Origin of the sequence: Colwellia marinimaniae, assembly GCF_002207865.1 — a bacterium.
In the GTDB taxonomy this organism is placed as follows: domain Bacteria; phylum Pseudomonadota; class Gammaproteobacteria; order Enterobacterales; family Alteromonadaceae; genus Colwellia; species Colwellia marinimaniae.
The window spans coordinates 1-57,671 of record NZ_BDQM01000020.1; the positions used below are offsets into that span (position 1 = coordinate 1).

At 39.2% G+C, this 57,671-nt stretch carries 47 protein-coding genes (1 of these 47 running past the window's edge); 12 read left to right on the forward strand and 35 right to left on the reverse strand.

The window, feature by feature from the left end; translation table 11 throughout:
* Positions 1–742: 742 nt before the first annotated feature.
* The gene (locus MTCD1_RS12030) at positions 743–1,225 is read left to right on the forward strand and encodes an RNA recognition motif domain-containing protein (protein ID WP_057179415.1); all 483 of its coding nucleotides are present in this window, start codon (positions 743–745) and stop codon (positions 1,223–1,225) included.
* Positions 1,226–1,866: 641 nt separating this feature from the next.
* Positions 1,867–2,961: a tRNA (uridine(54)-C5)-methyltransferase TrmA gene (gene trmA, locus MTCD1_RS12035; RefSeq protein ID WP_057179414.1), complete on the forward strand. Its 1,095-nt coding sequence runs from the start codon at positions 1,867–1,869 to the stop codon at positions 2,959–2,961.
* Position 2,962: 1 nt separating this feature from the next.
* Here trmA and fabR read toward each other — a convergent pair whose 3' ends face one another.
* The gene (fabR, locus tag MTCD1_RS12040) at positions 2,963–3,595 is read right to left on the reverse strand and encodes an HTH-type transcriptional repressor FabR (protein WP_057179413.1); all 633 of its coding nucleotides are present in this window, start codon (positions 3,593–3,595) and stop codon (positions 2,963–2,965) included.
* 195 nt (positions 3,596–3,790) lie between these two features.
* Here fabR and MTCD1_RS12045 point away from each other — a divergent pair, with 195 nt between their 5' ends.
* From MTCD1_RS12045 to MTCD1_RS12055, 3 genes are all read left to right on the forward strand, one after another.
* Positions 3,791–4,909: an acyl-CoA desaturase gene (locus MTCD1_RS12045; protein WP_057179411.1), complete on the forward strand. Its 1,119-nt coding sequence runs from the start codon at positions 3,791–3,793 to the stop codon at positions 4,907–4,909.
* Positions 4,910–5,010: 101 nt separating this feature from the next.
* Positions 5,011–6,438 (forward strand): Si-specific NAD(P)(+) transhydrogenase, encoded by a 1,428-nt coding sequence (gene sthA / locus MTCD1_RS12050; RefSeq protein WP_057179410.1) that lies wholly within the window; start codon positions 5,011–5,013, stop codon positions 6,436–6,438.
* A 101-nt stretch (positions 6,439–6,539) separates the two neighbouring features.
* Positions 6,540–7,034, forward strand: coding sequence for a SixA phosphatase family protein (locus tag MTCD1_RS12055; protein ID WP_057179409.1), 495 nt, complete (start codon positions 6,540–6,542; stop codon positions 7,032–7,034).
* A 34-nt stretch (positions 7,035–7,068) separates the two neighbouring features.
* Here MTCD1_RS12055 and MTCD1_RS12060 read toward each other — a convergent pair whose 3' ends face one another.
* From MTCD1_RS12060 to MTCD1_RS12130, 15 genes are all read right to left on the reverse strand, one after another.
* Entirely contained in the window at positions 7,069–8,496 is a 1,428-nt protein-coding gene (locus MTCD1_RS12060; RefSeq protein WP_057179408.1) for a hypothetical protein, read from the reverse strand.
* Between the two features lie 31 nt (positions 8,497–8,527).
* Positions 8,528–9,634: a hypothetical protein gene (locus tag MTCD1_RS12065; protein WP_057179407.1), complete on the reverse strand. Its 1,107-nt coding sequence runs from the start codon at positions 9,632–9,634 to the stop codon at positions 8,528–8,530.
* 67 nt (positions 9,635–9,701) lie between these two features.
* Positions 9,702–10,085, reverse strand: a complete 384-nt coding sequence (locus MTCD1_RS12070; RefSeq protein WP_057179406.1) for a hypothetical protein — start codon at positions 10,083–10,085, stop codon at positions 9,702–9,704.
* A 133-nt stretch (positions 10,086–10,218) separates the two neighbouring features.
* Positions 10,219–11,460, reverse strand: a complete 1,242-nt coding sequence (locus tag MTCD1_RS12075; RefSeq protein WP_057179405.1) for a malic enzyme-like NAD(P)-binding protein — start codon at positions 11,458–11,460, stop codon at positions 10,219–10,221.
* Positions 11,461–11,944: 484 nt separating this feature from the next.
* Positions 11,945–13,240, reverse strand: coding sequence for an adenylosuccinate synthase (locus MTCD1_RS12080; RefSeq protein WP_057179404.1), 1,296 nt, complete (start codon positions 13,238–13,240; stop codon positions 11,945–11,947).
* 126 nt (positions 13,241–13,366) lie between these two features.
* A complete protein-coding gene (locus MTCD1_RS12085; protein WP_438819287.1) occupies positions 13,367–13,948 on the reverse strand; it encodes a hypothetical protein in 582 nt (193 codons plus the stop codon).
* 171 nt (positions 13,949–14,119) lie between these two features.
* A complete protein-coding gene (gene hflC, locus MTCD1_RS12090) occupies positions 14,120–15,007 on the reverse strand; it encodes a protease modulator HflC (RefSeq protein WP_057179402.1) in 888 nt (295 codons plus the stop codon).
* A 3-nt stretch (positions 15,008–15,010) separates the two neighbouring features.
* Entirely contained in the window at positions 15,011–16,159 is a 1,149-nt protein-coding gene (gene hflK / locus MTCD1_RS12095; RefSeq protein WP_057179401.1) for an FtsH protease activity modulator HflK, read from the reverse strand.
* A 63-nt stretch (positions 16,160–16,222) separates the two neighbouring features.
* The gene (hflX, locus tag MTCD1_RS12100; RefSeq protein ID WP_057179400.1) at positions 16,223–17,509 is read right to left on the reverse strand and encodes a ribosome rescue GTPase HflX; all 1,287 of its coding nucleotides are present in this window, start codon (positions 17,507–17,509) and stop codon (positions 16,223–16,225) included.
* Positions 17,510–17,563: 54 nt separating this feature from the next.
* The gene (hfq, locus tag MTCD1_RS12105; RefSeq protein ID WP_057179399.1) at positions 17,564–17,815 is read right to left on the reverse strand and encodes an RNA chaperone Hfq; all 252 of its coding nucleotides are present in this window, start codon (positions 17,813–17,815) and stop codon (positions 17,564–17,566) included.
* A gap of 167 nt (positions 17,816–17,982) precedes the next feature.
* Positions 17,983–18,882, reverse strand: coding sequence for a tRNA (adenosine(37)-N6)-dimethylallyltransferase MiaA (gene miaA, locus MTCD1_RS12110; protein WP_057179419.1), 900 nt, complete (start codon positions 18,880–18,882; stop codon positions 17,983–17,985).
* An 85-nt stretch (positions 18,883–18,967) separates the two neighbouring features.
* Positions 18,968–20,941: a DNA mismatch repair endonuclease MutL gene (gene mutL, locus MTCD1_RS12115; RefSeq protein ID WP_057179398.1), complete on the reverse strand. Its 1,974-nt coding sequence runs from the start codon at positions 20,939–20,941 to the stop codon at positions 18,968–18,970.
* Positions 20,942–20,946: 5 nt separating this feature from the next.
* The gene (locus tag MTCD1_RS12120) at positions 20,947–22,281 is read right to left on the reverse strand and encodes an N-acetylmuramoyl-L-alanine amidase (RefSeq protein ID WP_057179397.1); all 1,335 of its coding nucleotides are present in this window, start codon (positions 22,279–22,281) and stop codon (positions 20,947–20,949) included.
* 19 nt (positions 22,282–22,300) lie between these two features.
* Positions 22,301–22,789: a tRNA (adenosine(37)-N6)-threonylcarbamoyltransferase complex ATPase subunit type 1 TsaE gene (gene tsaE, locus MTCD1_RS12125; RefSeq protein ID WP_057179396.1), complete on the reverse strand. Its 489-nt coding sequence runs from the start codon at positions 22,787–22,789 to the stop codon at positions 22,301–22,303.
* 50 nt (positions 22,790–22,839) lie between these two features.
* Positions 22,840–24,477 carry a bifunctional ADP-dependent NAD(P)H-hydrate dehydratase/NAD(P)H-hydrate epimerase gene (locus MTCD1_RS12130; RefSeq protein WP_057179395.1) on the reverse strand — a complete coding sequence of 546 codons (1,638 nt, stop codon included), beginning with the start codon at positions 24,475–24,477 and terminating at the stop codon, positions 22,840–22,842.
* Positions 24,478–24,537: 60 nt separating this feature from the next.
* Between MTCD1_RS12130 and queG the strand changes: the two genes are divergently transcribed.
* Positions 24,538–25,740 (forward strand): tRNA epoxyqueuosine(34) reductase QueG, encoded by a 1,203-nt coding sequence (queG, locus tag MTCD1_RS12135; protein WP_057179394.1) that lies wholly within the window; start codon positions 24,538–24,540, stop codon positions 25,738–25,740.
* Between the two features lie 46 nt (positions 25,741–25,786).
* Here the strand turns inward: queG and MTCD1_RS12140 are convergent, their stop codons facing one another.
* The 6 genes from MTCD1_RS12140 to MTCD1_RS21240 form a co-directional block, all read right to left on the reverse strand.
* Positions 25,787–26,308, reverse strand: a complete 522-nt coding sequence (locus MTCD1_RS12140; protein ID WP_231732943.1) for a hypothetical protein — start codon at positions 26,306–26,308, stop codon at positions 25,787–25,789.
* Between the two features lie 75 nt (positions 26,309–26,383).
* Positions 26,384–26,569, reverse strand: a complete 186-nt coding sequence (locus MTCD1_RS12145; RefSeq protein ID WP_057179417.1) for a DUF1289 domain-containing protein — start codon at positions 26,567–26,569, stop codon at positions 26,384–26,386.
* A 78-nt stretch (positions 26,570–26,647) separates the two neighbouring features.
* Positions 26,648–29,575 (reverse strand): hypothetical protein, encoded by a 2,928-nt coding sequence (locus MTCD1_RS12150; RefSeq protein ID WP_057179393.1) that lies wholly within the window; start codon positions 29,573–29,575, stop codon positions 26,648–26,650.
* A gap of 92 nt (positions 29,576–29,667) precedes the next feature.
* A complete protein-coding gene (locus tag MTCD1_RS12155; RefSeq protein WP_057179392.1) occupies positions 29,668–30,156 on the reverse strand; it encodes a DUF4442 domain-containing protein in 489 nt (162 codons plus the stop codon).
* 139 nt (positions 30,157–30,295) lie between these two features.
* A complete protein-coding gene (locus MTCD1_RS12160) occupies positions 30,296–30,775 on the reverse strand; it encodes a 2-thiouracil desulfurase family protein (RefSeq protein WP_057179391.1) in 480 nt (159 codons plus the stop codon).
* Positions 30,776–30,803: 28 nt separating this feature from the next.
* Positions 30,804–30,962 carry a hypothetical protein gene (locus MTCD1_RS21240; RefSeq protein WP_157447780.1) on the reverse strand — a complete coding sequence of 53 codons (159 nt, stop codon included), beginning with the start codon at positions 30,960–30,962 and terminating at the stop codon, positions 30,804–30,806.
* Between the two features lie 203 nt (positions 30,963–31,165).
* Between MTCD1_RS21240 and MTCD1_RS12165 the strand changes: the two genes are divergently transcribed.
* Positions 31,166–31,468 (forward strand): c-type cytochrome, encoded by a 303-nt coding sequence (locus MTCD1_RS12165; protein WP_057179390.1) that lies wholly within the window; start codon positions 31,166–31,168, stop codon positions 31,466–31,468.
* A gap of 288 nt (positions 31,469–31,756) precedes the next feature.
* Here MTCD1_RS12165 and MTCD1_RS21760 read toward each other — a convergent pair whose 3' ends face one another.
* The 7 genes from MTCD1_RS21760 to ubiK all read right to left on the reverse strand — a co-directional run bounded on the left by MTCD1_RS21760 (position 31,757) and on the right by ubiK (position 43,194).
* Positions 31,757–32,566 carry a PEP-CTERM sorting domain-containing protein gene (locus MTCD1_RS21760; RefSeq protein WP_057179389.1) on the reverse strand — a complete coding sequence of 270 codons (810 nt, stop codon included), beginning with the start codon at positions 32,564–32,566 and terminating at the stop codon, positions 31,757–31,759.
* Between the two features lie 213 nt (positions 32,567–32,779).
* On the reverse strand, positions 32,780–35,404 hold the full coding sequence (prsT, locus tag MTCD1_RS12175; RefSeq protein ID WP_057179388.1) for an XrtA/PEP-CTERM system TPR-repeat protein PrsT: 2,625 nt from the start codon (positions 35,402–35,404) through the stop codon (positions 32,780–32,782).
* A gap of 132 nt (positions 35,405–35,536) precedes the next feature.
* Positions 35,537–38,281, reverse strand: a complete 2,745-nt coding sequence (gene prsT / locus MTCD1_RS12180; protein WP_057179387.1) for an XrtA/PEP-CTERM system TPR-repeat protein PrsT — start codon at positions 38,279–38,281, stop codon at positions 35,537–35,539.
* Positions 38,282–38,367: 86 nt separating this feature from the next.
* Positions 38,368–40,647, reverse strand: coding sequence for a non-hydrolyzing UDP-N-acetylglucosamine 2-epimerase (wecB, locus tag MTCD1_RS12185; RefSeq protein ID WP_057179386.1), 2,280 nt, complete (start codon positions 40,645–40,647; stop codon positions 38,368–38,370).
* Positions 40,648–41,036: 389 nt separating this feature from the next.
* The gene (locus tag MTCD1_RS12190) at positions 41,037–41,333 is read right to left on the reverse strand and encodes an alpha/beta hydrolase family protein (RefSeq protein WP_057179385.1); all 297 of its coding nucleotides are present in this window, start codon (positions 41,331–41,333) and stop codon (positions 41,037–41,039) included.
* A 123-nt stretch (positions 41,334–41,456) separates the two neighbouring features.
* Positions 41,457–42,869, reverse strand: a complete 1,413-nt coding sequence (locus tag MTCD1_RS12195; RefSeq protein ID WP_057179384.1) for a phosphohexomutase domain-containing protein — start codon at positions 42,867–42,869, stop codon at positions 41,457–41,459.
* Positions 42,870–42,939: 70 nt separating this feature from the next.
* On the reverse strand, positions 42,940–43,194 hold the full coding sequence (ubiK, locus tag MTCD1_RS12200; RefSeq protein WP_057179383.1) for a ubiquinone biosynthesis accessory factor UbiK: 255 nt from the start codon (positions 43,192–43,194) through the stop codon (positions 42,940–42,942).
* Between the two features lie 110 nt (positions 43,195–43,304).
* Between ubiK and rep the strand changes: the two genes are divergently transcribed.
* A complete protein-coding gene (gene rep / locus MTCD1_RS12205) occupies positions 43,305–45,335 on the forward strand; it encodes a DNA helicase Rep (protein WP_057179382.1) in 2,031 nt (676 codons plus the stop codon).
* 101 nt (positions 45,336–45,436) lie between these two features.
* Here rep and ubiB read toward each other — a convergent pair whose 3' ends face one another.
* The 4 genes from ubiB to MTCD1_RS12225 form a co-directional block, all read right to left on the reverse strand.
* Positions 45,437–47,005, reverse strand: coding sequence for a ubiquinone biosynthesis regulatory protein kinase UbiB (gene ubiB, locus MTCD1_RS12210; protein WP_057179381.1), 1,569 nt, complete (start codon positions 47,003–47,005; stop codon positions 45,437–45,439).
* Positions 47,006–47,059: 54 nt separating this feature from the next.
* On the reverse strand, positions 47,060–47,755 hold the full coding sequence (locus MTCD1_RS12215) for a ubiquinone biosynthesis accessory factor UbiJ (RefSeq protein WP_057179380.1): 696 nt from the start codon (positions 47,753–47,755) through the stop codon (positions 47,060–47,062).
* A gap of 2 nt (positions 47,756–47,757) precedes the next feature.
* Positions 47,758–48,597, reverse strand: coding sequence for a bifunctional demethylmenaquinone methyltransferase/2-methoxy-6-polyprenyl-1,4-benzoquinol methylase UbiE (ubiE, locus tag MTCD1_RS12220; RefSeq protein WP_082606389.1), 840 nt, complete (start codon positions 48,595–48,597; stop codon positions 47,758–47,760).
* Positions 48,598–48,953: 356 nt separating this feature from the next.
* A complete protein-coding gene (locus MTCD1_RS12225) occupies positions 48,954–50,561 on the reverse strand; it encodes a CHASE domain-containing protein (RefSeq protein ID WP_057179379.1) in 1,608 nt (535 codons plus the stop codon).
* A gap of 354 nt (positions 50,562–50,915) precedes the next feature.
* Here MTCD1_RS12225 and MTCD1_RS12230 point away from each other — a divergent pair, with 354 nt between their 5' ends.
* The 4 genes from MTCD1_RS12230 to MTCD1_RS12245 all read left to right on the forward strand — a co-directional run bounded on the left by MTCD1_RS12230 (position 50,916) and on the right by MTCD1_RS12245 (position 55,708).
* The gene (locus MTCD1_RS12230; protein ID WP_057179378.1) at positions 50,916–51,584 is read left to right on the forward strand and encodes an ABC transporter ATP-binding protein; all 669 of its coding nucleotides are present in this window, start codon (positions 50,916–50,918) and stop codon (positions 51,582–51,584) included.
* Positions 51,585–51,588: 4 nt separating this feature from the next.
* Positions 51,589–54,027 (forward strand): FtsX-like permease family protein, encoded by a 2,439-nt coding sequence (locus MTCD1_RS12235; protein ID WP_057179377.1) that lies wholly within the window; start codon positions 51,589–51,591, stop codon positions 54,025–54,027.
* Positions 54,024–55,205 carry a lipocalin-like domain-containing protein gene (locus MTCD1_RS12240; RefSeq protein WP_057179376.1) on the forward strand — a complete coding sequence of 394 codons (1,182 nt, stop codon included), beginning with the start codon at positions 54,024–54,026 and terminating at the stop codon, positions 55,203–55,205. The genes MTCD1_RS12235 and MTCD1_RS12240 overlap by 4 nt, the downstream gene beginning before the upstream one ends.
* Before the next feature lie 110 nt (positions 55,206–55,315).
* Positions 55,316–55,708, forward strand: a complete 393-nt coding sequence (locus MTCD1_RS12245) for a DUF2750 domain-containing protein (protein WP_057179375.1) — start codon at positions 55,316–55,318, stop codon at positions 55,706–55,708.
* A gap of 110 nt (positions 55,709–55,818) precedes the next feature.
* On the opposite strand, the gene fghA is transcribed toward MTCD1_RS12245, so the two are convergent.
* Positions 55,819–56,658: an S-formylglutathione hydrolase gene (fghA, locus tag MTCD1_RS12250; RefSeq protein ID WP_057179374.1), complete on the reverse strand. Its 840-nt coding sequence runs from the start codon at positions 56,656–56,658 to the stop codon at positions 55,819–55,821.
* A 72-nt stretch (positions 56,659–56,730) separates the two neighbouring features.
* Positions 56,731–57,671, reverse strand: the 3' portion of a protein-coding gene (locus MTCD1_RS12255) for an S-(hydroxymethyl)glutathione dehydrogenase/class III alcohol dehydrogenase (protein ID WP_057179373.1). The gene runs 226 nt beyond the window's last position; only the last 941 of its 1,167 coding nucleotides appear in the window; the start codon falls outside the window, past its right edge — the gene reads right to left on this strand; its stop codon occupies positions 56,731–56,733.

Below are 57,671 nucleotides of genomic sequence, written 5' to 3' on the forward strand. Positions count from 1 at the left end.
GATGTGTTACTGCTCAATGAATTCTGTCGTTTCTTTTAAAAGTAATGCGCGAACAAGTTCCCGCCTACAAGTAAAAGAAGCATTACATAGTCGCTACCTATCTCGCTAGAAATAAGTAACTTATATTTATTTGCATGAACATCATTCATTAAGCGTTTTTGTTCTCCCCGAAAGGAAAACTATGTAAAACAACATTAATGTGAGTGTCCACACAAATTGCATGATAACTAATTGTTAAAGAAATAAGCAGTAATCGCATTCGTTACTCGCTTTAACTCCTTGCTAACGTTGCCGTTTGCCCGAAGCAGGATGCGCATTGTACGCCTCCGAGTTTTGATGTCAACGTTTTTTTTATAAAAAGTAAAGTATTTTAAAACACTTTAAAACGTTAGCTTAAGTTAGCTGATTTACCTTAAAAGGAAGTAGATAACTTATCAAAACAGCTCTTTGGGTTACCCCTTAGAACTGGATGCGCATTCTAGAGAGTTTTTAGTTTTGGTCAATACCTTTTTAACTTAATCTTCTATATATTGCATCATTCGTTTACTTAAGCTACAACATGATTACTTAAACAACTATTGCACTAGGTGTTTTTACTATTTATGCTGTATTAGCAGATTAATTGCATAAATTTTGCACTTGATAGTTGCACATTGTAAAAAGCTGCGTAACATAGAATTGCTATTTGCATATATTCAAGCAGTTAAATTAGTTCATTAAAATAATAATTAGGTATCTTTATATGAAGTCTCCAACCATAAAAACAGTCATTATTGCTGTTGTTTTTACCATTATCGCTTACATTATCGCTTTTAACATGACAGCTAGCCCTGTTCTTGCAGCTGGTCTAGTATTTATTAGTGCGTTTCTCGCACCTCTAGTCGTTGGTAAAACATCAACTGGTCCACAATCTTCTACAGCCAATAACACTATTGCTTCAGATGAAGATGTTAGAACACTCTATGTTGGTAATTTACCTTACAGAGCCAATGAAACAGCAGTAAGAGAACTTTTCTCCAATCATGGTGCTGTTCTTTCTGTACGTTTAATGAAAGATAAACATACAGGAAAACGTCGAGGTTTCGGTTTTGTCGAAATGGCTGCTGATGATTTAGATGCTGCTATTGCTGCGCTTAATGATACCGAGTTTCAACAACGAACATTGAAAGTAAGAGAAGCAAAAGATCGCCCAGAGCGAACTGAAGATAATAACCTAGACGATTAAAGCTAGAAATTATAAATAAAAGGCTGTTAATTTATTTTAGCAGCCTTTTTTATTGCCTTAATCTAACGCTGCTGCAACCGCGCCACGCGCTTGAGCCGATATATGACTAGTATAGTCAAATGCCTTTACATTCTGGTAACATCTTCTAAATGAAACAATGCTACAACTGACTCTTGCTCTGTTTTAATATAGTAAATATTGCTTAAGTACTTATTTGCCTAGATCGCCCATGGCTAATAGATAATGTTAACTGATTGAAATAACGCTATAGAGTAACTTCATCGCTATTAGTGTTTTATCATCTGCCTTCATAGTATCCAGTACAAGTTATACATTATCGTTTTCCCACTTCACTTTAATTAGCTACTCTCACATTAATTTATTTTATTGCCGACTAGTGCGGAGCAATAATTTATGCTTAGGTGTACCTTTGTATTCAAAGGCTTAGTTGAATTGACCATGTCATACGCCTTACTTTACTTATGTTATATACTAGATTACCGAACATTGGGGCTAAAATCAGAGCTTTTTTAATAATTCTTTGATTATTAATTATATAAATTAAACGCTAGACAAAAGCTAAGTCGATAGTAAAATCCGCGCTGTATTATTATCTCTATTTCTTTATACAAGGCACTTTTATGTTTAGTCACATTCATCCCGATAATTACGATGCGCAATTATTAAAGAAACAACAAGATATGGCTAAGCTATTTAGTGATTTCTCACTACCAGCTGCTGACTTATATCCATCTGCACCCTTAAATTACCGCCAAAGAGCTGAGTTTAGAGTTTGGCATGACGGTGATGATCTTTATTACATAATGTTTGATAGTAAAACTAAGGAAAAATATCGCGTAGATGACTTCCCTGTTGCCAGTGAATTGATTAACAAGGCGATGAAAGCTTTGCTTGCTGCAATTAAAAATCATAGGGAATTACGATATAAGCTTTTCCAAGTTGATTTTTTATCAACATTAAGTGGTGAATTGTTGATTAGCATGTTGTATCACAAGCCATTAGAAGAAAGCTGGAAAGTTGAAGCGGAAAAATTAAAAGTACAACTATCTTCTATCGCTCCTGTCGATATCATTGGTCGCGCCAAAAAACAGAAAATCATCATAGATAAAGACTATGTGATGGAATCTTTGCAAGTCGGCAGTAAGACCTTTATTTACCAACAAGTTGAAAACAGTTTCACTCAACCTAATGCAGGTGTAAATGAAAAAATGCTGTTATGGGCCCAGCAAGCAACAAAAAATGCAGGTGGTGACTTGATTGAGCTTTATTGTGGTAATGGCAATTTCAGTATTGCCCTAGCGGAGAACTTTACCCGTGTATTAGCTACAGAAATATCTAAAACCTCTGTTCGCTCCGCTCAAATTAATATTAGTAAAAATAATATTGAAAATATTGATATTGTCCGTATGTCGAGTGAAGAATTCAGTCAGGCCATGAATGGTGAACGAAAATTCAGACGTTTAGCAGATTTTGACTTAACCACTTATAACTACGATACGGTATTGGTTGATCCCCCTAGAGCAGGATTAGATAGAGATAGTGTAGAATTAGTTAGGCGCTTTAATAAAATTATTTATATTTCTTGTAACCCTGAAACATTAAAAGACAATTTAGCCTTATTAGTAGAGACTCATCAAATTGATAAATTTGCTTTATTTGACCAATTCCCTTACACCGATCATATTGAAACAGGCGTAATACTTACCAGAAAATAGCTTAACGAAATTTTTTAGACACTTTGCGACGGTCACTAAATTCAAGTGCACCGCGCGCAATGAAGCGTAATTGTTGAATGGTTTGCTCCGCTAATTGTTCTCGTTCTTCTTTATCGTCGATATCAAGCGCATCAGAGCCAGCACCAAAAACAATGGTTACTGCGGCGTGTGCGTGTATATAAGCAACATCGGCATCAAGATGATTCGCTTTTTGCAAGTAATCACAAAGTTCCATGGTGAAATATCGGATTTCTCGAATGACTGCAGCACGAAAAGCCGCCGAGGTTCCAGAGCGCTCACGAAGTAATAGCCTAAAAATATTACCATTACTCTCAATTAACTCCATAAAGGTTTGTACCGATATTTGAATAACGGAGCCACCTTTAGCTATACGTTGTCTTGCTTGGCGCATCAACTGCCTAAGCGTTAAACCCGCTTCATCAACTAGAGTTAAACCTAATTCGTCCATATCAGAAAAGTGACGATAAAAAGAGGTTGGCGCTAAGCCGGCCTCTTTTGCGACCTCGCGTAAACTTAAACTAGAGAAACTACGCTCGGCGCTGAGTTGTTTTAAAGCGGCATTAATTATTTGACGACGGGTCTTTTCTTTTTGCTGTGCTCTTACACCACTCATGCTCATTGCTCTTCTAAAAATAGCGAATTATTTACTGTAACTATCATACTGTAATAGCGAATAAATGTCTGTTTTGCCCAAGAAGTAAAAAAATATTTAGTAAACTCACTTGACTGGTCAGATGATCTAGCTAAACTACCCATAACAGCGTACACGTGTACGCTTAAATTGATTAATCCTGGTTTAGAGAAATAAATGAAAAAACCCACTGTCATTTGGCTTAATGTTACCATTTTTTTAGTTACCTTTTTAATAGCAGTTATAGCTGTACCTTATCGTGCCTTAACTTATGGTTTTGATAACGCTGAAATAATCTTTGCTTTGCTTTGCTTTATTTATTGTGGCATGTCAATTACAGCAGGCTATCATCGTCTCTGGTCACATAAAACCTATCAAGCGCATTGGAGTTTGCGTTTCATATTTGCGCTTGGTGGTGCCTTTGCCTTACAAAATAGTATTTTACATTGGTGCTCAGACCATAGAATACATCACAAACATGTTGATAAAAATGATGTTGACCCCTATTCAGCTAAAATGGGCTTTTGGTATTCTCATATAGGTTGGATGTGTAGGGAGTATCAAGCATCCCGATATAGTGATTACAAAAATGTTCGTGATTTACAAAAAGATGCCATCGTTATGTGGCAACATAAACACTATTTACTACTAACACTGTTGATGAATATAGGTATTCCCGTTGCTTTTGGTTTATGGCATGGCAATTTAATTAACAGCTTATTATTGGTAGGATTCTTTCGCCTGGTTATGAGTCACCATACAACCTTCTTCATCAATTCATTGGCTCATATTTGGGGTAAACAAACCTATACTGACAAAAATACCGCCCGAGATAATGGTTTATTAGCTTATTTAACTTTTGGCGAGGGCTATCATAATTATCACCATATGTTTGAAAATGATTACCGTAATGGCATTCGTTGGTGGCAATATGACCCAACTAAATGGTTAATTAAAAGCTGTCAATGGTTAGGTCTGACTCATCATTTACGTGTTAGCCCTGAAGACAAAATTGAAAAAATGCGTATTGCCATGACACTGAAAAATACCAAAGCAAAGTTAATTACTCACCCCAATACTGAGCAAACACTTATTTACCTGCAACAAGAGTATGAATTGCTAGTGAGTAAAATAAACGAGTATTACCTTGTTCGTAAAAAAGTATTGCAAGCAAAACGAGATCACCTACTAGCAGAGGTTGAAAAGTCAGACTTGATGGCGCAATACCAAGAATTAAAGCAAAGATTAACTGAGCAGCGTCGCAGTTGGCAGACTTTAACGGAAAAACTTGGTTAACATCAAGAAAATGGTCTAACAACTGTATTACCATTTACCTCAAATCCTGTTAAAATTTTTGCTTCAAATAAAATAGATAAGTAGGTTTTGAGGACTTTCCTTTGACTAAATCAAAAACGAGTAAAACTGAAGAAAAAAATTTTGATTATGACGTAATTATCATAGGTACTGGCCCTGGTGGCGAAGGTGCGGCAATGAACCTTGCTAAGCGCCAAAAGAAGGTTGCCATTATTGAACGTTACCATCAAGTTGGTGGCGGTTGTACACATTGGGGTACCATTCCATCAAAGGCATTACGCCAATCGGTAAGTCGTTTGATTGAATACAATTCCAACCCATTGTTTAATCAAAATGATCAAGTTAAACAATTAACCTTCCAAGATATATTAAGTCATGCCTCTGCGGTAATTCGTAAACAAGTTAGTTTACGTAGCGGTTTTTATAACCGTAACCGCGTCGAGAAAATTTTAGGTGAAGCTTCCTTTATTGATGCACATACTATTCGTGTATTACACCCTGATGGCTCAGTCGAAAAAATATCTGCTAAGCAAATAGTTATTGCTACTGGCTCTCGACCTTACCAACCAGATAATATTGACTTTACTCATGCTCGGGTTTATGACTCTGATAGTATCTTAAGCCTAAAACATGCTCCTAGACATGTCATTATTTATGGTGCGGGTGTTATTGGTAGCGAGTACGCCTCAATATTTAGAGGATTAGGGGTAAAAGTAGATTTAATCAATACCCGTGAACGTTTACTGTCCTTCTTAGATGCAGAAATGTCTGACTCACTCAGTTATCACTTACGCAATAGCGGTGTTGTCATTCGACATGGTGAAGAGATTGAAAGTGTAGAAACAAGCGATGATGCTGTGATTGTACATTTGAAATCGGGTAAGAAAATGCGTGCCGATTGTTTACTATTTGCAAATGGCCGTACTGGTAATACCGCAGATTTAAATCTAGCTGCTGCTGGCTTAAAAGCTGATAATCGTGGTCAATTAAAAGTAAACGATTATTATCAAACAGAAGTGGACAATATTTTTGCTGTAGGTGATGTTATTGGCTACCCAAGCTTGGCTAGTGCTGCTTTTGATCAGGGGAGAATTGCCGCTTTAGCTATGGTTGATAGCAAGAGTAAAGCTAAATTAATTGTTGATATTCCCACTGGCATATACACCATTCCTGAAATTAGCTCTGTTGGTAAAACTGAACAAGAGCTAACTGAAGCCAAAATACCTTATGAAGTTGGTCGAGCTCAATTTAAACATCTAGCTCGTGCACAAATCTCTAATAACTTGGTGGGCTCTTTAAAAATTCTCTTCCATCGTGAAACCAAAGAAATTTTAGGTATTCATTGTTTTGGTGAGAATGCAGCTGAAATTATCCATATTGGTCAGGCGATTATGCAACAAAAAAATGGTGGCAATACCATAGAGTACTTTGTTGAAACAACCTTCAATTATCCAACGATGGCTGAAGCATTTCGTGTGGCAGCCTTAAACGGCTTAAATCGATTATTTTAATAATGAGCTAAACTTTATAACGAGCGAGAGTGATAGTTAAATACTTATCACTCTCGCTGTTCAATCTAATTTGAAGAAAATAAGATGCTGAAAGGTATACGATGAAAAAGTTTAGTTTGATAATTGCCGGTGTGTTATTGCTCCAGCCTTGCTTAGCGAATGATAATTTTACCCTTTACCTAGTAAGGCATGCTGAAAAGCAAGCAGATGATAAAAAACCACGCTTAACTCAATGTGGTCAGGCTAGAGCAAAACAGTTAGCAACCTTGCTCAGCACGGCTAAGATAAAAGCCATTTACAGTACTAGCTACCAAAGAACGATGTTGACTGCTGCCCCGCTAGCTAAACAGCAACACGTTGCAATCAAGCATTATAATCCTAAGCAGCTTGAGCAGTTCGCTTTACATCTAAAGCAAAGCAAAAAAAATGCCCTCATTATCGGGCATAGTAATACTACTCCGCAACTTACTCAGCTATTGAGCGATGAAAAAGTAGCCGCGTTAAGTGAAGATAATTATCAAACACTATATCAGATTCAGTTTGTTGATAAGCAGGCTATATTAACCAAGTTTATGCAACCACTTGTCTGTAACTAGATAAAATGGATTTTGATTAAACTGATTATGCTATTTAATAAATAGTAACCTTTGCTTCATAAAGTATATTCTTGTCGTCATAATCATCAAACCAAAGCGTTAGTTGAAATTCATCAGAGTCAATTTGAACCGTATTACTTAACTCATAGATGTCATCTGGAAAGAATCTATCAAGTTCTGTAATGCTTTTTCCTTGGACAAAATCACCTAAAGACCATGGGATATTTGCAGTAATGTCGTCTTTTATATTAAATAGTTCCTCTAACAATTGAATTGAAGCTAGTTCAGATCTCTTTACTTCAACAAGTAAGCTTGAGTTATAAATATCTATATATGACGTAGCCGAAATTGTAATACGTCCAACAGGGTCACCTAACTCTTCATTTAGTAATGCTAGCTCAACGGTTTCACCTTGAGTCAATTTCGATAGTATCAATCCTAGAGTTTCAAACTGAGCTATCCTGCTATGTTGTTGTTTAAACTTTGGCTCTTTATAAAGGTTTGACTCCAACGAGAAGTCCTCTAAAAAATATTTTTTTTCATTATCATCGGTAGTCCTATAACGAAAAGAGAGTATCAAAGTATTTTCTTGACCCTTTATCACTACTTTTTTCTGATTGTTTAGTTGCACAGCCATCTTCAAGGCTGACTTTACTGCTGAGAAAGAAGATTGACGTGCTACCTTATTAGCTACAAGCCAGGGTGTTTGGTCGAAAAAATCACGTAATGGCACCATGTTTAACAATGTAGGAGATATAACAGATAATTTGCTTTGCACTTTAACCAATTTATTATTTTGAAAGTGCAGCCAATGATTTCTTCCATAGCCGGTAATAAGCTCACCTTCAAACATGGATAATACCACGCTAGGCTCACCAAATTTACCAATCACTTGCTTATAGCTCATGCCAATAGTAGCGCCATATATACCATTGACTAATGAAAGTTCTTTGTTAGTTATTATCGGATGATTTAATTTAGCTTTTGTCGGTGGGCTGAAAACGACTTCTGTTTGAATAGCAATTGATGTACTCCACCCTTTTTTTACTAAATAACCTTGGTGGTTAAACGGCGTTGCCTTTTCGCCCACTTTATTCCCTCCTTCACAAGACTTAATTAACTCAGCTTCATAACTTACCATATACTTAACAAAATGCTCTGAGTCCGCAACCAAATATGTCTCAGTTTTCATAAGCTTTTTAACTTTTTTATCTATCAGTAGCAGATTATCTGCACCAAGTGATTTAGCTTTTATACGTAATTTTTTCAATAAGCTTAATCTTGTTTTATCTGCAAAAGGCCGCTCTGTTGTGACTTTTACTTTGGCATTATCAATAATCTGATAAGCACAATTAGGGTAATAATCGAGGATGGTAGGTAATTCATCCTGAGCGACGACTGGTGGTATAAATAACAGTAATGACAACAAAGTGACAAAAATAAATTTTTCTAAATAACTCATATATAAATCCTTTTCGATTGTGGTTATCTTTTTAAGCTGAAGACTCACCGTAGTTCAGTATCATGCGATCTCTGTTCAGTTTATTAATCAAGCTATAAATGGCCTGATGACGGCCTATGAACAAGTTCAAGTTTAAAAAACCTTGCTCTAAGTTAAGCTCTGTAGTCATTGCCTCATCCTTAAATAGGCTTAACTTCTTAGCTCTGTCAGTAAAAGCTAGTGGATACTCAGAAAATGAGGCACTATTTTCCAGAATTTCAACTTCAATGCTATGCCAAGATAAATACCATGTAGCATGACTATTGCCTCGAGATGAGGAACTTGCCAAAGCTAAGTTTTCATTCAAGTGATAATAAGGCTGATATTCTTTTTTAGCTTTAATAAAATTCGGCCGCATTGCCTCTTCAGCTAAATTTTCACGTACAAGAGACAACAAGTTAGCACTGTCTTCAGTTAATTGAACATTAATTTTTTCAAGAACGTTAGTACTACTATAAAGTGCTAAATTAATTAAGTGGGTTTTTATTTGGTTAATCATTTGCAATTGACTATGGAGAGCAAGTTGCCACAGTTTAATTTCAGCAGATAAGCTAGTCCCTTTTTCAAGCTCAATAATTGTCAATGACCTTTTTATCGCTTTCGCGGAGCTAACAAACTGCTCAATTACGCTATTTACTTCGATCAAATCCCATTCAACAGCCGGCTTATTTTCATATTTAGAGAGAAGTGCTGGGATTGATTTGGGTAAATACTGAAATGATTTAACTATATTTGCCTGAACATTGAGTAAATAACGTAATTTTCTCCCTACCTGTATCAGTACACTTTTACTCTCTTTTGTTGGTAAAGTTCGATATGACTTATGGCTGGCAAGATAAGCTAAATAAAAATTGCTTTCTGCCATATAGGACTTAGCCTTCTGCAGCTCTACTAATGCCATTTGCGCCGAATTGAGTTTACTTTGATATAATTCCCGGTCTAACATTACCAGTGTCTTTAGCGCGACAATAATGGGCTCAGCTTGCTTTGTTGTCTTTGCTTGTGCGTAAGCCTTTTCAGCCAAGTGCAGATCTAGTCGAGAACAGCCAACTAAAAATAAAAATGATAAAATAAAAAAAGTCTGAACAATACGAACCATGTTTAAATTCCCTTTCACTTGGATTCCTTTGATATACATTATCTTGCAGCTAAGTATGATCTAGTAATTAAAAAGCTTCACCCGTATTAGCCTTACCTAATTTTATTAATTCGACCTCAGTTATTTTAAAAACCTGTCCCCATTGTTGAATGGTCATCATGTCTTTAATTACATGGCCTTGAACTTTTAGTACTGTACCTGGTAACTGATATTCCTTGGCGAGATTCATCGGTAATAGTTTGTCACCTGTTTTTGATACTAAGCCGTAAAAGCCACCTTCAAAATCCAGATACTTTACGGTAACTTGTTGCCAAGTTTTTTTTGCTGAGTTATCCATATTGTCCTTCCTTAGCTCAGTAACTTTATTTTCATTGTTTGATAGCTCATGTGCTTGTGAGCAACCAGCAACTAACAAGCTCAGTGTGACTGCAGCGATTAAAATTTCTTTCATAATATTTATCCAATAAAAAAGGCCAAGGTAATTTCATACCATGACCTTTATTTACATTGTTGTCAAAATAATCAAAGACTAACAACATTAACCAGTGTATTGCTTACCTTTACACTTTAGCTTATTTACACAGCTAAACCATGTAATTTTCTGGCATTGCTAGTGCCGCAACACCAGAGTCTACCGCTGCTTGTGCAACAGCCCTAGCAACAACGGCGCATAAACGAGAATCCATAGGTTTAGGGATAATATAGTTTTTGCCAAAGGTAAGCTCCGACTCACCACTTGCTTTAAGTACTTCAGCCGGTACTGGTTCTTTGGCAAGAGCTCTAATGGCATGTACCGCAGCAATCTTCATGGCATCATTGATAGTACGAGCGCGAACGTCTAAGGCGCCACGAAAAATAAACGGAAAACACAAAACATTATTAACCTGGTTTGGATAATCTGAACGCCCTGTAGCAATAATTAAGTCATCACGTACAGCTAAAGCAAGCTCTGGTTTAATTTCTGGATCTGGGTTAGAACAAGCAAAAATAATTGGATTTTTCGCCATGGATTTCACTTGTTTTTGCGACAGAAGATTAGGACCGGAAACACCAACAAAAACATCAGCTCCTGCAATAGCATCATCTAAGGTACGTTTATCGGTATTGTTAGCAAATAGTTTTTTATATTCATTAAGATCAGTACGACGTGTATGTACTACACCTTTAGTATCTAACATGTAAATCTTTTCACGCTGGGCACCACACTTGATCAATAATCCCATACAAGCTATTGCTGCCGCACCAGCACCTAAACAAACGATGTTAACTTGTTTAATATCTTTGCCCTGGATGTCTAACGCATTCATCATAGCTGCAGCTGTGACTATTGCCGTACCATGTTGATCATCATGAAACACTGGAATAGCACAACGCTCAATTAAAGCTTTTTCTATGACAAAACACTCTGGCGCTTTAATGTCTTCGAGGTTAATGCCACCAAAACTATCCGCAATACTGGCAACGGTATTGATGAACTCTTCAACCGTTTTATGTGTAACTTCAATATCAAAAGAGTCAATATTGGCGAAGCGTTTGAATAATAACGACTTACCTTCCATAACAGGCTTTGAGGCCATAGGACCTAAATTACCTAAGCCTAAAACCGCCGTACCATTAGTAATAACCGCAACCGTATTACCTTTTGCTGTGTATTTATATACATCATCTGGGTTTTTGGCAATCTCACGACAGGGCTCGGCCACACCTGGGCTATAAGCGAGTGACAAGTCATAACTTGTTTCAGCTGATGTTGTCAATGCCACACTAATTTTACCTGGCGTAGGTAGGGAGTGGTAATCTAAAGCTTGCTGGCGTAGATCTGTCATGAGGGTTCCTTATGCGTTATTAATAGTGTTAGTTTTGTTATTAAGGCAAGTATAGCCATATTTTCTTTTTATTATCGATATCAGTATCACTGGCATTTACTTACTTATATGGTATTGCAATTAGCTAGCTCAATACAAGTCCGTTTTACTATATAACATCGATGTAAGCTATAACTAATAAGACTCTATCATAGGTTAAATTCATATCATTTTGATAAATAGTGGCTATTTCTAATTAAGTATTCAATAACAAACTTAACTTAGCCAAGCTAAAATGGACTTAACCCCCTTTAAAATACATTATCTAGCGCTAAGCCTTATATAGGGCACTATGAAAGTCATAATGAATTAATCTAGACATCGGATCACTTAAATTGAATTTACCGGACAGGAAAAATTTCCAAAAAAAAGTCCAGCTTTTTGCTGGACTTTTTTATTAAGTGATGACCTTACCTTCTATTCGGTAAGGGAGAGTAAAGTTTTCCTAATGAAAAGGATTCACTTTAATAATCGTTTCAACACGATCAGGACCGGTAGAGATGATATCTACTGGTATACCGGTAATTTCTTCAATACGCTTGATATAAGCAAGGGCATTTTCCGGTAAATCATCAACTGATGTTGCACCCACTGTGCTTTCACTCCAACCTGGTAGTTCTTCGTATACCGGGGTGATTTTCTCATATCCTTCAGCAGCCGTAGGCGGTACAGTGATAATATCACCGGCTTCAGTTTTATAGCCAATACAGATTTTTAATGTTTTTAAACCGTCAAGCACATCTAGCTTAGTTAAACAAAAACCTGTTACGCTATTTACTTGGATGGCACGGTGCATGGCAACCGCATCAAACCAACCACAGCGTCGCTCACGACCTGTAGTAGCACCAACCTCGCGACCTACAGTACCTAAGTGGTCACCAATTTCATCATGCAATTCCGTAGGGAATGGGCCTGAGCCAACACGAGTAGTGTAAGCTTTGGTTATACCTAAAATGTAATCTAAGTGACGAGGACCGAAACCACAACCCGTGGCAACACCACCGGCAGTAGTATTTGAAGAAGTTACGTAAGGGTAAGTTCCATGGTCGATATCAAGTAAAGTACCTTGGGCACCTTCAAACATGATTGACTCACCCGCTTTACGCGCTTGATCTAATATTTCTGAAATATCAGCTGTCATCTTTTTAATGGTATCGGCAACAGCTAACGCATCGGCTAATACTTCTTCATAGTTTACTGGTTCAACTTTATAGTAGTTAACCAATGAGAAATTATGATATTCAACAATTTCTTTTAGTTTAACCGCAAATGTTTCTGCGCAGAACAAATCACCAACACGTAAACCGCGTCGTGCAACTTTATCTTCATACGCAGGACCAATACCACGACCTGTAGTACCAATGGCTTTATTACCACGCGCAATTTCACGTGCAGCATCTAAGGCGTTATGGTAAGGAAGGATTAGTGGACATGCGTCACTAATCAATAAACGTTCACGTACTGGAACGCCCTTGGCTTCTAACATGCTAATTTCTGTCATTAAAGCTTTAGGACATAAAACTACACCATTACCAATTAGACATTTTACGTTATCACGTAATATGCCCGATGGAATAAGATGTAACACGGTTTTTTCACCGTTAATCACTAAAGTATGGCCAGCATTGTGACCGCCTTGATAACGAACTACATATTTAGCTTTATCAGTGAGTAAGTCTACGATCTTACCTTTACCTTCGTCACCCCATTGAGTGCCGAGAACAACTACATTTTTGCCCATGTTTTACTATTTCGTAAGTAAATTAGGCGAGGATTTTACCAAAGAATTATTTGTAGTCCAAGAGAAAAAAGCAGCTTTTTGTGCTGCTTTTAAAATAACCTATGAAGTTAACAAGTTAGCTCGAAATTATTCATAGCCCCAAGGGGTAATTGGCGTACTAATTGGCTTAGTTAAATCAAAATCCACTCTAAATTCTCGACCTTGACGGATCAAACGATAAGTAAATTTCTCCGGGTAAATATACATTTGCCAAGTATTACCAACTGATTGTGGTATGCCTTGCGCGACAAAAAGTTCCTTAGAATACTGATCTGCTGGGAAAGATTGCATTTCGGCCCAACCAGCATCGTTGGTATGGCCACCATACATAGTTGATTTATCAAAGCTACCATCTTTTTTTCGATGATCATGCTTTAACGACAAACCTGAGCCGGTTTTAGTAATAATCCATGTCCGTGATGAATCATCGCCAACATGAAAAGGTATTTGTAGTTGACTGTCGGTACATTTGCGCACGTGCATGATTAATTTTTTATTAGCAAAACTGCCACCGGCAACATTATCAACCGTGACCTTACCTTCATAGGACTTACCACAATGTTTACTGATATGGTTAAAAAAATCATCTTGGCTCTTTATTGAAACCAATGGCGCTTCAGCCGCTATTAAGGTGGCAGCCAATGGCAACGATGCGATTGCCGCGATCATATATTTTTTTATTGTCATATTATTCCCTTTATTAAATTTACCCTTGCTGGAACTCTGCTATTGCAATTTACCCATCACTAGATATAAAAAAGCCAGCAATTATGCTGGCTTATGTTCAGGGTGAGTAATAGCTCGCCTTGCTATAAATAGCAAGGCGCGAGCAATATTCAGCTATTTTTGAATAGCACTGCCACCTTTTAAATAACGAAAGAATTCGCTATCAGGTTGGACCACCATGATATCATTTTTACTGCTAAAGCTTTTTTCATAAGCCTCAAGACTACGATAGAAGCTATAAAATTCTGGATCTTTTGTATAAGCATCGGCATAGACTTTAGCGGCTAGTGCATCACCTTCACCACGTACAGTAAATGAATATTTCTGTGCTTCAGCTAACATTATGGTTACTTTGGCATCAATAGTAGCGCGAATAATTTCTGCTTGCTCTTGACCTTGTGACCTATGTTCTGTAGCAACAGCATTTCGTTCAGCACGCATACGTTCATAGATAGAATTACTTATCTCTGTCGGTAAGTTAATGGCTTTAATACGTACGTCTATGACTTCAATGCCTAAGTCTTCCCGGCTACTTGCCGCACTTTCAAGTGCCTTGCTCATAATAGCAGCACGATCACCCGAAACTATTTCTTTAATGGTGCGATTACCAAATTCAGTCCGTAAACCGTTATTAACTTTCTGCTTAAGTAATGCCCGAGCATTATCCAGAGAGCCACCAGTACGTAGGTAATAAGTAGAGAAATCAACGATGCGCCATTTAATAAATGAATCAACCATTAAATCTTTTTTCTCTGAGGTTACAAAACGATCCGCAGGTTCATCTAATGTTTGAATACGCGCATCTAATTTACGTACTGTTTCAATAAATGGAATTTTGAAGTGTAAGCCCGGCTTATAGATCATCATTTCATCGGTAGCACTATCACGTTTAATCTTTGAAAATTGGAAGACTATGCCACGTTGGCCTTCGTAAATTACAAAAACTGACGATAAACCTAACACGACAAGTAACGCTAATATAGCAATGGAAAAATTTTTCATTGTTTAGTTTCTCCCATTGCTGAATCTATCAGAGCGGTTTGACGATGATAAAGGTGACGTATTGATATTAAGCTCATTTACCGGCGCATAAGTAGTTTTACCACTACGATTACTAGTATTTTGTTGCTGAATAATTTTATCTAAAGGTAAGTACATCATATTATTACTACCCTCTACATCAATCATAACCTTACTGGTATTACTATATACTTTTTCCATAGTAGCAATATATAAACGTTCACGTGTTACTCTAGGTGCTGCTTGATATTCTGGTAAGATTTTTTCGAAACGAGCGACCTCTCCTTGTGCATCTAGTACGATTTGAGTTTTGTAGGCTATTGCTTCCTGCTCGATACGCTTAACACGACCACGTGCACGTGGTTCAATGCCTCTAGCATAAGCTTCAGCTTCCCGTAAGAAACGAACTTCATCTTCTTGGGCCGAGATCGCATCATCAAAAGCATCTTTCACTTCATTGGGTGGACGAGCATCTTTAAAGTTAACATCAACAATAATTAAACCTAGGTTATAAGGTGCAATTATTTTTTCTAACTCTTGCCATACCGCTTGGCGAATATCTTCACGACCACTGGTTAAAATGTCATCCATGTCTGCATGACCAATAACATAACGAAGGGCACTATCAAGTGATTGATTTAAGCTGTCTTCGGCATTTGTCACACTGAAAATATAGTTGCGGGCATCAACAACACGATATTGAATTTGCATTTCTACGCGAACAACATTTTCATCTTTAGTTAACATAAAACCAGATGAAGGCATATCACGGGTACTTTGCATATCAACAGGAATAATGCGGTCAATAAAAGTCCACTTCCAGTTAATACCGGGTTCAACCGTACCTGTGTACTGACCAAAACGAAGTACAATACCTTTCTCTGCTTCTTTAATAGTATAAAAACCACTAAAGGCATAAACAATTGATGCTACGATTAAAAGAATACTTAGCCCTATGCGGGAAAAGTTCTTGCCAAAACCAGAGCCACCTTTAGTAGTTTTACCACCAAAAATGCCGGTAACTTTTTTACCAAGATCATTAAGAAGTTCATCTAAATCTGGTGGCCCTTGATTCTTGCCACCTTTATTTTTCCAGGGGTCTTTATCATTATTCCCCGGTTCGTTCCAAGCCATACTGTTCTCCACTAATAATCGGCGACAATAAACTTATCGCCCCTACAATTAAAATTATTTAAGCTAATGTACAATATAATCTACTAACTCACTGTACTTAGTCGCAATTAACCTTTGCCATTCCCGCGAGGGCATTTTAACTTCAAGGTGACAATAACCTTGCTCATCAAAAGTCTCATGGGTAATGCAATTTAACTTGTACAACTCACCACGTAATTTACCTGCACTTGGCGGGATATTCAGTTGGTGATTTACTACTTGTATATCCAATCGTTCCGCAAGTGCGGTAAATAATAGCTCAATGCCTATATTTGCTTGTGCCGACAGCCAAACACGAATAGGCACCCCTTGCTCATCGCGATCAATTCGCGGTTCAATATCATCTAAGTTATCAATTTTATTACAGATAACCAACTGAGGCACTTCGTTTGCTTCTATCTCCTTAAGTACATATTCTACTTGTTCGATATTTTCGCTACGCCTGTCATCTGAAATATCCACCACATGCAATAATAATTCGGCTTCACGAGTTTCGGTCAGTGTTGCTTTAAAAGCCGCCACTAAATCGTGAGGTAAGTGGCGAATAAAACCTACGGTGTCGGCTAAAATAACCCTACCAATACCTGGTAAATCCATTTTTCTTAACGTTGGATCTAAAGTAGAAAAAAGTTTATCCGCAGCATACACTTCAGATTGAGTTAAGGTATTAAACAAGGTTGATTTACCGGCATTGGTATAGCCCACTAGCGATAAAGTCGGTAACTCGGCTCTAGTTCTAGCTCTACGCCCTTGCTGTCTTTGTACTTCAACTTTGTCTAAACGTTTGCGAATATTAACCATACGTTCGCGCAGTAAACGTCTATCTGTTTCTAGCTGTGTTTCACCTGGGCCCCGAAGGCCGATACCACCTTTTTGTCTCTCTAAATGAGTCCAACCTCGAATCAAACGACTACTCATATGACGTAATTGTGCTAATTCGACTTGTAACTTACCCTCATGTGTTCGGGCTCGTTGGGCAAAAATATCCAGAATTAAGGTAGTACGATCAACAACTCGACATTCACATAATGCTTCGATATTTTTTTCTTGAGACGGCGTTAAGCTATGATTAAACAAAATGACGTTAGCAGCCACTAAATGAACTGCGTCACGTATTTCTTCTGCTTTACCTGAGCCGACAAAAAAACGAGAGTCAGGTGTATTTCGTTTACCCGTTACAATGGTTAAGGCTTGAACTCCAGCAGAAGACACTAACATTTTAAATTCGTTTAGGTCTTCTTTACAGCTTTCATCTGGAAAGTCTATATGAACAAGTACGGCTTGCTCACCCGCTTGATAACGTTCAAACAATAGCGTTAAATCCTAGTACCATAATTAATCGTACTCAAAAAAACATCAAAAGCCTTAGGCATCTGAAGGTTGATCATCCGAACTAGGTATTGGCGCTGTATTAACAGCGCGCGAAGGTACAACGGTAGATATAGCGTGCTTATATACCATCTGACTAACAGTATTTTTAAGGAGAATAACAAACTGATCAAACGATTCTACTTGTCCTTGTAACTTAATACCGTTAACTAAATATATTGCAACTGGAATGCGATCACGACGTAATGCATTTAAGAATGGGTCTTGCAAAGACTGCCCTTTTGCCATTATATGGTCCCTTTATTATTATTAAAACGTTACTGGTAAACTTGAAAAACAGTAACAATATTTCTGAAAAATTTACTATGAAAACAGCACAACAAAACGTTGTATAAAATAGCTAACAAATTAATTATACATCAATTTTAAACTATTGCTGTATATTTACTTAGGCTTTATTTCTTGGTCTCAAGCAGTGATAAAACTTGTGTTAAGTTGCTGCTATCATCTGTGGTTAGCCAGTGTAAATCAGGCCAATTTCGTAACCAGGTTAATTGCCTTTTCGCTAATTGCCTGGTTGCACAAATACCACGAAAAATCATTTCATCATGGTCAATTTCACCCTCAAGGTATTGCCACATTTGCCGATAGCCAACACAGCGAATAGCGGGTAAATCTTGGTGTAAATCACCTCGTGATTTTAACCTAATTACTTCTTGTTCAAAACCCATAGCAATCATTTGTTGATAACGCCGGGCAATTCGTTCATGTAAGGTACTCCGCTCTTGGGGAGTGATGGCCAATTGTAGAACATTGCCGCTGAGCTTAGCACCTTTTTTTTGCGTCAATTGTGTCAAAGTGTTACCCGCGATCCTATACACTTCAAGCGCTCTAGTTAAGCGCTGCGGGTCATTTGGATGAATCCGTAAGGCTGACACAGGGTCTATTTCTGCTAGCTGATCATGCATTGCCTGCCAGCCTTTTGTCAAAGCCTCACTGGCAATCGCTTGGCGTATTTCAGCATTTGCCGTAGGTAACGGGGAAATACCTTCAATTAAGCTTTTGAAATACATCATAGTACCGCCAACCAACAATGGAATGCGGTTATTACTTCTGATCTCAGCAATTTCAGCTAAGGCATCACGACAAAAATCGGCGGCCGAATAGCTTTCGCTGGCATCACGTAAGTTAATAAGTCGATGTGGATACTGTGCTAATTCGGCCTTGCTTGGCTTAGCTGTGCCTATATCCATATCTCGATAAATAAGCGCCGAGTCAACGCTGATGATATCGCAAGGTAACGCTTCTTGCAGTGCCATAGCCAAGGCGGTTTTCCCTGATGCTGTTGGTCCCATTAAACAAATAACAGGTGGCTGATTTGACGCTATGATGTTTTCAACTGACACGAATACTGAACTCTATCTAAATTATCTAAAGGAACTAAAGTAACTGCTTAATATGAGATGTAAGGTCAAGGGGGATAGAATTCAAGAGCAATTGCTCACTAAGTTGTTCATTAAACAATTTTTTTGACAGTTTTAATAAAATTTCTGCTTGTGTTTCATCGTATTGCGCTAACACCATGGCAACACCAATACTATGATAAAAATCCTGTTCAGCAAGTTGCTTACCATTATTACCATTATTACCATTCTGCTTTTGCCTAAGCTCATCAAGAATTACGATAAAAGCATGACTGACATCTTGCTCACGCAATAACGCGGGGAATTGCCTTATTTGTATTTTATTTTTACCCTGGTCAACAAAAATAACCCCCGCTTGCGCTATTTTCTCTTGCTCTGCTACTGCCAGCTTTAATTGCTGCGCAGAAAGACTGACCATTACAGGCAATAGTAATGGTTGACTGACCAAGCCTGTAATAGCGCCCTCTTCTTGCTCACTATTTTTCTGCCAGCTGTGCGCAACAAGTTTGCTATAAGTACTTTTAGCTAATTTAAACAGCGATAAAACTCTGACCTTACTCTTTACCTCATACAGTGCATAACCCGGTTTATGTATGCTTAGCAAGATGCTCTGCTCTGAACAGCCTTGCTGAGTCGCTACTTCATGCTCGAGTGTAAAATCTTTATTTGAGTCAACTGCAAGCGCGACTTCACTTGCAGCGTCACTATGAGGTGTCATCAATGCTTGATAATTAGCCACTGCCTCTGGAGAGATTTTCTGAGTCTGTGCTTGCTGGGCATTACCACGGTAGCCATAACTCGATTGACTGTTACTAACATCATTTACCTGCTGTAACGGTCTAACATAATCAGGCCGTGAGTAATTTACTGTCGGCGAACTCGTGTCTGGTGCCTGACTGACTTGTGCTTCATTATTACCAACAGCGGCATAAGATTGCTCAGGCACTAACGCTAAATCACTCTCAGGCGCAGTAAATAACTCTTCGCCGGCTAACGCTGACGTCAACGCTTTATGACAAACAGAATAAATAAAGTCATGAACATAGCGACTTTGATGAAAGCGGACTTCATGTTTTGCGGGATGAACATTGACATCCACTTCGCGGTGATCAAGTTGTAAAAACAAGACAAAAGCTGGGTAAGTGTCTGGCGGTAATAAATCTGCATACGCTTGGCGTATCGCATGATTAATTAACTTATCACGCATCATCCGGCCATTGACATAGCTATAACAAAGATCGTTTTGACTGCGTGAGAAACTTGGCTTTGCTAACCAGCCAGATAGCTTCATATTGTCATGAGGGCAATCGATTTCAACGGCATGTTGAATAAATTTTGGCCCACAGACCATAGCAACACGTTTAGTACATTGCGCTTGGGTACTTGCCAGACGATATTGGCGCACAGTTTTACCATTGTGCGTTAGCATGAAGCTGACCGAGAAGTTGGCGAGTGCGATACGACGTACCACTTCATCGATATGATTAAATTCAGTTTTTTCTGTCCGTAAGAACTTTCGCCTAGCGGGCGTATTAAAAAACAAGTCGAGTACTTCAATGCTGGTACCGTCGGGGTGAGCCGCTGGCATTATCTGCACCGACATATCTCGCCCTTGGGCAACGGCTTGCCAAGCAGTTGCTTGAGTTTTAGGTTTTGACGTTAAGGTTAATCGTGCCACTGAACTAATACTGGCTAAGGCTTCACCACGAAAACCTAAGCTATCAATCGCTTCTAAGTCAGTTAAATTTTTTATTTTACTGGTTGCATGACGACTTAACGCCAAGGTTAATTCTTCTTTTACTATGCCGTGACCATTATCAGTAATTTTTATTTTTTTGATGCCGCCTTTATCAACATCAATATGAATCGATGTGGCACCCGCATCTAAACTATTTTCAATCAGTTCTTTTATTACCGACGCCGGGCGTTCAACCACTTCACCGGCAGCAATTTGGTTAGCCAAACGTGCTGGTAATATTGCAATAGTCATAAGATTTATCCAGTACGGGGGATTTTTAATGTTTGACCAATTCGTATTGAATTAGACTTTAAATTATTAATGGCTTTGAGTTTACTCATAGTGATATTGTAACGTTTAGCCAATACCGATAGCGATTCGCCACTGCGAACTTTATGCTTTTTATAGCCAACCGAAGCAAAATAAGACCCGGTTAAAGGGTGCGCTAAAAAATGATTCTTGATACCTCGATGAATGGCTTTGGCTAAGCGTTGCTGGTGTTTAGACCAGGTTAAATTCTTTTCTTCATTATGATTAGAAATAAAACCGGTCTCGACCAAAATCGAGGGTATATCTGAAGACTTTAATACGCCAAAATTACCATTTTGTGGGGTTTTCTTATGCATTTTGGTGATTTTTTTCAATTCTTTAATAACTTCATTGGCAACACCAAAGCTAACGCCAAGAGAATGCTCTTTGCTCATATCGGCTAAGGCTAGCGCTAAGTGACTATCCGAGGTGTTTTTTATCACCCCACCGCCACCACCAAGTAACTCGGACTTTTTCTCTCTATTTAATAACCATTTTGCCAGCTCAGACTCAGCCCTACGCTTAGTCACTACCCAGACCGAGGCACCACTTGGTCCTGGGGTGTGAAAGGCATCAGCATGAATTGAGACAAAAAAATCGACATTTTTTTCTCGAGCTAGACTAGTACGGCGATTTATATTGACGTAATAATCGCCACTGCGGATCATGACCGCTTTCATGCCTTTTTCTTTGTTAATGAGTGTTTGTAATTTTTTAGCAATCGCTAAAGTCACTCGTTTTTCATAAGTGCCCTTACCACCGATTGAACCGGGATCTTCACCACCATGGCCAGCATCTATACCAATTATAATATCGCCAATAGTTTGCTTTGGCTTGGAAATATTCTTTTTACTACGGTTTTTATCATAAAGATCAATTACTAAGCGATTACCGTATTGCCCTGCAGGCGCTAAAGGAAAAACAGTGAGTTGATACGATTGCGCCAGCTCTAACACCAGGCGGGTTTTGCCTTTATTTATGCTGGAACGGAAAAGCTTTACCCTTGGATCATTAGCGGCAAGGTTTTTTAAGGCTACCGTGTTTTTGGTATTGCTAAAGTCGATAACCAAACGGTGTGGATTAGTAAGAGTAAAGTACTTGTATTCCGGCTTTTGTCTAACATCAAACACAATACGGGTATTTTCTGGTGCCGGCCAGACACGAATGCCATCAATGCTATTAGCGGCGAAGCTACTTACCGAAAATAGGCTCGATAATAAAAAAACACTTAGTAAACTAAATATCCGTAACTTTGTTATCGCCAGAAGAACTCTGTGATACATCCAATTAACCCCAACTGTTTTATAACTTTATAATATCTGCCAGTGCCGTCATCACTTGTTCGCCGTGAGTTGACTCTGCTTGCAACTTGATGATTCTTTGTTCATCTTGGTAAGCTATATTAATGATTATATCTGCTTTAGCCAATAGCCCTGTGCCTTTTTCTGGCCATTCAATAAAACAGCAGCAATCATCATTAAAATAATCCCGAATGCCCATATATTCTAATTCTTCCGGATCAGCAAGGCGATACAAGTCAAAATGGAATATTCGCCAGTTTGCCAGTTCATAAGGTTCAACTAAGGTGTAAGTCGGGCTTTTTACATTGCCTTGATGGCCCATACCTCGGACAAAGCCTCGAGTCAGCGTGGTTTTACCCGCACCTAAATCACCATTAAGGTAAACGACTAACGCTTGCTGAACGGCTGTACTTTTAAGTACTTGCGCCAGCCCTGCACCAATGGCAATGGTAGCTGCTTCATCAGCTAAAAAATATTCTAATTCTTTCATTTTGCTTTTCTATCTTTATTAAGGCTATTGCTGCGACAACTAGTGTGACGTTAATGACTGGGTATTTTACCATTAAGCAAGTGCTGTAAGGGTACAAATAAATCACTGGCTAACAAACCACGTTGACCATTATTATTGGCTATAATATCAGCTGCCGCGCCATGAATATAGGCTGCCAAACATGTTGCCGAAAAAACATCATCACTTTGCAGCACTAACGCACTAATAATGCCACTTAATACATCACCCATACCACCTGATGCCATACCGGCATTACCTGAGTTATTGATAACAATTTGTTCACCATCAGAGATTAATGACCCCGCGCCTTTAAGTAAACAAACACCTCCATATTGTTTGGCAATAGCACTGACCGCAGCAAAACGATCGGCTTCTATGCTAGCAATGTCACAGTGTAACAAAGCCGCAGCCTCTTTCGGGTGTGGTGTTAATACCCAATGATGATAATGTTGTTTCATCTTACTTAACTTAGTATTACTTAACTTAGTATTACTTAACTTAGTATTGCTTAACTTAGTCTTGCTTAGCCATATTAAAGCATCGGCATCGAGGATGATGTTTTTCTTAGTTGCCTGACTCGTTGCACAGAGTAATGTAAATAGTTGCTCTGCCTCATTATCATGTCCTAGACCTGGACCAATAAGATAAGTTTTCGCCTGATGCAGTGGCGCTGAATTGTCCAATAACTCTGCGGTTGTTGGCGCTAACATCAATTCAGCTCGGCCGTACATGATAATTGCTTGATTACTTGCGTGACAACTGACGGCAACTAAACCCGCGCCACAACGTAAAGCGGCTTCACTGGCAAGGCGAATTGCCCCTGGCATTCCCAGCCCTCCGCCTACGGCTAATAATAAGCCACTAATGCCTTTATGGCTGGCAGGCAAGCGCTTGGCTAAGTTCAAGGGTTGTTTATATTGACTGTAATAATGATTAGTTTTCACCCGCCTAGTAAAGGCGTTATTCAATGCTAGAGGGGCTAGTAGTAACGTACCGACAAAATTGGCTGCTTTTCCGGTTAACAAGCCTTGCTTATAAACGATAAATGTTAAGGTAACATCCGCAATAATGGCTTGAATATCTCGGTTTGCCCCATGCACTTGCCCTGTGGTGGCACAAAGTCCTGAAGGTAGATCAATACTAATGACCTTGGCGGTATGATGATTAATACTCAATACCAGCCGTTGCAAACTGGGTTTAAGCTGACCGGTAAAACCGATACCAAATAACGCATCAACGATGACCTCACCGGTAAAGCTATCGATGCAAGCTAAGCTCTTAGCGTTATTACGTTCCTCCACCTTATCAATAAGTAGCACAGCGCCTGCAGCAATCATTGCTTGATAAGCTAGCAGAGCATCTGCTTTTAGCTGACTAACAGCGCAGCTAAGTAAAACACTGAGCTTTATATTTTTTTTGTGGGCTAATTGCGCAACAATAAAACCATCGCCGCCATTATTGCCTTTACCACACAGTACTAGTATATGCTCGGCTTTCGGCCAGCTTTTCAATAGCTGGGTAAAAACGGCTGCACCGGCACTGTTCATAAGATCATAGCTTGCTATGTCTTGACTAAGCGCAATTCTAGCTTCATGATTCAATACTTGCTCAGCACTATACACTGACGTCATGGGCGGCTTTTGTGATAAACTTACCAGTAATTTCATGGTGATAATCTTACCCTTAATCTATGGTTCAACAATCGAGCTAAAGCTGACTTTATTTGTATGACAATGTCTCTTATTAACTATCAAGAATTAGCAGAAAAAATCAAGTGCTGGGGTAAAGAACTAGGCTTTTCTGATTTAGGCATCAGTGATATTGATCTAACAGCTCATGAAAGTGTACTAGAGCGTTGGTTGGCTAATAACTACCACGGCAATATGGATTATATGGCCCGCCATGGTTTAATGCGTGCTCGACCGGCGGAACTAGTGCCCGGTACCATTAGAGTCATCAGTGTACGCTTAGATTATCTGCCACAAAATGCTAAGTTTGCCAGCGTACTCAAAGATAAGAACAAGGCCTATATTAGCCGCTATGCCCTTGGCCGCGATTATCATAAATTAATGCGCAAACGCTTGCAGCAATTAGGCAAGAAAATAGCCGAGCACTGCCGCGACTTTAATTGCCGCCCCTTCGTTGATTCTGCGCCAGTAATGGAAAGGCCTTTAGCCGAAAAGGCCGGATTAGGTTGGGCTGGTAAACATACCCTCTTAATCAATAAAGAAGCGGGATCTTGGTTTTTTCTGGGGGAATTATTTGTTGATATTCCATTACCCGTTAGCAGTAATGAATATAGCGCTGCCGCCATTAAAGCCATTGAAACACAAACTAAGGTTAATGACTGCGGCAGCTGTGTCGCCTGCATTAAAATTTGCCCAACTAAAGCCATAGTAGCGCCCTATACGGTTGATGCACGGCGCTGTATTTCTTATTTTACCATTGAATCACCCGACGCCATCCCCGAAGAGTTGCGGCCATTAATGGGTAATCGTATTTATGGTTGTGATGATTGCCAATTAATTTGTCCATGGAATAAATACGCCAAACTCAGCCTTATTGATGACTTTCAAGCGAGAAATAATCTCGATGATATCAGTTTGCTGGAGTTATTCGCGTGGACAGAAGAGTATTTTCTTAACACCTTACAGGGCTCGCCTATTAGGCGTATTGGCTTTCAAAGTTGGCTACGTAATATTGCCGTGGCATTAGGCAATGCCCCCTATAGTGATGAAGTTGTTAAGGCCTTAACTGAAAAATGCGCTGAGGCCAGTGAACTCGTGGTAGAACATATTAACTGGGCACTAGCACAGCAGAGTAATAAAAAAATGCTCTCGGAGAAAACTGCCGCTGAGCAAGAGAAAAACCATAGATTAACACTACGCTTGATCCGCTCTGTCGAGAAAGGCCTAACTAGAGATGCTTAGAGCTACCGTTTAAAGGTTAACAGCTATTTAGTCACCTTAACTAAGATTAACTAACCTTGCTGTTATTTAACATCTCGATATCCGCTCTGGCTTCATCTAATGCATGTTGAACAGTCAAAAACTTTTTAATGGCATTATTCTTCTCCGCCGTTACTTTCTGCTCACGTGCTCTACTCTCAACCAATTGCTGTTGAGTTTTTGTCAACGTAGCCATCAAATTAGTAATATCATTGTTTTTAGCATATTTTTGTTCGTCTCTCGCATTGACGAAATCATCATCGGCCGAATTTAATAGCTGCTTAGATTTAAAGCTTAAATAATTCACAGCAAGGCGAACAATTAAAATTAAACCGGTAAGCAGAAACACGACAATATATTGATTATCGTCAATAGAAGACAAAGCGGCGGCCACTTTAGTAAAAAAGTCCCCCTGAGCATTAATAAAATGCGTAAATAACTGATTATGCCAAGCAAGCCAAGTAATCATATAGATGACGATAAAGCTAGGAGCAGGGTGTTGGCTCTCAGTAAAGCTGAGCATTGCTTTGAGGGTTTTCTTATTAATCACAAAAAGTCCTTGTTTAAATTTGATTATATCTTCAACTTACCAGGCTAATACCACCAAAACATGCTAGACAAGCTATCATGTACTCTCAGGCTTAGCTTCACTACTTTCTCGCCTTTGTTGACATAGCTCAACAACGTGGTGTTTATCTTGCGTGGAATAACTACGCCAAGCCACTATCTCATCAATGTGCCGAAAACAACCTAAACAAATATCATCACCATCTAAGCAGCAATTTCTAATACATGGGCTGTCTGTTAACATTATTTGCTTATTATTACTCACAATGTTCCTTTTGATTTGATTACTTTATGATAAAAATATTACTAGCCTAAACTTAAACTAAGCGATGGCCTCTGCATCTTGACTGATCGCTTGCACCGCTTGTTTAGTTTTACTTAATAGATTAATTTGTCTTTGCGCACTGTTATCTAATTCTTGATTGCTTAGCAAGGTCCGCCAACGCTGACATAGTTGCAATAAATATTCTGCCGCAAGTATTTTACCGTTAACCCCTAAGGCTTGAATAGCTAGTGCAACGTTTTTATCATCGTTCATGGTAAAGGCTTGACTTAATTGCGCCACTAATTCGCTATTTTCTGTGGTATATTCCTCTAGCATATAAAGCGCTATCTCAGCCGTGCCTTGATGTTGCACATAACGGTCAAAATTAAAACTTGGCAAATCGGCCATTGTCGCTGACAAAGTACTTTCAGCTTGTTGGTCGCTAAAGGCAAAGCTTTTAACCGGTATTACTTGGCTTTTATTGTTGCTACTGAATGCGTCACTGACCTGCTCGTTGAGCCAAGGTTGCATGGCGATAATTAAGTCATCGATACTACTGTTAGCAGTTAACTCACCAACAAGCCAGTGAGCATAAGCCTCAGTTTTATTAGCTAAAACAACTGAGCTGTCCAAGCTGAAAACGCCTCTCTTTAAGGCAAGATTTTCCGAGGTTTTGTCACCTTCGTCCACCATGAAATGGGTAAAAGCCTGACAGTTAATTTCTGTCAACAACACAGCAAAGCGTCCACTTTGCCAATTTTCTTGTAACATTAATTCGCAACTAACAAAAGTCGTTTGTAAGCCCATAGCTTGCAACAATTGTTGCAAACGTTGATATTTATTAGGACTTTTTACCGCCAGCAACACCTCTATAGGCATAGCAATATATTTAGCGGCTAAGGCTGTACAAGCTTGTTCAATACCTGTTACATACCCGGGTAATGACAATATCGGATGACTTTCTTGCTGTTTACTGTTGGTAACCGCTAACGGCAGAGTGAAACTGAGCTGATAACCTTGCTCAGTTAAATTTGCACTGACATTATGACCATGCTGGTAGCGTAATAAGCTATTAAAATACTCACCAATTTCACTTTGCTCGGCGCTTTCATCATTAAAGCTTTGCAGTACTGGCGGCAGTTGCCTAATTTCACCAGTAGCATGGACATGACCGGTAAAACATATTTCCTCTTGGCCATTATTTTTATCGACTAAGCGCAAGTTTAGCGCTAATTCACTCTCTGTTTTCTGGGAAAATAACAGGCGGATAAAAATGCGAAACATCTCGACAAAGAGTTCTGCATCTAGGTTTACTTCAGCAATAATATTTTTATCAAGATTCAGTCGTAAGGTGTTTTTATCGAGTAATAACTTATTCTCTAGATTAAATAAAACAGCCTGAATTAGAGCAACCAGATTGACATCGCTCAAGGTCAGTACCGCGTCACTACTTTGCCAGTAACGATAACAACTAGCTTGTCTTAACTTTCGAACTAGGTCTCGCCCTTGCTGGTGAGCATGATACAAATAATTTTCTTCCGCACTAGGCTCATGTTCACTGCTAGTGTGAATGGTGGCGCTACTGCCTAATAGTACTAATTGTTTTATAACGGTTGAGTACAGAGTTTTACCACGTTGTTGTTCAAGCAATATTTGTATTTGATAATCTTGCGAAGTCTTAACCTTATTCAGCGCTAATTCGAGCTTTAATTGCTCTTGTGTAGCCTTATTATTAACAATTAGCTGTTCAAGTTGCTGATTTTTATCACTCAGCGCTAGATACTCTATCTCGCTATAATTACTAGCCTTTATTTGTTGTATTTTCTTTATCAGTTGCTCAGTTTCCTCAGTAGCAAAGTGATATTTATTAAACGGCATAGAGTTACTGCTATCATTTATCGGTAACTGCGCACCCTCTAAGGCGCGACCAATACAGTTGACACTGTATTGGCTAACCAGCTTAATTTTTATTCGAACTAAACACAGCAAGACAAAAATGCTCACTAAGCTAGCAACAAATACGCATAACTGCCATATGGATAATTGCTTGTTCGTGATAACGTCTATATCTGCACTTACATTATGATTAATTACTGGATTAGCTAAGACGCTAGCAAGAATACGGTGTAATTGTTGCTGCTGGGAGACGAGTTGTTGCTGATAGTCAGCCATTAAGCGTAAAGAGCCTTGCCACTTTACCAACAAACCCGCGGTTAAAATTAGGTCTTCAAAACGAATAAGATCTCGAACAATATCGGCCAAACTCTGCCTCTCACCCGGCTGACTCGCTATTTTCTTGGCATAATCAGTAACAAATATTTCATCTACTTTCTGGCGTAACTGCTCGAATACCCCAAGCGAAGTTTGTAAATTCAAGGGCATTAGCATAGTAACTATGCTGGTTAATTGCTTTTCTACTTTCGATAATAATTGTACTTGATGAGAGTCAAGGTATTGATTAGTTGATTGAATTGCTAGGGCATCAAGTAAGGTATCAAGTTGAATTAAAGTTTTATTTTTTAAGCGGGTATTACTTGGTTGGCTAGCTTCAATGCGGGTAATGAGATTCGTGACAACATTATTTTTGGAAAACCATTGTTGGTAAGTATTTTTATACTGAGATTGTAATAAGGACAACTTTTTACTTTGCAAAGAAAGTTGTTGTTGCAAGGGCATTAATTTATCTGCATTAGCGTTTAGCAATATTTCATCAATAAGCTTATTCGCGTTGATCAGGTAGGTTAGTTGTAAAAACTGATTTTGTAATGGTAGTAGCTGTTCCGTTATTAACGCGTGGGATTGTTTAGCTTGTTGAGATGCAAACCATAGTGCAGAAGATAATGCGGCCACAACAAGCAAGAATATGGCCAAAAAATATACGGTGAAATATTGATAAAATGACTTATTAGCTATTTTACTATCTTGCTCAAGTACTTGCTTACCAGGTAAGTTGTTAGTATTTTTATCCGTTTTATTGGTAGTCATTATTCATCAACATAGTTCAGCTCCATTGAACGATATTTTATACCATATAGCCTAGTAAGACATTAAGCTTTGCTACTTTTGTTTAGTCTTTTTTAACGCTTTTTTTTACTGACCCATGCCCATTCCATCTGACACTCTATCGGGGTTTGTCCCGATTCATCCTTAATGGTTACAGGCACCAAGACACTACCTTTATCCTCACGTTCAATGAGTTCAATCTGCTCAGCAGTTAATTGCGCCACAGCAGTTAAACTACCTTGCATACGTCGTTGATAATTTACTTGCATTGACTTTAATAACGGTAACTTTGAGTTAGGTACATTCATACCAAAAACAATACCCGTTGCTGACTCTGCTAATACCGCGGCAGCGATTGCATGTATGCCACCAATATGATTTTGCACATTTTTTTTATTAGCTAAAGACAACTGAGTTTTATGCTTAGTGATCTCAATAATCTTAATACCACTGGTCCCGGCAAATTTAACTTTGCTGGTGAATAACTTTGTTAAAAGAAATGAACGCATAAAGCTAGGGGCTGAGTTGATTTTTGATACTATATTATTAAACTGGTTAGCCATAAGTAGAGTCTTTCATAAATTAATTGATATTGGCATTGTTATCCATACTGGTCAGACCTGCAAGTAAATTATGTTATTCAACTGCTAGCTATGATCCACAAGCTCAAAATCAAATTAACCGTGGCAGCAACAGTAAAACTTACTGGTCTAATAACCCCTGCAGTTGCTTAAGGTAAAACTCGGAAAACACCTGAATGCCATGCTGGCGCAGTAGCTTGGTAGTAATACCTTCGCCAACAATCTTTTGCTGACTAAAGGAACCATCATAAATGGTATTGCTACCACAGGATGGACTCGATTCTTTTAGTAAGGCAAAACGAATATTATGCTGCTGGCATAACCTTAAAGCTTGCTGAGCTCCTTGTGAAAATTGTTGACTGACATCAACTGAATCAATGGTAATCACTTGCAGTGTTTTTGGGTTTATTTCTGCTGGCGGCCTTGGCACAGGTAAACCTGATATAACCTCAGGGCATACGGAAATTAACCGGCCTTGAGATTGCCATTGGCTTAGCAATTGACTTGCTAAAGCTTTTACTTCGCCGTTATAGCGTACTCTTTCACCTAGAAAGCAGGCACTGATCAAAATCTTATCAAAACATTGTTTGTTGCTGGCCATTACTTACCTCATGCCGAGTGCAGCTTAGCTAAATATTCGGTATTTTTGCTATCTCGCCAAGAGAAGCAAGTTTTTCTCGATCAGCGGCAATGTATTCTTGGTAGCCGTCATTTTCAAAATTAACGCTTAGATGCTTTGCTTGCCATGAAAACAACTTAATACTCTGTGACCTTGTTAAAGGGAACATAATGAAGCACTCTATTATCTGATCGTATATAGCTAATTATACGATGAAAGTTTGATGTTAATCAGAGAGTTTGATAAAAAAAATCCACGACAAGTTAGTCTAATTTTCATATACTCAAGACAGAATTTTATCTTTGTAACTCAAGTATCATGCTAGCATTTTACCTTGGTTACAAATACCTTTGAACCAAAGAGAGTGAAACTATGAATAAACTTATGCTTGCTGTGGCAACAGCAACAGTTATGATGGCATCTCCTGTATTTGCTGGCGACGCAGCAGCGGGTAAAGCAAAATCAATGATGTGCGCGGCTTGTCACGGACCTGCCGGTATTTCTGCAGTACCAACTTATCCTAACTTAGCCGGTCAAAAAGAAGCTTACCTTGTTAAGCAACTTACCGACTTTAAATCAGGAAAACGTAATGACCCAGTTATGAAAGGTATGGTTATGGCGCTTTCTGCTACTGATATAGAGAACTTAGCGGCTTACTACGCTAACCTGAAATAAGCTTTCACTTTTTCAAATCTGGTAAAAGTCCTGTAAAAAGCCCCAGTTTAACTTAATTAAACTGGGGCTTTTTTGTCTGTGCTGCGCTATTCAATTGATGTTCATAACTCAATGCCAATTTACCTAAGCGGCAGCCTTACTCTTTAGTAACCATCTGACAATCAGTTACCTGCCCAAGCTAAAAACTGAGCAGCTAATTTTAGCCACAAAAAAAGCCTCCCGTAGGAAGCTTTTTTTAATAGTTTATTGAGGCTATTGCTAGCTTGGCAACAAACTTAAATTTTTGACTTAAGCTTTACGACGTGAAGCGCCAGCTAAGCCTAAAAGAGCTAAACCGAAGATAGCTAAGCTAGTAGGCTCTGGAACACTAGCAAATTGACCATTCATTGATCTAGAGTAACCGGTAGATGAAATTGCTGATTGTGTCATTATAATATCAGAGCGGGTCTCTTGATAATCTAATGCAGCAACTACCTCAGCAATACCACCAATAACACTAAGTCCCATAGTAGAAAAGGTATTTGCTGTCGCTTCTACATAACTATCAATAGAGAATGAAGCCCAAAGTATGCCATTTGTTGCCTCTGTTACTTGATTATAAGCAGTTGAGCCAACAACAGTACCATTGCCAAAGTCACCAAGAGTAGTCTTTGTCTCCCATATGCCAAGGGCTGGGTTAAATATGTCCTCTGTACTAAAACTGTTATCTATATATACGTTCAACCACGCGTTATCGGTATTGAAGCCCGAATCGGTAACAATAAGACCACCAAATGAAAACGTTAGTTCACAGACACTACAAACAGTAGGGTTAAATGTATAACCTACGCCGCGAGTATCAAAAAAACCACTGAATTCACCCACACCAACTAGCTCAGTATCCGTTACTCTAGTAGTAGCAACTGAATTTACATCGCCATTACTTTGTGTGCTGACACCTGTTGTAAACCACTGTTGAGAACTAGTTTCAGCCAAAATACCACCTGCGTGATCGGTCGCATCCCAAGTAATACCACCAACAGAAATTTCACCAGCAGAAGCAGCGGTACTTGCTAGCGCAATAGCAGAAGCCGCAATTATTTTTTTAAAGTGATTCATTATATCTTTACCCTTAAGTGTAGTTATATCATTGCTGTTTTATGCTTGTTGGCATTTAATCAGCTTGGCCAATAAGCCATCTGCAACTTGTTAAGCATCAAGCGTGCCAAGACAACTAAACACATAAAATACAGAGACTTACATAAGGTTAAAACTGTACTGCTTTTACAGTGTAAAATTTACTGACACAAGATAACAAATCTATCGTTGCTACTACTTTTCATCTTGGCGTAGCTGAACAAGCGCCTTAGCTTCAGCTAAGCTTGCTTTTACTTCCGTACTTATAGAGCCTTTAGCCAAGGCATCTTCAAGTACTGATATAGCTTTAGTTAACTCACTATTGGCAACCAATATTACACCGTATGATTCTTGTATGGCTAAATTATCACCCTGTAACTGTTTTGCTTTTTCAATATTTTTTAGTGCTGTCTTAACTTGTCCTATTTTGTATTGATTCCAGGCAAGGTTATTAAATATCAGTGCGTTCTTTGGCGAGGATTTAGACAAAGATAAATACTGCACTATTTTTTTATCTCTATCTTGTGTGCTATATAAGCTAGCCAGAAATAAACGTACTTGCTCATTGCTAGGATTTCTTTCAATAAAGGTTTCTAGTAACCTTTCAGCTTCACTGGCTTGCCCTGAAAATTTAAGTGCCCGAGTTAGCGCTATCAGGTTTATTTGATTCGCTTTTATCTCATAAGCCGCAGCAAAGGCATCAACAGCTGCAGAGTACTTTTTCTCATACAGCGCTATTTCACCGGCTACCATGTCTAATAGATGATGGGTAACCTGTTTGTTTTTTAATTTTTCAAGTATTGCCTTGGCTGCGGCGAGGTTATTATTTTTAGCTTCAAGGTAAGTCAGTAGCACAGCAACCCTGTCAACTTCCTTATGATAGCCATAAGCTTTACGCGCTTGCACCAATGCCTGAGAGTACTGTCTTAAACTACTTAAGGTTCCGATATAACGTACATTTAGCAGTATGTTCTCAGGTTCTATGGCAAGCCCTTGAGCAAAAGCCAGACTCGATTTTTTAGCATTTTGTTGTTGTAAATAACTATCACCTAGTACCATATAATAAGATGACGTTAATTTTACCTCTGTTGAAATTTGTTCTAATACAGTGATAGCTTCAGTGATTTGCTTATTTATTCGGAAACTTTGTGCAAGGGCAATAGTCAATTTCAAGCTATCTCGGTATTCATGACTTGATAAAAGTACGATTACATCTTTTGAAATTTTTTCATCATTAGCAAGTGAGATGAGATTTTTTAACGCGCCATGATGCTCTGGAGCATTGGCCAGTACTCGCTTATATAATACTAATGCTGCTTGAGTCTGATTGTTTTTTTGTTTTAACAATGCCAAATTGAACAAACTAGCAACATTTTCTGGTTTTAATAGTAAAACTTGTGCAAAACTTTCTTCTGCTTTTGCATCCTCCTTGTGCTTAACATAAATAATACCTTGTAATAGTAAACCTAAGTATTTGCTTTCATTTGCTAACTTCAACTCCTCCGCTATTTGTTGGGCTTGAATATCTTGATCTTTTTTCAAATACCCTATCGCTAGTGCTAACTGATTATCTACAAGTTGTAAGCCTTGCTGTATCACATTGGCTTCTGTTAATGCGCTACTTTTACTTCTCGGCAATTGTTTAGATTTTTCGATTAAAGCTAAAGCAGTATCGAGTTCTCCGATACTGATTAAGTTCGAGGTGGTAGCTGCGAGTAAGTTAACATCATCCGTTGTTAGCTCTTCAAGCTCAGAAAAGCTTTCTGCTGTTTCACTATAATAGCCAAGCTTAAATTTAATAACGCTTAATAATTTTTTTACCGGGTGAGTATTAATCAAATATTTATCAATTGCTATTAAGTTAATATAAGCTTGTTCAATATCCCCTAATTGATAGGAACTAACACCCAAAATAAGCCTAGCAATAGCTGCATCTTTCTTATGGTATATAACCTTATTGGCATAATTTCTTGCGCCGATATAATTTTTTTTCTGATACTCAAGTTGTGCTTTAAATTGCAAAGCTAAGGCAGAGTCTTTGAAGGCTTTTAGTAACGAATCTGTGATTACATTCGCTTGTTCAAATTTCTCAGCCTTTATTAGGCTATCGGCTAAAATGAAACGTATATTATTATCTTGTGGATGATAGTTAAGGTAAAGCGAAAAAGCCTGACTTGCTTGTTCAAAATCCTTTATCGCAAAAGATAAATAGCCCTGCAGCAGCGATGCTTCGGAAAAATCTGCATGTGTTGCTAACAAGGTATTGATCTGCTCTAGACCTTCTGCAAACTTTCTTTCACTGTAGAGTAAATAAACACTAGCCAGTTGACTAAAAGCTTCATTTTGATTAATCGCGGCCGCTTGAGCAAAGTAATCCTGTGCTTTAGTTACTTCTCCCTCTGCTAAGGCACTCATGCCAGCAAAAGTCAAAATCACTATATAGTCATTATCATTAAGATCTTCACTTGCTTTGACCAATTGTTCAACATCAGAAAATTTATCTACCCGTGTTTTTACTTGCGCAAGTAAGGCCGCTGTTTGGCTAAAGCTTGCGCCAAGCTGTACCGCTCTATCTAATTCTTTTTCTGCACTAATATAATTACCTTGATTCAGGTATGCCTTGCCCAACCCTAACCTAGCATCCGCATCTTTAGGCGCTAATCGCACCGCATTTTTATAATCTATAATAGCCGTGGCATATTTTCCTTGCTGGCTAAACGCATTGGCACTGGCCATCAATTGTTCAGCCGTTTTTTGCTCACTACAAGCAATAAGATTAAGCGCTAAGGCTAATGCTGATGTTATTATTATTTTATTCATGAAAAATCCTTTATGAAATTCGAGCCAAACGGTTCAGTTACCGTAGAATAGATTGATAAATCAGCTAATATACTGGTAACAATAAAATAAAAGCGACAGCTAACACAGTCGCTTATTGGCAAGGAAAAACAATTATAATCGTGCTAGTATTTTTGCTTTTTTCTGGGTTTGCTCATCTGTTTCTGGCAATGTTTTACTTAACAAATCTTTTGCTTCATTTTCTCGACTATTGGCAATAAGTGCTTCGATGTAATTAAGCTGAATATCAATGTCTTGCCCTTTAGTTAAATCAAAGGCTTTACTGGCATATTTTAACGCCGCTCTTTTATCACCCGATTTAAGCAGTACTTTTCCGTAGGTATCAGCAACATTTGGAATATGAGGCGCTAGCGCAAAAGCCTCTTTAGCATGCATTAAGGCTTTATCTAATTTGCTCTGCTCTAAATACAGCCAAGCTAAATTATTATGGGCTATAACATTGTTAGGTTGTTTTTTAACAACATCAGCATAAACCGCAATTGCTTTATTAGTATCACCTTCAAGATAGATACCCGCCAGCATAGTTTTAATGCGATTTTCATTCGGCTCGACGGTTAATTGATGCTCTAATACTTTGGCGGCTTTAGCGGGTTCTTTATTACCCATATAAGCACCCGCTAAATACACAGCATTTTGACTACTCGGGTAAACTTGATAGAGCTTAGTTAATTTTACTATCGCTTGGTCATACTTCTCTTCTAGCAGTAGAATGCGACCAAGAAAACCTTGTTTTAAAGCATCATTGATAGCGCTAACTGCTAATGTTTTATAGAGAGTTTTAGCCGGCATAATTTGTTTGCTATTAAGCAGTAATTGCATCTTCACCAGTTGTAGTACCAAATGATCTTGATGGTAATCTAAGCCCCGTTTAATTACCTGCAAGGCACGCTCATTATTACCACTGTTAGCATGTAAATCGGCTAATAGCACTACCGGCTCTATATGGTATGGACTGGCTTTTAACCAACGTTCTAAAGCCGATTGAACTTTCTTAACGTCATGCTGTTTTCTATGGTTAAATACCACTAATTGCCAATAGCGTTTTGGTAATTTTGGCGTATCAGCTAAGTTAGTCAGTAAATTTTCGGCTTGCTTATATTGCGCTAAAGTCACCATAGCTTCAGCCACTAATACTGCTTTTTTAATATCGCTGTTATCCGCTTGATAGGCCAATTGTAATTTTTCTAAGGCCATGTCATTACGGTAGATACCAAAATAATGGCGTAATACCTTGTTATTACTTGGCGCCAATGTCATTAAATAATCAACACGCTGTTTACTCAATGGCTTATTTTTTTGTTGACGAGCTAACCTCAGTTGCTCAGTGAGGGCAAAAATATTGTCAGGCGCTAAAGTTAAGCTTTGTTTTAACGATTGTTCTGCTTGTTGATATTTTTTTTCTTTTATGGCAATACTTGCCATTAAGTTATAACCACCCGACTTTTCAGGATATTTTTCCTGCCATTTTATCGCTATCTCACGCGCTTGCTTAATATCATTATTATGTAGCGCCGCATAAGCTAACGCTAACTCAGCCTCAATAAAGCTTGGATCTAGTTTAACCGCATCTTGCAAGTCCTGGATGCCTGATGGATCATTCATCATTAACTTTAAAATACCCTTCCTAGCGTTATCAGCTGCATTAATAACAGTAGAAGCTTCATGCTGGGCCAGTATTTTTTTTGCTTCACTCGTTGCACCTAACTCTAGTAGCTTATAACTTAAGGAAGAGAGAAATTGAGCATCACCCGCTTGGTTTACTGAAAAGTCACCCACAGTGGCGCTTATCTCGCCCACTAAGCCTAGCTCTAACTGGGTAACAGCCAACATGCGCCTAGCTTGGTGCTCTTTAGGTAAGTATTTAACCACCATGGTTAAATGATGATGACTCTGTTGCCAGTTTTTTAAATAAAAGGCACTCGCCCCCGCCACTAACCTTAAGTTAAACTGATTAAAATTAGCCGATAAAGCCCTTTCCGCATGTTCACTGGCTTTAGCAAAATCTTTGCCATTAAAAGCAACCATGGCTTTAATATAATGGGCAAAAGGCTGGCTATCAATTTGGGCTAATATACCATCAGCATACTTTTCAGCGGCTTTATCTTGACCCGACTTAAGTAACGCATCGGCTAACAATAATTGCACAATACCTGAACGTGGCTGTAAATTTAAGTAGCTTTCAAAACTTAACGCCGCTTGTTGATAGTCTTTAGTCACCATGGACACTTGTCCTTGCAACATAAGCGCATCAACGTGCTGGGCATCTATGGTTAATATCCGTGAAATTAAGGTTTTCACTGCATCATTGTTGTTTTGGGACAGCTCTAAATAAGCCAAAGCCAACATACTATATAAACTTTGTTGGGCAATGGACTGCGCTAAAGTGGCACTCTCTGTTGCCTGTTCAGCTTGCTCACTACGCAATGCCGCCAGTGTTTTATAAGCTAAGTAATGGCTGTGTTCTTCATTAGCCAACTTTGCGGCCTGCTCACTTAACGCTAAAACATCGGCGTCACTGTCCGTTAATATATAGGCGCGGGCAAGTAATGGCAGCACTTTATTAGCGGCATAGTTAAATTGTTGGGCTCTTTCAAGTTCCTTTACTGCGGCAAGGCCATCGCCCAAATTTAAATAAACCTGACCTAGTAAAAATCGTGCTTCTGCATTTTTATTGTCGCCGCGAATGGCATTTTTTAATTCAATAATACTTTCATTTATTTGTTTTTTACTGAGATAACTTTTAGCATTTTCTAGGTGAGATTCAACTGAGACTTGCTCACTACAGGCGCTGAGTGCCAGAGTGATACTTAAACAGAGGGAGGCTTTTACAAATTTCATGTCGAGAGTCCTTTTGCTATTATCATTATTATTAAAACTAACAAAAATCAAAGCCCATTAACAGTAAAGCTAATGGGCTTATGATTTTATGCTCGTGTATTTATTAAGCGGCTAGATACCTGCAAATTGCCATAACACTCATGGTCTGTCACCAAGATAAGTACATCAGCCCAGTTATCAATATCACTAATTGTTTCTTGTCGTGCACAATGCCAGTCAGATACAAATGGGTCATGGTAGTTAACGTCTACCCCGGCTTTGCTAAAGTGTTCAAGAATAGCATCGGCGGGAGACTCTTGGTAATTATCAATATTGGCTTTATAAGCTACGCCTAAGATGCCAATTTTCTTACCCTTAAGCTGGCTGGTATCCCCTAATAGCGCCAAAGCTTGTTCAGCAACTATACTTGGACGCTGGTCATTAATAGTACGTGCTAAACGAACCAAGTCTCCTGCTTGAGTATTTTCAACCAAGAACCAAGGGTCAATGGGGATACAATGTCCACCAACACCTGGCCCTGGCGATAATACGTTAACTCTTGGATGACGGTTAGCTAGACGAATAACCTCATGGACATCCACTTTGAGCTCTTGACAAATTTGTGATAGTTCATTGGCAAAAGCAATACCAACATCACGTGAGGTATTTTCTACCAACTTGATACATTCGGCTGTGGTTAAATCCGTTAACAATACTTCACCTTTAACAAAACTTTGATAAATAGCTTTAACTTTCTGTTGAGCTGTATGCTTTTCTGCACCTATGATCCTGTCATTGTGCACCAGTTCATGCAAAGTTTTTCCTGGAATGGCTCGTTCTGGACAGTGAACAACATCGATGGTTAAACCTGCATCAACGAAACGTTTTGCAACCGCTAAACTTGTTTGTGGCGAAAGGGTGGATTGAATAATCACGGTTTGACCATTTTTTGCTACTTTAGCGATGGCATCAACGGCGCTAAAGACATAACTACGATCACAGCTATTACCCTTGTGAGGTGTCTGCACAGCGATTAAATAGGTTTCGCTTGACGGAATGTCACTACTGGCTGTTAAAAAGCCTTGTGCAACGACCTTAGTAAGTAAGTCCGGTAAACCGGCTTCATCGAAGGGGCATTGTGCCTTATTAATCACGGCAACTTTATCGCTATTTAAATCAACACCGGTAACCTTGTAACCAGCTTCAGCTAATAAACTGGCTATAGGTAAACCCATATAGCCCATGCCAATAACACTTATGCTTTCATGTTTAGCAATAATTTCAGCATCAAGGGTGCAAGGTACTGAATTAGTAATGATATCTAAAATAGTTTCTGCTACATGACCATCACCAAAGGGATTGCCCCAAGTAAAGTCAGCTGCATCTTTAGCAAGCCATTTTTCCGCTGCGGCTAACGCTTTATTGGCATCACGACCAACCAATATGTTAGCACCTACTTCAATAGATTCAGGACGTTCGGTATTTTCACGTAAGGTAATACAAGGCACACCTAATAAACAGGCTTCTTCTTGAATACCGCCAGAGTCAGTTAAAATAAGCTGAGCATGTTTTAGTAACTGAATGAAGTCTAAGTAACCAAGGGGGGGAATAAGCTTTAAGTAACTTGGTAGTTCAATGGCCAACTCTGTCAATTTAGCTTGGCTTCTTGGATGAATTGGCCAGACCATGGTTTGACTATATTTTGCATGTAACTTATCAAATAATGCCAGCAGTTCTAATAAGTTTGCGGGTATATCGACATTAGCAGCACGATGGGCTGTCACTAAGAAAAACTCACCTGATGTCACAGCTAAATCTGCCAAAATGGTACTGGTGCTGGCAGAAATATCTAAATGTTTGAACAAAGAATCAGAAACAGTATTACCGACAGTAAATATTTTATCACTATCGATACCTTCTTTCACCAAAATAGCATGCTGATTAGGGCCAACAGCGAATAAATACTCACTCATGTGATCGGTAAGAATACGGTTATTTTCCTCAGGCATGCTGGGATCATAACTACGCAGACCGGCTTCAATATGACCTACCTTGATACCAAGCTTTGACGCTGCTAATGTGCCAGCCAATACTGTATTAGTATCACCCTGCACTAAAACTATATCAGGTTTCTCTTGTAATAAAATAGGCTCCATTTCAATCAAAATATTACCGGTTTGATTGCTATGTAAACCTGAGCCGACACCCAAATTATAGTCTGGTGCCGGTAATTCTAGTTCTTTAAAAAAGATGCTATCCATTTCTTCAGAGTAATGTTGATTTGAATGGATAATAAAATAGGCAATGCCGCGTTTTTTACATTCTAGGATAACGGGCGCCATTTTGATTATTTCGGGGCGAGTACCAACGATAATCCCTATTTTCATTTTTCTTCCTTAAAGTTGCTAGATTGATGCGGCTAATTACTTTGATTTTCTTCGGTAATTGTAAAACATTTACTCACACAAGTAACATAACTCAGGTGAGTATTTTAACCTTCTGTTAACTAATTTACTGTACTAACGCCTTAGCAGTAAATTATATCAGTTGATTTTCCTTACCCCGTTGAGAAAAAGTATGGTCAGCTTGGTTGATTATTTTCTGCTCTATACTAGCCTGAGCCATTACCTGCTGCCAATGTTTATTACTTTAAACTAATAACCTAAATTCATCCGCGGTTAAATCATTACCACTAAGGATGATATGACTCTGGCCAGTAAACTTGCTCAAGCCCTATAGCATTTTCGTAACAAAGTTACCATCACGGTGAATGTCATTAAGATAAAGTAAAATGTCCAAGACAGCATCGTATAAGCTCCATAAGCCAACTCAGTAATATCACTATGGCGTTGTTGAAAGGTTTGTATGGAGCATCAATGTCACTTTGAATGTCAGTAAAAGTACTAAGTTCACCTTCACTGTCGCCAGCGCCGCTATAATTAAAGCGAAATACGGCAAGGACCTGTTTATGGCTAACTCCTTGACAAATAAATAGTCTGTGTCTACCCCCACGTTTTTGTGGGCCACCAACAACAAGTATTACACCTTTCAGTGGCCTTATGCCAAGGGTCATAGTTACTGCTAAGGGTAAATATTCAATGGCAATTAATTATTTACCCTTGCTATTAAAAATAACACCTTGCTCTAACATCCGCTTATTTCCACTGCGCCAGCAACTAACTGGCTAAAAAGCAGACTACTCAGCTAACAACAAAGCTAATACTTGCGCTGTTTTTTCCTGCATCAAGGCTTTATCGCCTTTAGACTCAACATTAAGCCGTACTACAGGCTCAGTATTACTGCTGCGTAAATTGAAGCGCCAATTGCCAAACTCCATACTAATGCCATCGGTTTTATCAATAACTTGTGCTTGCTGTTGATAAAAATCAAAAACACGGGCAATAGCAGCTTTAGGGTCGGCAATTTTATTATTAATTTCACCCGATGATGGATAAGCCGCTATGCGCTCTTTCACTAAACTAGACAGCGGCTGCTTACGTAAACAAACCAACTCGGCAATCAATAACCAGGGGATCATGCCGCTGTCACAATAAAAGAAGTCTCGAAAATAATGATGAGCACTCATTTCACCACCATAAATAGCATCCTCACTACGCATACGCTCTTTAATAAAGGCGTGACCTGTTTTACTTTGGATGGCTTGAGCACCCGCTTGTTCAACAATATCAATAGTATTCCACGTTAAACGTGGATCATGAATGATTTTTTCTTGTGATTTATCACCGGTAACTTTACTTAAAAAGTTTTCCGCTAATAAGCCCACAATATAATAACCTTCAATAAATTCACCATGTTCATCAAATAAGAAACAACGATCAAAATCACCATCCCAGGCAATACCCATATCAGCACCATGTTTGATTACTGCATCACGAGTCGCGGCACGATTTTCTATTAATAGTGGATTGGGAATCCCATTGGGAAAATTACCATCCGGTTGATGATGTATTTTAATAAATTCAATAGGGACATTTAAGGCGTTAAAAGCACTTTCTATGGCATCAAGCGCTGGGCCTGCCGTACCATTGCCGGCATTCACAACCAGCTTTAATGGCGTGATATTTTTGTTATCAATATAAGTTAACAAATGCTCAGTATAAGGTTGAGTAATATCAACTGTGCTTAATGTACCTTTTACGGCAACCTCAATAAAATCATTCTGCTCGGCAAGGGCTTGAATATCGAACAGGCCAGTATCACCACTGATAGGTTTTGAGTTTTCACGTACCAGCTTCATACCATTGTAATCAATCGGATTATGACTGGCAGTAACAACAATGCCGCCATCGCACTCTAAATAACTGGTGGCAAAATAAATATGTTCAGTACCCGCTAAACCTAAATCAATAACGTTAGTGCCACCCGCCATTAGCCCTTGCGCTAAAGCTTGCTTTAATTCTTCACTGGTCAAACGAATGTCACCACCAACCACTACAGTTTTTGCTTGGGTATACTGGGAAAAAGCGCGACCGATGCGATAAGCGACATCAGTATTTAATTCTTCGCCTAATTTTCCGCGGATATCATAAGCTTTGAAACAGGTAATAGCAGAAGGGCCTGATGTTAAGGCTACTTTAGATGATGACATGAAATAATTTTTTCCTTGTTAATATTAAGGTTAAGGGGGTGTATGATGTAATCAATACCAGCATAATTACTTATTTGCTTGCTGCTATTTTTTCTTCCAGTGCTGCTAGCTTAGTTTCAAGCGCGGTTAATTGCGCCCGCGTCTTGAGCAATACTTGTGTTTGTACATCAAACTCTTCGCGTGTTACCACATCAAGTTGTGATAACTTGCTTTGCAAAACTGTTTTAGCCTTGTCTTCAATTTCATGGGCGAGATTTTTTAAGCTTGCAGGAATAGACTCGGTTACTTGTTTGGCAATTTCTTCTAACTTTTTTGCATTCAACATAATAATTTCCTCTTTTTTTACTTGTCTTGCATTGTAACTGTTTTGCCTATGACTAAAAACAGGTAAAATCACGGGTCGATAGTTTATTTTCAATAATGTAGTAAAAAATAATGAAACTTAATCCTAAACAAAATGAAGCAGTAAAATATGTTAGTGGCCCTTGCTTAGTGCTAGCGGGCGCTGGCTCAGGAAAAACAGGGGTTATTTGTCAAAAAATTGCTTACTTAATTCAAAAGTGTGATTACAAAGCCCGTAATATTGCCGCGGTAACCTTTACCAATAAAGCCGCACGTGAAATGAAAGAACGTATCCAAAAAATGTTAGGTAAAGACTTAACGCGTGGTTTAACGGTTTCTACGTTCCACTCACTCGGTCTTGATATTATCCGTCGGGAAATTAAAACCTTAGGTTACAAACCAGGTTTCACTCTCTTTGATGATCAAGACAGTTTAGCCTTGCTCAAAGAATTGACCCTGGACGAGCTTGATGGTGATAAAGATTTACTGAGTAAACTACAAAGCATGATTTCAAGCTGGAAGAATGATTTGTACTTACCCGATGCAGCATTGAAAATGGCCAGTGATGCCAATAGCATTGAATATGCCGAGTTTTATCAGCGTTATCATCAGCATATGAAAGCCTATAATGCCCTCGACTTTGATGATCTTATTCTTATTCCGACCTTATTACTGAAAAATTACCCTGCGGTTAAAGAGCGCTGGCAACAAAAAATTCGCTATTTATTAGTCGATGAATATCAAGATACCAACGCCAGTCAATATGAATTAGTAAGACAACTAGCCGGTGAACGAGCTCGTTTAACGGTAGTGGGTGACGACGATCAATCCATTTATTCTTGGCGTGGTGCCAGACCAGAAAACCTAGTGCAACTGGGTAAAGATTACCCCAATTTAAAAGTGATAAAATTAGAGCAAAATTATCGCTCCAGCGGTCGGATATTAAAGTGCGCTAACGTACTCATTGCCAATAATCCCCATGTATACGAAAAAACCTTATTCAGTGAACTTGCCTATGGGGTACAGCTGCGTGTATTACAAGCAAAAAATGAAGAGCATGAAATTGAACGTGTTATTGGCGAGCTAATAGGCCATCGTTTTATGAACCGTAGCCAATACAAAGATTACGCTGTGCTTTATCGCGGTAATCATCAATCACGTTTATTAGAAAAGGCACTGATGCAAAACCGCATACCGTATAAAATAAGCGGTGGCACCTCATTTTTCTCTCGGGCAGAGATCAAAGATATCATGGCCTACTTACGCGTTTTGGTGAATCCAGATGATGATAATGCCTTTTTACGCATTGTTAATGTGCCTAAACGAGAATTAGGCCCGACCACATTAGAGAAATTAGGTAATTACGCCAATATGCGTCAAATTAGCATGTTTGCCGCCAGTTTTGAGCTTGGTTTAGAACAAACCTTAACCGGTCGTGGTTTATTAAAAATGCAAGCATTTACCCGATGGTTGGTTGATATTGGCGATCAAGCTGAACGTGGTGATACCGCAGCCGTATTACGCTCGATGATACGCGAAATTAACTACGAAGACTTCCTTTATGACACCTCGCCTAGTGCAAAAGCGGCAGAGATGCGTATGAAAAATGTCACCGAACTCTTTAGCTGGGTGACACAAATGCTCGAAGGCAGTGATGACCAAGAGCCCATGACCTTACCAGATATTGTTACTCGTTTAACCTTACGCGATATGATGGAACGAAATGAAGAGGAAGAGAGTAACGACCAAGTGCAATTGATGACACTTCATGCATCCAAAGGCTTAGAGTTTCCTTACGTATTTCTTATAGGTATGGAAGAAGGTTTATTACCACACCAAACCAGTATTGATGAAGGCAGTGTTGAAGAAGAGCGCCGTCTTGCTTACGTTGGCATAACGCGTGCGAAACGGGAGTTAATATTCACTTATGCTAAAGAACGTCGTCAGTTTGGTGAGCTTGTACGAACCGAAGCAAGCCGATTTTTACATGAGTTACCGCAAGATGATTTAAATTGGGAGCTGGGTACCACGAAAAAAACAGTCGCGCATGTTGAGCAAGCAAATAAGCAAGGCATGGCCGGTTTACGCGCCCAACTAGCGAAAGCCAAGGCGGCAAAAGAATAAACAAGGCATGGCTAGTTTACCTGCCCAACTAGCGAAAGCTAAGGCAGCAAAAAAACATACTGACAGTTTTAACTTGAAGCACTAGCCACTAGTGATGAACTCTAGTGGCTTAATAATATCGCAGTGGCAATAATAATAGCGGCAACAACAACACTGTAAATAACTCGTTGATTCTGTTTACCCTGGTTCGCCAGCATAGCCTGCATTAATTGTGTTTGTTGATGTTGATTTTCACGACTGGTTTTTAAGTAGTCGTAAATTAAGTCTGGCATTTCAGGCAGCTTTTCATTCCAGAACGGTAAGTTAGCTTTAATTTTACTAAAGACAGCTTTAAAGCCCATCTGCTCTTTCACCCAGTTTTCTAAGAATGGTTTTGCTGTTTGCCATAAGTCTAACTGTGGATATAATTGACGACCTAAGCCTTCTATATACAATAAGGTTTTTTGCAGTAACACCAGCTGCGGTTGTACTTCCATATTAAAACGTCGTGCGGTATTAAATAAATTAACCAGTACATGGCCAAATGATATCTCTGACAACGGTTTATTGAAAATCGGCTCACAAACGGTACGAATGGCAAACTCAAATTCATCAACACTGGTATTTGCCGGTACCCAACCAGAATCAACATGCAATTGCGCCACTTTTCGATAATCACGATTAAAAAAAGCAACAAAGTTTTCGGCTAAATAACGTTTATCTTCACGGTTTAAGGTACCAACAATACCACAATCTATGGCAATCCAAGTAGGATCATCTGGGTTAGTGGCATCTACAAAAACATTACCCGGGTGCATATCGGCATGAAAGAAACTATCACGAAATACCTGAGTGAAGAAAACTTCAACACCACGCTCAGCCAGTAATTTCATATTGACACCAAGCTCGTTTAGTCTAGCGATATCACCCACACCAACACCATAAATACGCTCCATCACCAAGACATTTTTAAAGCTATATTCACTATGAATTTCTGGTACATAAAGCGCTTTATCGTACTCGCTGCCCTGCTCAAAATTACGCTTTAATTGAATAGCGTTAGCGCCTTCACGATTAAGGTCTAACTCATCTAAAATGGTTTTACGATATTCTTGTACCACTTCTTTTGGACGTAAACGCTTACCATCGGGTAACCAACGCGCAACAATGCCAGCAAACAGTGACATCACTTTAATATCCGCTAAGATGGTTTCACTTATATTGGGACGTAAAACCTTGATAACTATTTTTTGCTCTTCTTTGCCTGAAATTAAGGTTGCGGTATGAACTTGCGCAATAGAGGCAGACGCCAAAGGGGTAAGGTCAAAATCTTTAAAGTGCTGTTCAAAAACCTCAATGCCCATGGCTTCAATAATAAGTTGCTTAGCTTGCTCGCCATCAAATGGTGCTACTTTGTCTTGCAATAGGGCAAGTTCATCGGCTAACTCTGGGGTTAATAAGTCACGCCTGGTTGATAGCATTTGACCGAATTTAATAAAAACCGGCCCTAAAGTTTCTATCGCTAAGCGAAATCGTCGTTCTGGGGTTTTATCTTTATGCTGGTTTCTCAACCAAAATAAACTAGCTCGACCGACTTTTACATACCAAGGTAACATCCCTGCGGGTACCATTGTATCTAAACCAAAATTCAAGAAGGTTTTAACGATTTGATAAAGACGTTTACTACTCACGATGGTTATTATTTCCTATAGATTATTAGTGGTATTTACTCATTAAGCTTGAATTTATTTTTCAGCTAAGTCAGCAAAAATTTTATCAATACGCGCAGAGACAGCGCTAACTTCACTGGCAAGTTGTTTGGCTTGCCTGTTAAAAGCAGTTACTTCACTTATAGTCACCAGTAAGCGTTTTTCATGTACTAGATATTCGCTAATATCTGTTTCAATCTGCTTCACGGTTGCAGAAATGGATTTGCTAATTTTATCACTAAACTGTAGTAACTTATGGGTGGGCACATCACCAAGGTGCCTAGCTAGTTCAGACTGCCAATCTATTGCCAGTGACTGAGTAATGTGAGCAAATTGCTGTGCTATTTTTATATCACCGCTAACATCTAATTCATCTTGTTTGATTAATTGTGTTAGCGATTGCTTAGCTTTTAATTTTTTTAGCGCCTTTATACTGGTCTTTATCGTACAGTCACTACTGTCAGTTTGAGACCTAACTATGATCACAGCTGAGCTATCGCTAGTATTAACAGTAAACGATAGCGGAAATGAAAGCTCAGCTAACTCTAGGGTTAACGTTTTTTGCTTTAACGCGGCAAAAGAGATGGCCTTATTATGATTTAACGCCAAGGCTTTGTTAATAATGAATTCAAGGGTTGCCGTGGCAACTTGTGGTAACAATAGGCTATCTCTTAATGGAGGACTAAGTTGAGTACTTAGTGGTGTTAATGCTTGGTTATTAAAAGCTCGCATCGTTAAAACTTGTAGCCTTTATGTAAGGCAACTACCCCACCGGTTAAATTTTTGAAACTGGTTTGTTCAAAACCGGCGTTATCCATCATGCTTTTCAAGGTTTCTTGATCAGGATGCATGCGAATTGACTCAGCTAAGTATTGGTAGCTTTCACCATCTTTCGCCACCAACTCCCCTATTTTAGGTAAAATATTGAAGGAATAGAAGTCATAGGCTTTATTCAATAGCTCATGCTCTGGCTTGGAAAATTCTAAAATAAGTAAACGGCCACCCGGTTTTAATACCGAATAAATTGAGCGTAAGGCTTTATCTTTATCCGTTACATTACGTAAACCGAAAGCGATAGTGACTATATCAAAAGTATTCTCTTCAAAAGGTAAATATTCAGCATTTGCTTGTACATATTCTATATTTTGCACTAAACCTTTATCACGTAATTTATCGCGACCAACATTTAACATTGAGCTATTAATATCCGCTAAAATCACTTTACCTTCTCGACCAACGAGTTGCGAAAACTTAGCGGTTAAATCACCGGTACCACCGGCTAGATCCAAAACGGTATTGCCTGGACGAACACCGCTGGCATCAATAGTAAAACGTTTCCATAAGCGATGAATACCAAAGGACATTAAATCATTCATCACATCATATTGCTTTGCCACCGAGTGAAAAACGCCTGCTACCATAGATATTTTGTCGGCTTTTTCTATAGTTTTATAACCAAAGTGCGTAGTACCTTTACTTTCGGCTGAGTTATCGGCTGAAGTGTCGGCATCGGCTGGTGTCTGCTGGCTGGTTGATAAGTCACTGGCTTGAGAATTTTTATCTGAGGATGACATGGTAATTTCACTTAAAGCAATATTAAAACTATAATTGTCGATAGTTTACTGTATGCATGCTAAATCACCAAATACCCAGCAGGTTTTTTATTGATTTAACTAAAGCTTTGCTGACCTAACTGAATAATAAGTTCTTACTTGCCATAAAATAATGTAACTAAACAACAAATATGAAATAAAATTACATTTTTAACTTGAAGAAATAGAGTGTCTACTCTATACTTCTCTTCGTTCCCTTATACGGACGCTTGTTGTAATAATTGAATATTCTAGCTTTCCTCATAGCTAACTCACCGATAGCCTTTGCTATCGGTTTTTTTTGCCTAAAATAAAGTAAATAGCCGGAGAAAGCATAGTTATATGCTGAAGGTTGGCGGTGAGTTAACAGTAAAACTAGCAAGCGCGTTATTTCTACCTCTGTCTTTAGCCTTATATAATGCTTCATCCGCGGCAGCAATAAGACTACTGGGATCACTGCCCTTTTGCGGCACTATGGTACTATAACCAATACTAATGGTTATCACCGCCTCAACTTGAGAAAACTCATGTTTAATGTTTAGCGCTTCAATAGACTTTAAGCAGCGTTGGGCAATCAATTGAACATCGTGAGTATCAAGTAAAACAAAAGCAAACTCTTCACCACCGTATCGAGCAACCATATCTACAGCACGATTCACCTGCTGTTTCAGACAAGCACCAACCTTTTTCAAACACTCATCACCGGCTAAATGGCCATAGTTATCGTTATAGGCTTTAAAGAAATCGATATCAATTAACAAAAAGGAGACTGATGATTCTTGTCTGATAGCCCGTAACCATTCCCTATCTAAAAATTCATCCATAAAACGTCTATTAGCAATACCGGTCAAGCCATCAATCCTCGATAGCTTTTTTAACCTTTTATTGGCTTCATTCAGTTCATTGGTTTTTTCGATAACAATCCTTTGTACCACATTGGCGCGCTTGGTAATGCTACGAATATAAGCAGTAATAAATAGGGTAAAAATAATACCCGCACCAAAGACAAACAGAGGCAGTACACTTCTTCTTACCGAAATATAGCTCTGTGTTGGTGAACCAATTAAACTCCACTTACGTCCTAATATTTCAGGTAGTACTTTTTTATAAATAATATTTCTATCAACCATAAAACCTGTTGATGAACTATGGGTATAGAGCAAATCAATATTATTGGGATCAGTCTCATCAACAAGGTCAATTTCTAAGCCCAGTAATTCATCATTTAGGGTTGAGCTGACAAAAATGTCGGCGATACGATAAACCCCAAGAATAAAACCTTGTAAGTTTTGTTTACGCTTAGCTAAGGTGCTTGGTTGCCCTTTATATATTGGTAAAAAGGCTAAAAAAGCTTTTTCCTTATAATTATCTTGCACCAGGGTGATACTCGCCGTAGCTCGCGCCGTAGCGCTATCTCGTGATTTTTCTAGCGTCTCACGACGTGTGGCATTTGACGCCAAATCAAAACCAAATGCGGCTTCGTTGCCAACTAAAGGCTCAACATAATAAACAGGAAAATACTCGGCTCTTTGCTGCGCCACTGCCATATAGCCTTGCGCCTTACGTTCAGTAAACTCAAAGTCAGGGAAACTTTTTCTTAACTCTGCCTCATAAGCTTGTCTTTGATCGTGCGGCACACGGGGTATCCATTCCAAAGCTTGGATATCATTATGACGATTTAAGGTCTTTCTTGCTTGCGTGGTAAAAGCTTGGAAATCAGGGGTTGATGCTTGGCTAAATAACGTTGCTAAGGTATATAGTGCTTCAATATTTATTTCTATCTCACGAGATAATGAGGCAGCGCGTTCGTCAATATCCTTGTGAAATTCACTAATGATGGCTTTTTTTTCAACATCAAAAAGAAACCAGCCACTTAACGTAGATAGTAAGATGCCGACAATCATGACAAAAATTTGCATTACTGCATTGTTGGTTTTTAAAACCATTTGAAATCCTTAAGCAACTGCTTCCCTACCACTATTATTATCAAGGCTCAGCAGCCAGTGTTTTTCAAGCCTAAAAGTGGTTGTGCTGTTTAGGCTAATTATAAGTATGAAGGGATATTCATGAAGGATATTAATAACATAATGTGATTAGTACAAGAGCTATCTGCCAAAGGAGTACAATATAAAAGCATAAGCTAGTGCGGTTAAAACATTTTTTTGAACGTGTCGTAATATATGACAAGGTTAAAATCAGCATCACTTTTATATTCACCGCTTCCAGCGGGGTGAGATTAACGCTAGCTTCGCTATAATGCTAATAACTCGCATTAGTCCGTAATAATAACAGGAGGTGTTTTGTCCTTACTTATCCAGTCACTCAATCATCAAATCATCGATGGTGATAATCATCGCCAATTATTAGTCGATTTAAATTTATCCGTTGCCCCGGGTGAATGTGTGGCTTTGATGGGCGATAGCGGCAGTGGCAAAACCACCCTACTCAACTTGATTGCCGGTTTAGAGCCAATTCAGCAAGGTAAGATTGCCGTAGCAGGTATCTCCTTAACACAAGCCAGTGATAGGCAGCTTAGCCAGTTACGCAAACAGCATATCGGCATTATTTTCCAACACTTTAATTTACTTACTAGCTTATCGGTGCAAGATAATATTGAGTTCAGTGCCAAACTCGCTGGTCGCTATGATGTTATGCATGGTTTAGCACTAGCAGAGCAACTTGGTATTAGCCATTTATTAAAAAAATATCCGGCCACCTTGTCAGGAGGTGAAATGCAGCGAGTAGCTATTGCTCGCGCGCTAAACAGTAAGCCAAAATTGTTGCTTGCTGATGAACCAACCGGAAATTTAGACCAGCAGAATAGTAGCCAGGTAGTAGCACAGTTAGTCCAGCTAGCTAAGTCCAACAACACCGCCTTACTTATGGTGACCCATAGCGCCGATGTGGCTGCTAGTATGGATAAAATCTATCGTTTACAAGAATCTTCCATCCGCTTAGTTACTGATTAAGCTGATGCAAACAAAACCGAGCACAAAAACAAATAGCGAATTTTTCTTGGTATTAAAGGCGCATTTAGCTGAATACTTAAACAAGCCCTTATTAAACCTTGGCTTTATTTTAAGTTTAGCCATAGCCACCAGCACTTTATTGTGCATTCTGGTATTAAATCATGCCAGTGAGCAGCAATACCAAGCAGCCAATAGGGGGTTAAAATCTCCCGTGAGTTTTTATATTGTTGCCAATAGCGGCGACAATATTTCACGCCATGACTTTAGCCATTTAAAAGCCCAAGGCTTTTATCAACTTGCGCCAATACATCTTTTTGGTAAAACACTTGCTTCCGGTAAGAAAATATCATTCCGAGCCATAGACATACTGCCACTGGTTTTGGCCATGCCAAAAAGTTTTACCACTCATCATATTAATCTAAGCAGCAAATACGCCAAAGCCCTTGGCTTGACGCTTAATTCAACGACAGATATAAATGATGCCAATCAAATTACCTTAGCTGATGGCCAATCACTTAAGGTTAACTACAATCAAATCAATGACTGGGGCAAAGTCGCCTTAGTTGACTTACCCCTTGCTTGGCAACTATTTCCCGATATCAAAGGCTTTAGTCATTTAATGGTGACCGCCATTAGCGCCGATGAAAAGGCGCGGTTAGCCGCAGCTTTACCAGAGTATTTATCCATTCAAGAGGCTTGGTCACTAGAAGAACGAGAAGGTTTTGCCGATGCTTTGCATTTAAATTTATCGGCACTGGCCATTTTAGGTTTTATCGTCAGTTTATTTATCGCTTTTCAAGCCGCTGATCAAGCATGGCAAAAACGCGGCGAGTTAGCGGCAAAGTTACGCTTACTTGGCGTAGAATTAACCAGCATACTAAAAGTCATGCTATGTGAAGCTTTGCTATTAACCTTGCTCGCCAGTATTATAGGTATTGCCATCGCTTTTGCCTTGGTGTCAATCTTACTGCCTATATTAGGCATAACCTTAGAGCAGCTTTATCAGCTAAGACAAAGCGGACATTTCCAATGGCATTGGTTATATAGCTTATGGGCATTCGCTATTTCTGCCGTGGCCGTTTTTTTGGCACTATTAAAACAGTTTAGGCTTATTAGCTCAGCAAAAATCGCCCTAACAGCCCGCATTGTGCCTCAACCATTTAACTACCGAGCAAGCGCGGCCATTGGTGTAACCTTGCTGGCTGTTTTCCTGCTTTGGCCTGAGGTTTATGGACAAAATTCTTGGCATTTATTAATGATAAAATATGGCCTATTATTAATCGCCAGTGTCGCCTTATTACCTAATATCTTGAGTTACTTACTTAAGGGCATGAGTTATTTTACCCGCTCTTTTCGAGTCAAATTTGTGGTTAAAGATGCCCGCCAACAAGTGGGTAGACGCTATTTACCCTTAGCAGCATTTTACCTAGCACTCACCGCCAGTATTTCTGCGGCGCTTATGGTCAACAGTTTTGAAAAAGCTTTCACTGCCTATTTAGAGCAGTTGTTAAGTGCAGACCTCTTTATCAGTTATAACCCCAAGCAAAAAAACAAGGTTGAGGCCTGGCTTAAACAGCAAGATGATATTGATGAATATGTGCTCTTTAAACAGACTGTTGCCAAATACGGTAATGATACCCTAGCGGTTCATGCGCTTATGTCGGCAAAACAACAAAATAGTTTATTGTTTAAAGCAAGGTCGTCCAAGCAGCAAGCAACGGGACAATTCAGTTGTTATATCAACGAACAGCTATCGCTGAAAAAAGGCTTAGCCTTAAATGAACAGTTCACCGTCGAGCAAGGCCTGCAACAGCTCACCTGTACCATAACAGCCATTTTTTATGACTATGGAAATCAAGGCTATTCGGTCAAAATTCCGTTAAAGGCCCAGGAAATTCCTCTTTCAGGCTGGCGTGAACATGGCTTCGCTGTCTACTTTAAGGGCCGTAATAATCTAAGTACAGCCGCGTTAGCTGAGCAGTTAGGTCTTGATAACGAACAGATATTTTTACCTGAAGAAATCAAAACAATGGCACTAGCAATATTTAAGCAAACTTTTGTACTGACTCAGGCAATCGCTTTTGTTTTACTCATTATCGCCTGCTTTGGCCTGTTTTTATCAGCCAACAATTTAGAATTGGCGCGCAAACCAGATTTACACATCTTAAGTAGTTTGGGGTATAGCCGTATTGAGCTCTTTAGTCATATGTTAATGCAGTGGCTATTGTTAGCTTTTGGTGTGCTTTTACTTAGCTGGCCGATAGCTGGCTTACTGGCTAAAGCCTTGGTAGCAAAAGTGCTACCCGCCTCATTTGGCTGGTCAATGCCGCTAGTATTAGATATCGCGCCATTTGCGCTCACTAGTATTACTGGGCTATTGATATTATTACCTGCATTAGCCATTCCCTTATATAAGCTCAATGTCAGGGCCAGTTTGTCATGATAATTTTTTGCTTAAGGCATTGCTTAAAATATTACTTAAAACCGCTATTAATCTTGCTAGCCAGTGGCCTACTTATTACTGGCTGCAATGAAGCAGAGGAAAAAAAACGTCAACCACTAAAATACCTTACCGATGCGGACGGTAAATTTGCTAGTCCATCAAGGGATAATCAGATACTTTTTCCACAAGCCCATGCCCCGAAAAAAGCGTATCGCCAAGAGTGGTGGTATTTAACCACAACGTTAACCACTGAACATGGCCAGTCATTGGCAAGTCAATGGACTCTTTTTCGCCGCGCGGTTGGCGATAAACATTGGTACTTCGCTCATGCCGCTTTAGCGGATGCACAAAGCCATAACACCGCCTATAGACATGGTCGTGAAGAGCTAGGCAACGTCAACATATCTGCTGAGCCCTTTAATGCCAGCATAGATGACTGGCAATGGCAGTCCACAGCATCTTTACTGCCGGCACGCCTAGTTTATGGCTCAGCGGTCGGCTCAATAACGAGTGCAGTAACTGTTGCCGCAGTAGATAGGGCAATAAATGCGCCAATAACGAAAAAGGGCATTGTTACTAAGACAGAAAACCATTGGCAAGTAGAACTGAAACTAACCACAACAGTAGAGTTCTTTCTGCAGGGCGAAAATGGCTTTAGCATTAAACACCCGAATTTAAATATCGCCAGCCACTATTATTCTCAGCCTTTTATTGAAGTCACGGGTAAGGTCTATTGGCAAGGTAATTGGCAAAAAGTGACTGGTCAAGCCTGGTTCGAACGTGAATGGTCTTCACAACCGCTAGGGCCAGATCAACAAGGTTGGGACTGGTTTGCACTACGCCTTAATGACAATACTGCCTTGATGGTTTTTCGTGCTCGCTCAGACCAGCAAGATTATTTGTATGCCAGCATAATGACGCGCAATGGTGACATTCGTAGCATAGCCTCGAACGAGATATCCCTTACCAGTCACGACAATAAGCTCACCAGTAACTCCCCCTACCCACAATCATTTTCATTACTTATCGCGAAAGAAAATATCGATATCAAGGTGACGGTAGTTAATGAGCAACAAATTATGCGCTTTGGTATTGAATACTTTGAAGGTATGGTGACTTTTAGTGGCAGTCATCAAGGCCAAGGTTTTGTCGAAATGACAGGGTATAGTAATAAGTAAGCTCAACCCCGGCAGTAGTTAAGCAATAAAATTAGGGTAAAGCAGCGGTTGTTAGTGTGTAGATAACACGATAAAATAATTACTCTTATTTCAAACAGCCCTTCTTGCCCATGCCTATATCAACTGAACAACTTAATACCATAGAAAATTATGATGATGAAAAACGTTTAAGCTACCTGCTACAACAAGTCGTTAGCAATAAAGAAATTTGGCTATTGACTGATGAGCATGGCTGTATGATGCTAAATACTGACGATGAGGATTGTGTGCCGGTATGGCCCAATAAAGAATTTGCTCAGGGTTGGGCGACAGGTGAGTGGCAAGCATGCCAGCCTCAGGAGATTTCTTTGGCTAAATGGTACAGTCGATGGAGCGTGGGCCTGGCCGATGATGACTTGGCTTTGGTGGTTTTTCCCAATCAAGATAATAAGGGCTTGATACTATTTCCTGAAGAATTTGAACAGTTGCTGCTAAAAGAAACTAAAAAGCAAAATCGAAAATAGCCTCGCAAGTAAAAACGCATCGGTGCTCTAACACGGTTAAGCGACCAATAAAAAAGCCACTTAATGACTATGACTAGTACCTAGGTGGCTTTTTGGTGACTAAAAGCTAGCTATCGAATGAGATATTGTGCATGAAAGCGTAACTGCTCTTCAATAAAACTACTGATAAAATAATAGCTATGGTCATAACCCTCATGACGATTTAACTCAAGCGGGTAGCCATTGCTCTTTGCCGCCGACAGTAAAGCATCAGGTTTTAACTGCTCATTAAGGAAGTTATCCGCTTCACCTTGATCCACCCGAGCAGGGACAAATTGCTTAACCCGTCGCATCAATTCGCTGGCATCATGATCTCGCCATAAATCCTTATCATCACCTAAGTAGGCACTAAAGGCTTTTTGCCCCCAAGGACAATTGATGGGATTACTGATAGGGCTAAAGGCAGAAACGGAGCAATAAAGTTCTGGATTTTTCAAGGCTATGGTTAACGCGCCATGCCCGCCCATAGAATGACCGGCGATAGCACGCTTATTACTTACCGGAAAAGTTGCTTCAATTAATGCCGGTAACTCATCGACGATATAATCATACATTTGATAATGGCGATTCCACGGCGCTTGGCTAGCATTAAGATAAAACCCTGCCCCTTGGCCTAAATCATAACCGTCATCATCAGCAACACCTTCACCTCTTGGGCTAGTGTCAGGGGCAACAATAGCCATACCTAACTCAGCGGCTATACGCTGTATGCCTGATTTTTGCATAACATTTTCATCGGTACAGGTAAGCCCTGATAACCAATAAAGCACAGGAACTTTATTGGTACTCGATGCTTGTGGCGGTAAATAAATAGCAAAACGCATGCGGCAATTTAAGCTACTGGCTTGATGGCTATATTGTTTATGCCATCCGCCAAACATTTTATTACTGGTTAAACATTCTATGGTCATAGTAAATCCTTAGTTTTAGCGAGTGTTTTGTACGACAAAACGCTCGCTATAAAATGCCTACTTGCTAAAGTGCTACTTATCAAAGTGAATAACACTACGAATACTCTCGCCTTTATGCATCAGCTCAAAGGCTTCATTGATGTCTTCTAGTCCCATGGTGTGAGTAATAAAATGATCTAGCTTGAATTCACCTGCCAAGTAACGCTCTACGTAATCAGGCAACTCAGTACGACCTTTAACACCACCAAATGCAGAGCCACGCCATACTCGGCCCGTCACTAATTGGAAAGGTCTAGTGGATATTTCTTGTCCCGCACCCGCAACACCAATAACTATTGACTCACCCCAGCCCTTATGGCAACACTCAAGTGCTGAGCGCATCACGTCGACATTACCTATACATTCAAAAGAATAATCAACACCGCCATCCGTTAACTCCACAATAACGTCTTGAATAGGCTGGTCATAATCTTTTGGATTAATGAAATCGGTTGCGCCTAATTTTTTCGCCAGCTCAAATTTACTTTCGTTAATGTCAATGACAATAATACGGCTGGCTTTTGCCATAGTAGCGCCAACAACCGCTGAAAGGCCAATACCACCAAGACCAAAAATGGCTACTGTCGCTCCCTCTTCCACTTTTGCAGTATTCATTACTGCGCCCATGCCGGTGGTAACACCACAACCTAATAAACACACTTCTTCTAGCGGAGCTGCTTTATTAACTTTTGCTAAGGAAATTTCAGGTAATACCGTGTATTCAGAGAACGTTGAACAGCCCATGTAATGGAAAATCGGCTGACCATCTTTATAAAAACGGGTAGTACCATCAGGCATTAATCCCTTGCCCTGCGTTTCACGAATTTTTTGACATAAGTTAGTTTTACCCGATAGGCAGAACTTACATTCGCCACACTCTGGTGTGTACAATGGGATAACATGGTCACCAACTTGTACGCTGGTAACACCTTCACCAATTTGCTCAACAATACCACCACCTTCATGACCTAAAA

Excerpts from the sequence above, each read along its gene's own strand:
- fabR (WP_057179413.1), bottom strand. The coding sequence starts at position 3,595 with ATGAGTGGTGTAAGAGCACAGCAAAAAGAAAAGACCCGTCGTCAAATA.
- MTCD1_RS12195 (WP_057179384.1), bottom strand. The coding sequence starts at position 42,869 with ATGTCATCATCTAAAGTAGCCTTAACATCAGGCCCTTCTGCTATTACC.
- MTCD1_RS21760 (WP_057179389.1), bottom strand. The coding sequence starts at position 32,566 with ATGAATCACTTTAAAAAAATAATTGCGGCTTCTGCTATTGCGCTAGCA.
- MTCD1_RS12070 (WP_057179406.1), bottom strand. The coding sequence starts at position 10,085 with ATGAAAGAAATTTTAATCGCTGCAGTCACACTGAGCTTGTTAGTTGCT.
- MTCD1_RS12215 (WP_057179380.1), bottom strand. The coding sequence starts at position 47,755 with ATGCGAGCTTTTAATAACCAAGCATTAACACCACTAAGTACTCAACTT.
- MTCD1_RS12150 (WP_057179393.1), bottom strand. The coding sequence starts at position 29,575 with ATGACTACCAATAAAACGGATAAAAATACTAACAACTTACCTGGTAAG.
- MTCD1_RS12245 (WP_057179375.1), top strand. The coding sequence starts at position 55,316 with ATGCCTATATCAACTGAACAACTTAATACCATAGAAAATTATGATGAT.
- queG (WP_057179394.1), top strand. The coding sequence starts at position 24,538 with ATGACAATGTCTCTTATTAACTATCAAGAATTAGCAGAAAAAATCAAG.
- MTCD1_RS21240 (WP_157447780.1), bottom strand. The coding sequence starts at position 30,962 with ATGTTCCCTTTAACAAGGTCACAGAGTATTAAGTTGTTTTCATGGCAA.
- MTCD1_RS12080 (WP_057179404.1), bottom strand. The coding sequence starts at position 13,240 with ATGGGCAAAAATGTAGTTGTTCTCGGCACTCAATGGGGTGACGAAGGT.
- prsT (WP_057179388.1), bottom strand. The coding sequence starts at position 35,404 with ATGAATAAAATAATAATAACATCAGCATTAGCCTTAGCGCTTAATCTT.
- miaA (WP_057179419.1), bottom strand. The coding sequence starts at position 18,882 with ATGGGACCAACAGCATCAGGGAAAACCGCCTTGGCTATGGCACTGCAA.
- MTCD1_RS12045 (WP_057179411.1), top strand. The coding sequence starts at position 3,791 with ATGAAAAAACCCACTGTCATTTGGCTTAATGTTACCATTTTTTTAGTT.
- ubiK (WP_057179383.1), bottom strand. The coding sequence starts at position 43,194 with ATGTTGAATGCAAAAAAGTTAGAAGAAATTGCCAAACAAGTAACCGAG.
- MTCD1_RS12130 (WP_057179395.1), bottom strand. The coding sequence starts at position 24,477 with ATGAAATTACTGGTAAGTTTATCACAAAAGCCGCCCATGACGTCAGTG.
- MTCD1_RS12155 (WP_057179392.1), bottom strand. The coding sequence starts at position 30,156 with ATGGCTAACCAGTTTAATAATATAGTATCAAAAATCAACTCAGCCCCT.
- mutL (WP_057179398.1), bottom strand. The coding sequence starts at position 20,941 with ATGACTATTGCAATATTACCAGCACGTTTGGCTAACCAAATTGCTGCC.
- MTCD1_RS12120 (WP_057179397.1), bottom strand. The coding sequence starts at position 22,281 with ATGTATCACAGAGTTCTTCTGGCGATAACAAAGTTACGGATATTTAGT.
- fghA (WP_057179374.1), bottom strand. The coding sequence starts at position 56,658 with ATGACCATAGAATGTTTAACCAGTAATAAAATGTTTGGCGGATGGCAT.
- MTCD1_RS12160 (WP_057179391.1), bottom strand. The coding sequence starts at position 30,775 with ATGGCCAGCAACAAACAATGTTTTGATAAGATTTTGATCAGTGCCTGC.
- MTCD1_RS12055 (WP_057179409.1), top strand. The coding sequence starts at position 6,540 with ATGAAAAAGTTTAGTTTGATAATTGCCGGTGTGTTATTGCTCCAGCCT.
- wecB (WP_057179386.1), bottom strand. The coding sequence starts at position 40,647 with ATGAAAATAGGGATTATCGTTGGTACTCGCCCCGAAATAATCAAAATG.
- trmA (WP_057179414.1), top strand. The coding sequence starts at position 1,867 with ATGTTTAGTCACATTCATCCCGATAATTACGATGCGCAATTATTAAAG.
- MTCD1_RS12075 (WP_057179405.1), bottom strand. The coding sequence starts at position 11,460 with ATGACAGATCTACGCCAGCAAGCTTTAGATTACCACTCCCTACCTACG.
- hfq (WP_057179399.1), bottom strand. The coding sequence starts at position 17,815 with ATGGCAAAAGGGCAGTCTTTGCAAGACCCATTCTTAAATGCATTACGT.
- MTCD1_RS12235 (WP_057179377.1), top strand. The coding sequence starts at position 51,589 with ATGCAAACAAAACCGAGCACAAAAACAAATAGCGAATTTTTCTTGGTA.
- MTCD1_RS12165 (WP_057179390.1), top strand. The coding sequence starts at position 31,166 with ATGAATAAACTTATGCTTGCTGTGGCAACAGCAACAGTTATGATGGCA.
- MTCD1_RS12240 (WP_057179376.1), top strand. The coding sequence starts at position 54,024 with ATGATAATTTTTTGCTTAAGGCATTGCTTAAAATATTACTTAAAACCG.
- MTCD1_RS12030 (WP_057179415.1), top strand. The coding sequence starts at position 743 with ATGAAGTCTCCAACCATAAAAACAGTCATTATTGCTGTTGTTTTTACC.
- tsaE (WP_057179396.1), bottom strand. The coding sequence starts at position 22,789 with ATGAAAGAATTAGAATATTTTTTAGCTGATGAAGCAGCTACCATTGCC.
- MTCD1_RS12085 (WP_438819287.1), bottom strand. The coding sequence starts at position 13,948 with ATGATCGCGGCAATCGCATCGTTGCCATTGGCTGCCACCTTAATAGCG.
- MTCD1_RS12145 (WP_057179417.1), bottom strand. The coding sequence starts at position 26,569 with ATGTTAACAGACAGCCCATGTATTAGAAATTGCTGCTTAGATGGTGAT.
- MTCD1_RS12225 (WP_057179379.1), bottom strand. The coding sequence starts at position 50,561 with ATGGTTTTAAAAACCAACAATGCAGTAATGCAAATTTTTGTCATGATT.
- prsT (WP_057179387.1), bottom strand. The coding sequence starts at position 38,281 with ATGAAATTTGTAAAAGCCTCCCTCTGTTTAAGTATCACTCTGGCACTC.
- MTCD1_RS12065 (WP_057179407.1), bottom strand. The coding sequence starts at position 9,634 with ATGGTTCGTATTGTTCAGACTTTTTTTATTTTATCATTTTTATTTTTA.
- rep (WP_057179382.1), top strand. The coding sequence starts at position 43,305 with ATGAAACTTAATCCTAAACAAAATGAAGCAGTAAAATATGTTAGTGGC.
- ubiE (WP_082606389.1), bottom strand. The coding sequence starts at position 48,597 with ATGTCATCCTCAGATAAAAATTCTCAAGCCAGTGACTTATCAACCAGC.
- MTCD1_RS12190 (WP_057179385.1), bottom strand. The coding sequence starts at position 41,333 with ATGACCCTTGGCATAAGGCCACTGAAAGGTGTAATACTTGTTGTTGGT.
- hflK (WP_057179401.1), bottom strand. The coding sequence starts at position 16,159 with ATGGCTTGGAACGAACCGGGGAATAATGATAAAGACCCCTGGAAAAAT.
- MTCD1_RS12060 (WP_057179408.1), bottom strand. The coding sequence starts at position 8,496 with ATGAGTTATTTAGAAAAATTTATTTTTGTCACTTTGTTGTCATTACTG.
- hflC (WP_057179402.1), bottom strand. The coding sequence starts at position 15,007 with ATGAAAAATTTTTCCATTGCTATATTAGCGTTACTTGTCGTGTTAGGT.